This window comes from Leptospirales bacterium, from assembly GCA_019694655.1.
Lineage (GTDB): Bacteria > Spirochaetota > Leptospiria > Leptospirales > Leptonemataceae > SSF53.
The window spans coordinates 1-47,483 of record JAIBBN010000021.1 but is presented as its reverse complement, the minus strand read 5'-3'; the positions used below and the strand labels follow the sequence as shown (position 1 = coordinate 47,483).

Genomic DNA, 47,483 nt, shown 5'->3' with positions numbered 1-47,483 from the left:
GTTTGAGAGGCGTTCCTAAGCGAGGAGACATTCGCCCGTCAGCAAAAGAAAAGAAGAACATAGCTTTCGACGGCCGCATTGCGCGAAACGCGCGAGCATGACGGGCCTTTCGTTTAACTCAATCTGTCCGACTTCGCCTTCCTGGTCAATCCCGTTGCCTATCCGCCTTCGTCTTGTCCGCACTGCGCAGCAAATAGGCGATTTCGTATTGTCGCACTCCCTTGTTGGTTATGCGAACTTCGGCCGGGTCGCCGGCTTTAGTCGTCCAGCGGCTTGTGGTTCGACTTCGCCAGCAGGCTGTAGCGATCCTTCTTTCTTTTTCCCTGGCGCACTCGGATTGCGCGGCCGTCCAGATCCGATCGGCGCAATGCGACTACTTCGCGGACGCGCAGCCCGGCCGAATAGCAGAGCGCCGGCAGCAGTCGATGCTTACCGTTGTCCATTGGCAGCTCGAATCGATTGTCAGCGACTCGTCTGGACTCCGGCAAAGCAAAACTGAGCCGCTGATGGACGTCGCTCCCGGTATGTTGTCCGATTTCCAGCTGCGCCTGCTTTGGGCGCCGGTAAATCAGTAATTCGCTTCGCTTTGAAGGGCGGCCGGTCGGTCTCCGCCGATGCAGAACCATGTCCTGCTTGCGGTCGTCAATGCGGCCCCCATCGCCGCCCGCTGCGGACACAGCTTCGCCAGGTGAGTCCCAGGCCTTTTTCCGCCCCCTCACTCACCCGCCTTTGCGTCCAGGCGAGATTCCGAGGCCCAATTCTATTATCAACATTTTTACCAGTCGCTGTGTTGTTATTCAGTTAAACATATCTCCCGGGCCCGCCGGCGCCGCGGGAAGGCGCCTCATTTATAAGCAAAGATACACTAATTTGTGGGGGATTGAGGCCGGCTGCAGCGGCGGGCGATTGCCTTTGTGCAAAGGCCCGCGCGCTGCGCTATAGTTCAGCGATTGCGCGTCGCTCCGCCTGTCGGGTTGAGGCAGATCACCTTCTGGCTGGCGCCCTCGATGGCGTAGGCCGGCATGTTGGAGTTGGTGCTGCAGATCTCGCCGCTTTCGCCAAAAAGGATATCGCGCATGTAGGTGACGCGCGTCGGGCTGGGGTAGGCGGTGAAACTTCCGCTGATTGGATCCAGTCGAAAGATGCGATCAGAAAGATTTGATGTGATCCACACCATTCCGTTTTTGGGATCAATGCCCAGCGCATAGGGCGTTTCGTACTCGCCTTCTGCCAGCAGCGGCAGTTTGTAATGCTGGAACTGGCGCGTGCGCGTATCCAGTCGCATGATTGTGCCCTGTTCAAAAGATGGAATCCACAGCATTCCATCCGGCGCAAAACGCAGGCGACGCGGTCCGCCCAGCGGACTTTCAATCTCCTCGACTTCCAGCGTCTCCGGATCGACGCGGCCAATGTATCCCGAGTACAGCTTGCTGTACCAGATCGAACCATCCAGCGGACTCACGTCGATGCCGTAGGGCAGATTCAAGACGCGTCGTCCCTCGCCGCTGACCTTGTGGTGCGAAAGGCTCACCTGAAAATTCTTCTGTGGAAACCAGCTGGCCACTTCCAGAATTGTGGGAACCAGCGCATCGCTCAGCCAGCGCCACATTCCGTGCGAGGGCAACTCGATCATCGTAAACTGCTGCGTGCGCGGATCAAAGCGGCCAATCTTGTTGGAAAGCGCCACGGTAAACCACAGCATGCCTTTGCGGTCAAAGCGCAGCGTGTGCGGATAGATTGCATCGGGGATGGGAAAAATCTGAAAGGCGTGGCTTACTGGATCAAAGGACATGACCTCCGCTGCCAGCGAATTGGTTGTCCATAGCTTACCATCGGGACCGACCTGGATGCTGTGCGGACCGTGGCGCGCGGCAAAAGTGCCCAGCGGACGATAGGCCCCGGCAAACATGCCGCCCAGCGGCAGCTCGGAGGGCGGCAGATCGTAAGCAACGATTGTATTTCGGGCGCGGTCCACCTCGTAGATGCGGTCTTTGCTCATGTCCACGGCGTAGACCCGGCCATTGGGATGCAACTCGGCATCGTGCAAAAAGGAATCGGCCTCGCCAAGCTTCCATTCGGTGATCTGCGCCGGCTGCGCTGCCGCATCCAGCTGGTGCGACTGGCGGTCGGTCACTGGCGCGCCCTGAAAATAGCGGCTCAGCGTGCCGCGAAAGGCTTCTTCATCCGAACTGGTGATCAGCGCTCCGTAGCCCTGCATGCGATCCAGCGTCGTCTGCCAGGTCTCCTCATCCTTGACGTTGCGCGTCAGGGCGTTGCCAATCTGGTGGCAGTAGTGGCACTGGCTGACAAAGTTGTTGCGATGCTCCGGCGACTCCCACTGCAGCGTCGCGGCGTGGGCGCTGGCCGCAAGCGCATCGGAGCGCTGTTGCGGCGTGGCGTCGCGCAAGGTCAGGGCGCCGCCCTCGTCGGCCTCGGCATCGAGAAATCCTGCGTGACGCGCCCGCAGCCGGGCGCGATCGTTCAAGTTCAAACTGAGTCGGTAGCTTCCGCTGCCGTTGGTGTAGCAGGACTCGGCCACGGCGCCCTGAAAGGCGGTGACAATGGCCCCGGCCACGGCGCGACCCTGGGCGTCGCGCACCGTACCCTGCAGCGTGCGGGCCTGCAGCGTGGCGCTCATGCCGAGGCCGAGCGCTGCCAGCAATAAGGTATTCCAGATCGTTTTCATCGAGCGGCTCCTGAATTGTTCTGTGTAGCGCGACTGGATGCCTGCAATTGCGCCGGATAGGGAATACTGTAGAGCCCGCGCGAACTCTTGCGAAAGTTGGGCAGATAGATTTCGCTTCGGCCGGGAACGGCCACGGAAATTTCCTGCGGGCCCTCGCCTTCATACTCCGCATAGTAGAGGGCCTGCGATGCATCGGGACTGAGCGCCAGCACGCCGGTCTGGTGCGGAATGGGCAGCAGCGATTGTGGAACATTGAGCAGCGCATACTTCAGCCAGAGATTGCGGTGCGCAAAGGTAATCAGGCCGGTGCGTTTTTTGATGATGCCAATCCAGATACGACCCTCTGCATCGCGATCCATGCCATCGGGCATGCCTGGCAGGTATTCCCAGAGCGTATCGTGCGCGCCGGCGCGCGGACCGTTCAGAAAAAGTCGATCGATACGAAACTTCGTGGTCTCGGTGATCAACAGCGACTGTTCCTTTTCGTTTCCCTGGCCCTCGATCAGGATGCCATCGATGAAGTTGAAATCTCGGGCCGCCAGCGCTAGCGTGCCAGCGCGACGATCGAACTGCCAGAGCAGGCCGTTGCGCGCCAATGTGATCGCTTCGCCAAAGGCGCCGCCGCCCATCGCCGCGCCGGCATAGGCGTAGGGCGTGGTCATGTAGATGCGCTGGCCGTCGGCGGAGACGGCCAGGTCATTGCAGAAGGCCATCGGCGCGGAGTTGCTGTCGTTGAAGTCGGCCACGGCAAGCGCCGGCGCTTCTTCCGGTCGATAGACCTTGCCGCTGGCGCCCGGCGCGGACTCATAGGCCGGCGGAATCAAGGTCCGCGTTAACACCGGCTGCACTGTGCGTGTCGAAAGACGCAGTTCGTAGAGACCGACTTTTGCATCCGGCGCCTCTGGCTCGCCGTGCAGTCTGGATACGCAAGCGTAGATGCGATCCGGGTCGCCTGGATCGCGCACTGCGCCGGCGGCGATCAAGGGCGTCTTTGCAAAGCGTTCGGCGGCGCCGCTTGCCAGATCGATCTTCCAGAAATAGCCATCCATTCCTGTGGCAATGCCAAATCCTCTGTCTTCATAAAGTATCAGGTCGTCAAAGCCAGGGACTTTGTCGCCGCGGTGTCGTAGATGGCTGGCAATGTCGTCGGCTGCGGCGCGCACGGCCTCGATGCCAGAGGGCGTGGGCCCGATGTCGTAGGACTCGGCCATCACCAGATGGGCGCGCTCGGCGCGCGGGTAGTAGAGGTAGCCGCACAGCGAAAGCAGCGCAGCGGCAAGGACTGCAAGAACCCGTTTCATGGGCTGCAGACTAGCATGAAGCGGCAGCGCGACGCTTGAACGAATCTTGCGCCGCAGGCAAAAACTAGTCGGCCTCCAGGCGCTCCATGATCTGCAGCATGCCGGCCTCGCGGGCGCGAAAGATATCGGAGGGTCGCATGCCAAAGTTCTGTTGAAAAACGCGGCTGAAATGCGCTGAATCAGCAAAGCCGGCGGCGTGGGCGGCCTCGGTCAGCGTGCCGCTGCCATCCAGATAGCGCGCCGCAGCGCGCAGGCGCAGCCACAGAAAGTAGCGACGCATTGGCAGCCCCAGGTTGCGTTTGAAAAGGGTCATCAGTCGATTGGGCGAAAGCCCCTGTTCGCCAGCCAGCGCGGCCAGCGAGGGACAATCCGGAAAGCTGCTGCGGATGCGCTGCAGCACCGTCTGGATGCGCAAATCGAGGGCCGGCGCCTGCTGCGCCTGACTGGCCAGCATGCCTGCGGCGCAGCGCTGCACCGTTGCCCGGTCGGCGCGTCCCTCGAGAATGGCCTGCATATCAAGGTGCAATGTGGCAAACTCGGACGCCGCCAGCTCCTGCACGCGCGTCAGCGAAAGTCCGCCCAGCCAGGGTCGAAAGGCGGCGCAGTCCGGATCGACAATCAATACCGCCATGCGCGTGGAAGGCGCCAGGGTGCGATGTTCGAGATTGGGCGGCACCAGCGCCGCCCGGTATTCAGCGCGGCTGCGTCGCGTTTCCAGCAGAAACGGTTCGGCCACGCTGACGGCAATCGAGGCGCCAAAATGACGATGCCAGCCGGTATGATTGTGTGTGGTCGCATAGAGAGTGCGATCTCGCCACAGATACACGCGTCGCTGCGCATCGTCGGTCACTGCTTCGAATCCCCCGCCGCTCAGGCCGCTTGCTAGCATGGGACGGGCGCGCTGTCTATTCTACTTCGCGCCCTGTCGTGCAATGATTGCCGTCGCCGCCGCCTTGATCCAGTTGACGCCGTGAGCGAAATCGTTCGGTACAACTTTCCCACCGTGATCCATTTTGGCGTCGGCGCTCGCCGCAATTGCGCCGCCGCCCTGCAGCAACGCAACTGCCTGCGCCCGCTGCTGGTCACCGATCAAGCCCTGGCCAAGCTGCCCATCGTAGAGGAATTCAGCGCACTGCTGCGCGCCGCCGGACAATCGCTGGCCATCTACGATGGCGTCATTGGCAATCCAGTGAAATCACAGGTCGACCTGGGCGTGGCTGCATTTCGCGCCCACCAGTCCGATTGCATTGTGGCCTTTGGCGGCGGGGCCTCCCAGGATGTGGCCAAGGCCATTGCCTTGATGGCCGCTCACCCAGGCGACCTTTTCGACTACGAGGACGGTCTGCCTGGCGCTCGCCCGGTGGATCAGCGCCTTCCGCCGCTCTTTGCCCTTCCTACCACCGCCGGCACCGGCAGCGAGGTGGGCCGCAGTGCAGTGGTCTCCGAGGATAGCAGCCATCGTAAGAAGATCATCTTTTCGCCGCGACTGCTGCCGCTGGAGGTCTTTGCCGATCCGGAGCTGCTTGTGGCCTTGCCGGCCGGCGTCACCGCCGCTACCGGCATGGATGCCGTGACCCATCTGGTGGAGGCGCGCATTGCCCGCGGCTATCAACCGCTGTGTGACGGCATTGCCATGGAAGGCCTGCGACTGGCTTCGCTTTCGCTATCGGCCTGTGTCGACTTTGCGCGCGCTCACGTCGCGGCCACGCCGGAGCACCTCCTGGCTCGCGGCCAGATGCTCAACGCTTCGATGATGGGCGCCGTCGCCTTTCAAAAGGGCCTGGGCGTGACGCACTCCCTGGCTCATGCCCTTTCGACAGTCTACGACCTGCACCACGGCCTGGCCAACGGCATCATGATCGATTACGCCATGGAGTTCAATCTGCCGGCGGCCAAAGAAGAGTTTGCCTGGATGGCAAGGACCGTCGGAGCGCGGCGTCCGGATGCTGGCGGCTTTGTGGATTGGTTGAAGGAGCTCAAGGCGACGGTGGGAATGCCGGCCGGACTGCGCAGCCACGGACTTGACGATACGCGCCTCAACGAGCTGGTCGACGTGGCCCTGGCCGACGGCTGCCATCCGCTCAATCCGCGCAGCGTCTCGCGCGCCGATTTTGAAGAGCTGTATCGCAAGGCTTTTGCGGCCTGAAGAAAAAAGCGTAGCAGTCGGCGCAGCAGATCAACTTGCTGGAAGGGTATGAGCGACGTGCTCCTGCGCATTGGCATCAGCGCCTCCTTCTTTCATCCGGACCCGGAGCGTAACATCTTCAAGGGCAAGCGTCTGCTGTACCTGGAAGAGTCGATGGTCCACTGGGTCGCCAGCCAGGGCGTGTTGCCGATCATGGTTCCCACCAGCAATGCCGATCTCAAAGCGCAGCGCCTGGCAGCGGAGCTTGATGGCCTGGTGCTGCAGGGCGGTTCCGATCTGGCGCCGGAGAGCTATGGCGAAACGGCGCTGCGTCCGGAGTGGAGCGGCGACCGCTTTCGCGATCTCTATGAAATCGAACTGGTGCGCGCCTTCCTGGCGCAAAGCAAGCCAATCCTGGGCATCTGCCGCGGTCATCAGCTGCTCAACGTGGCGCTGGGCGGCAGTCTCTACCAGGACATTGCCACCCAACAACCGCAGGCGCGTCTGCATCGCGACCACGGACAGTACGACAACTTACGCCACCACATTCGTTTTGAAGCCGGGGCCGATCTGGCGCGCCTCTATCCCGGACGCGAGGGCGGCGAGATCATTACCATCCACCACCAGGCCATCAAAGAGCTGGGCCGCAATCTGCAGGTCGAGGCGGTCTGTGTCGAGGACGGCATCATCGAGGCCATTCGTCTGACGCACAATCCAGAAGGCGCCGAGCTGCCGCTGGTGCGCGGCGTTCAGTGGCATCCGGAGTTTCAGCGCACCGAACAGCGTGAGCTGCTGCCGGCCGCGCCCTTGCTTGGCGAATTTCTGAAATCGGCGAAAGCGCGTCGCAGCGCATCGAAAGCGAGCGCTGCTTTCGTCTCATATCCAGGAGTTTCTGGATGAGCGCCGCGCGCCTGCTTCGCATCGTCAATCCCGCTAGCGAACAACTCATCACCGAACTGGAATGCGATGATTCCCGTTCGATCATTGAGAAGTACAATCGCGCCATGGCCGCCCAGCTGGAGTGGTCGGCCACCAGCCTGGCCAGCCGCCAACAGATGGTTCGCAAATTCCGGCAGCTACTGGTCGACAGGCGCGAGCTGCTGGCGCGCACGCTCAGCGAGGAAATGGGCAAGCCCATCCGTCAAGCGCGCGGCGAACTGGAAAGCGTGCTGGGGCGCATCGACTTCTTTGTCGATCACGTCGATCGCGTACTGCGCGGCGAAACGGCGCTCAGCGCCGCTGAGGCGCCCGACGGTCGCACCGAAGAACGCATCACCTATGATCCGCTGGGCGTGGTGAGCTGCATCTCCGCCTGGAATTATCCCTATTTTGTGGGCCTGAATGTTATCCTTCCGGCGCTGCTTACCGGCAACACGGTGCTTTATAAGCCTTCCGAATTTGCGGCGCTCAGCGGCCTTTCCATCGCCGAATTGCTCTATCAATCCGGCGTGCCCGACGAGGTTCTGATCCCAATCATTGGCGACGGTTTTGCCGGACAGGAATTGCTGAAATACCCCACGGGCGGCGTCTTTTTCACCGGATCATACAAAACCGGTCGCGCCATCGCCGACATCTGCTCGCGGCGCTTTACGCGCCTGCAGCTGGAGCTGGGCGGCAAGGATCCGGTCTATGTCTGCGACGATGTCGATATTGCCGCCGCCGCCGCCTCCATTGCCGATGGCGCCTTCTACAATACCGGACAGAGCTGTTGTTCCGTGGAGCGTATCTACGTACAGCAGTCGATCTACGATCGCTTTCTGGAGGCCTTTTGCGCCGAAGTAAAATCCTATCGCATGGGCGACCCGCTATCCGAGGAAACTTACATCGGTCCGGTGGCCCGTCAGGGACAGCTTGGCGTACTGGAACGGCAGAGCAGCGACGCCGCCGCACTTGGCGGGCGCCTGCTGCAGGGCGGCAAGCGCGGCGCGGGCCCCGGCTACTTTTTTGAGGCGACAGTTTTTGCGAACTGCAATCACCAGATGGAACTGATGCGCGAAGAGAGCTTTGGCCCGATCATTGGCCTTGCGCCGGTCAAGGATGACCGCGCGGCCATGAGCCTGATGGCCGACTCGCGCTACGGTCTGACGGCCAGCGTCTATTCCGGCGATGGCGAACGCGCCCAGGCTGTTCTATCGCGACTTAACTATGGCACGGTTTACTGGAATTGCTGCGATCGTGTGAGTCCGCGCTTGCCGTGGTCCGGACGCAATGATTCCGGCATGGGCGTTACGCTGGGCCTTGAGGGCATTCGTTCTTTTGTTCGTCCGCGCGCCTGGCATTTGCGGCGTCCCTGAGCATAGAACTGCGCTCAGCTGGCCAGCTCGCGTTTTGCGTCTTCCAGCGTATCGAAAAGGTGGATTTCGTTGTTACGAATCACAGCGGCCAGTACGCGTCGCAGGCTGCTGCGCAATCCAGTGACGGCAAAGCGGCCGCCATATTTATGGATGTCATTTTGCAGCTTGAACAGCAGCGCAACGCCCGAGGAGTCCAGAAAGGAGGTCTCGGCGAAGTCCAGAATCACTGCCTTTGGCTGACTGGCCAGCGCTTCCATCAGGGTCATCCGAATGTCCGGCAGGATGAACATGGTCACCTCCGACTCCAGACAGCGCACCACCAGGCCGCCAGGGAACTCCTCCAGCTGCAACGCTTGCGACTCTTCCAGATCATCTTCCATAAAGCACACGGACCGCCAGGTTCCATTTTTTTAAGATTGTGACTCCAGGATGCAAACCATTATTTCGTTTTTTTTCTCGCCGCAGCGGGGCCTTCGATCTGCGCTGTTGTGGCCGCTGCGCCATAAACTGCGCAAGTTGTTGACATTGATGATTTTACAAGCTCGCCCGGCCCGTCCCGCGGCCAATCTTCCGTTTGCTAAGTATGACTATATGAATTTTTCCGCGCTGGCGGCTTGCTTCTCAGGGAGAACGGCCCGCTGAGCCTCTCCGGCGCAATTGAGGCGCGCTTGCGCCTGCTGTCGTGGCTGGACCTGGCGCTGGTCTGGCTGCTGCTGCTTCTGGAGCCTGTGCTGCGCCACGCCTTTTACTTCTGGCTCAGCCCGATCGCCGAATACCGCCAGCAGTCCCTGAGTTTTCAGGAGATCTTTCCCTACTTCTATCCCGGCGGCGAAATGACGCCGCTGCACTGGCTGGCCTTCCTGATTCTGCTGACCACGGTGGCCGGCCAGCTGCTGCTATTGCGCGGCAAGCGGCCTGGCCTCTGGGTTTATGCCGGCGCGCTGTTTTTTGTCAGCGTGCATTGCGGTTCGCTGCTGTTGCGCGCTGTTCTTGATCTCAGTTTGCAGCTGCGCGCTCAGCAAACGATTGCGCCGGAGGCCGGCGGCTACTACTGGTTCTATGCTGTCCTGCTGGCGCTACAGTTGATTCGCGCCCTCTACAATTTGCTGTGCTACCTGGCCTGGCGAGTATGGCGCCAGCGATTGCCTGCGGCGCAAGCGTCGGATCTTTGACGGCCCTCAGGCTGCCGCCGATTCTTGCGGGGCGCCGCCGGTCTTTTGCAGGCGATGCACAATGGCGGCGCCGCCCACGCCCTTCAGCGTCGCTTCCACGCGCTGTGATTGGTAGCCGCGCTCGTCGAGCAGTTCGGCAATGCCTGGCGACTGGAAGACGCTCTCGCTGATCCAGATTTCGCCGGCGCTGGCCAGGCCCTGCACGCGTGCGGCAATGTTCACCGATTGACCGAAGTAGTCGATGGCGCTGTTGCTGTTTACGGCCAGCGAGGGTCCCTCGTTCAGTCCGATCTTCAATCCCAGCGAATAGCCCAGCTCGCGCAGACGGCCATTGAAATCATCCATGGAGTGCATCATCTGCGCTGCAGCGCGCAATCCATCCAGGGGCTGCGAAAAACTGGCCATGATGGCGTCGCCCATCGTTTTGACAATGGCGCCGTTATTGGCGCGCACCGCCTCGGTCAGGATGCGGAAGTGGTCCTGTACCAGCTGGTAGGCGGTGTGATCGCCGGCGCGATCGTACATCTCCGTGCTGCCCTTGAGATCGGTAAAAAGCAGCGTCAGGCTTTTGACGCTCAGATTCAAATCCTTGCTGAGCGTCTGTACGCGAAACAGATCGCGGAAGCTCTGGTTGTTGAGCAGCATCTTAGCCGTCAGGAAGGGGACCTTCTCGCTGGGGTGCTGATCGAGAATCTCATGCAGCCGCGGAAAATTGGGCTTCAAGACCAGAAAGCTGCGTCGCACGCCGCAGAGGTTGCGCACGCCAATGCGCAATTGCTCGCCGCTGACCTGTACTTCTGGATGCGAGAAGTGACGATCGAGCATTTCGATTTCCTGTTCGGCGATGCCCTGCAGCTGTTCGCCAAAGTTCAGGATCGACGGCGAATGATTGTCAATGCTCAAGAATTGATAGGTTTCTCCCGGTCGCGCCCGCAGCTCCACGACCTTGCGCTGTTCCGGTTCCAGCACCACGAAGGACTTGATGGCCTCGGCCTGGTAGGCCTTGAGATCAGGGTGACGCTTTAGATTGTCGGAAAAAAAATAACGGCGGTGGTTCTCGCGGCTGGCATAGGGATCGATGTCCAGGCTCTTGACTGCCGGGTTGATGCTGAAGGATACCTCGACCTGATCGTCCAGGTTGCTGTCGACGTCGATGTTGCAGATCGTACAGTGAAAGGACCTGCTTTCCACCTGATCGAGGGCCTCATGGCTGTGTTCGCGCCCGCCGCACATCGGGCAGATCATGTTGTAGGAGAAATCCATCAGACCAATGCGGGCGCTGTGCACGAACAGATCCACGGCCTGAGCCGTCGGAATTGCATGGCGTTGGGCAAAGGAAAGCGGATTGATTCGAAACAGGGACCAGTCGTCCAGTGATTCCAGGACGGCGCCAAAGCCTTCGATATCGGCATTTTGCAGGGCAGGGAAACTGCACAGGTTGTCCAGTCTGAGCTTGAGCAATGAGTGATTCCACATAGGGCTTATCCGGGTTTCCTTGCCTGCGGCGGCGACGCGATCACAGGCGCAACTCTCTTCCAATAGAGCATAACACATGAGAATGAAAGCAACCAGCAATGTTACAAATTTTCACCTCTGGCGAGCTGCCCGCAGAATGCGCCCGGCGGCGCTGCTGCTGTTCCTTTTGCTTTCAGGCGGCGCGCTGGCGGCCCAGTCGGCCGGCGCTGGCCCCGCACGTCCAGGCGCAGCGCCGACGGCGCCGCTCAGCGAGTCGCAGAAGATTGAGGCGCTGATTCAGGCGGTCGCTTCCTCCGGCGCCAGTTTCTACCGCAACGGCAGCTGGCATCCAGCAGCGGCCGCTGCCGAACACATGCGGCTGAAGCTATCGCGCTCCGGCGGACGAATCCAGACGGCGCGCGATTTTATCCGCTACATTGGAACCAGGTCCAGTCTCAGCGGCGAGGAATACCGTATCCGCATGCCCGATGGCCTAGAAAGCTCCAGCGCCGACTGGCTCAGGCGGAAGTTGCAGGCTCTGGAAGCGCGTCGCCAGACGCCGGACTGAACTTGCGCATTGTCAGCACCAGATAGATGCGTCCCTTATAGCTGCGCTCGCGTCGATCGCGCAGAAAGAAAATGATGATGTACTGGCGATAGAGCCCGAGGTCGATGGCCGTCAATTTGTGGCTCAAGTTCTCTGGCGGCGTCAGTTGTACGGCAAAGCCGCCATCGCGCAGCTCTTCGACAATATCTGCGGCCATCTGGTTGGCAAATTCCAGCAACACCGAGTCGGCCATGCCCTTCAATCCGGCATCGATGCCAAAGCGTTCGGCAATACGCGGCAGCAGCTTCAACTTGGTATAGCCGTCCATACAAAAGTAGAGGAAGCCGTTGACATCGCCCTCGAAACCAATGCGCGAGCAGCTTTCGTAGCAAAGGCCTTCGTTGCGCGAGGGACCGTAGGCTTCCTTGTCCGCGCTTAGGTAAAGGTTCTCTTTGAAAAAATCCTGACAGACGCGCGAAAGCGTCAGGACGATCTTCTCATCCAGCAAAGGATCCATGCTCTACAAACTCCGCCGTCGGAGCGACCGGGGCGTAGACCCGGAAACTATTGGGACCTTCGGACCGCGCCTGTTCCAGCGCCGCGCCGGCGCGCCGAAACCACTCCAGCGGGGATTCCACATCGTCTTCCAGAATAGCGCAACCAATTTGCAGTTCGACGGTTTCGCGCTCGCCGAGATCGCTGAGGTATTCGGAGAAGCGTCGATCGATTTCTCCTTCCATCGACTGCGGGCCCAGCAGCGCAAAGACATCGGCGGCAATGCGATACAGGCGGCGATCGCCAAAGCGTCGGCGCAATTGCAATCCGCGCCAGAGCGTTTGGCCGCCGCCCTTCAGAAATTGCACCAAACTCAGCTCGCGGCGTTCGCGCAGGCTGTCGCGCAGCGCAAACTCGTGTCGCAAATCGCGATGAAAGGTCATGCCGTTGTTCAGCGCCGATTGTCGATCGACTGTAGCCTGCTCGAAGACCGCCGCCTGCAGCAGCCATTCGCCAAATTTGCGAATTCGAAACCAGGCCAGGGCCAGCTCTTCCGGGCGAAACAGCGGCCGCCGGGAACTGAAACGCAGCGCGCCAATCAGGCCGCGGTGCGAGGGCAGCGGAAAAACCAGGCGCAGGCCGTCTTCCAGGGCCACGTAGCGTCCGGCTTCCAGCTGCGTCAGACAATCGCGCTCCAGATGTTCATCTTCCAGCGCCGCACCGGAAACAAAGACGCTGCCGCGCTTTTCCAGGCAGGGCGCCATATCGCCCAATCGGTTGCGCAGGAAGAGCAGGCTGTCGCAGTCCTGCAGCGCAGAACTGACGCTGCTCAAGAAGGATCGGGCAAAGCTTTCCAGATCGCTGACGCTTTCCAGAAACTCGCCGCTATCAACAAAATCATAGTATCGAAAATCAAAGAGGCTTTCGCCCGCTGGCTGCCGTAAGACGGCGGCGGCAAAATCCTGCGTCTCCGGCGCCAGTCGTGTGCGCACCGGCGCCATCACCGCCAGAAAACCGGGCAGGTTCCAGCGTTCCTGCTCAACTGCCGCATCCTCAGGCAGAGCCGCTTCGTCTTCCTGCTGCAGCGGGGCGGCGACAGCATCGTGATCGTCGCGTACTACGGCCTGCGGGATGGGCGCCGCGGCGGTAGAGGCATCCTTTGGTTTGCGCCGACGGTTGATGCGATTGAGGGCCAGCACCAGAGCCGCCGCGCCAGCGCCCACCAGGGCCCAGGCCGCCGTCGACAGCCAACGTCCGCCGCCGCCGGAACTTTGCGGCGACTGGATCATCGGCGTCGGGAGCTGGGGGCTTTGCTGCGCCCATAGCGCGCCCGCCGGCGTGGCCAGTACGAAAGCCGTAACAAGGAAGGCGCAAAGCTTCACCGATCTCAGTAACGGCGCGTCTTGCAGAGCGCTGGAAACTTTTTTGAGCCGGCCGCGCCAGCTGCCGCCGGCCAGGCTCAGCCTGCAGCAAGCGCCGTCGCAGAAAATGCTCGACCCTCGACCCTTGCTTGAAATCCTGCACGCTGCCGCCCAGATGGTGGAATTGGTAGACACGCAAGCTTGAGGTGCTTGTGCCCGAAAGGGTGTGGGGGTTCAAGTCCCCCTTTGGGCAGTTTGCATTCGTTCGTACCTTTGCAGAAATTGATTCTTCGCCAGCCTCTTCCTTACCCTACACGGCATCTCTTGCAATGAGCGCGCCCTCCTATCGCAGCCTGACGGAACGCGGCAAACACCTGATGATCTCGATCTCAGGTATCCGCGGCGTGATCCCGGAGGGACTGGATGCCGTTAACGCACTGCATTTCATTCGCGCCTTTGGCGTAGTGACCGGTAAGCGCGTGGTGATTGGCCGCGATTCACGCTCCACGGGCCCATGGCTGATGCAACTTTGCGCCGCGGCGCTGGCTGCGCAGGGCAAGGAGGTTCTGGATGCCGACCTGGCGCCTACGCCAACCATCAAAGCGGCGGTGGTTCAGCAGAAGGCGGATGGCGGAATTGTAGTCAGCGCCAGCCACAATCCGCCGGAATGGAACGGATTGAAATTCATTCAAAAAGGCGGCGCCTTTTTCGACCGCGCCGCCTTTGATCGCTGGCAGGCGGCCATCGAAAACGATGCGCCGCGCGATCTGGACTGGCGCCGCACCGGGCGGTTGCGCTCCATCGATGCCATTGGCGATCACATTCGCGCCGTGCTGCAGTCGCTGCCCAATCTGGAAGAGATCCGTGCGCGTCGCTACCGTGTATTGGTCGATGCTGCGGGCGGGGCTGGTCGCGTCGCTCTGCCGGCGTTGCTGGAAGAAATGGGCTGTGAGGTGATTCGCCTCTACTGCGATGCAACCCGCGATGGCGGCTTCCCCCGTCCGCCCGAACCAACGCCCGCTGCGCTGCGCGACTTCGGGCGCGCTCTTGCTGATAGCGGCGCCGCGGTTGGCTTTGCCCTGGATCCAGACGCCGACCGATTGGTGCTGGGCTCCGCCGGGCAGGGCGCCTGGAATGAAGAATACACGCTGCCAGTCGCTTTTCTTGGCTTGAGCGCCGACCGGGAAGGGCGCAAGCTGCGGAATAAGTATGCGATTGTAAACCTTTCGACGGCCACGCTGCTCGATGCCGTCGGCAAGTCCTTTGGCCTGCGCGTCGAACGTTCGCCGGTCGGCGAAGCCAACGTTGTGGCGCAAATGAAGAAGCGCCGCGCTGTCTTCGGCGGCGAAGGCAATGGCGGCGTAATCGATCCGCGCATTCCTTCCTTTGGCCGCGATTCTTTGAGCGGCGCCGCCCTGACCCTTTCAGCCATGGCGGCGCGCCAGAGCAGTACGCTGGATGACCTGTCGCCAGCGCTGCCGCCGCTCTTTATGGAAAAGACCAAGATGCCGCTGGAGCCGTCGCGTCTGGCGCGCCTCTTTTCCGTACTGGAAACCAGCTTTCGCGGCGCCAAGAGCGATCGTCGCGATGGTCTGCACTTGAGCTTTGGCGAGCAAAGCTGGCTGCATGTTCGCGGCAGCAACACAGAGCCGGTGGTGCGCATTATCGCTCAGGGAGACAGCGCAGCACAACTGAAGGAAGTGCTGGCCCGCGCCCGCGATGCCTTGAAGCAGGTATAGCAAATGCTGCGTATCCATCCGGCGGCGGCGATGCTTCTGGTCGCGACGCTTGTCCTTGCTCTCCTGGGTTTTCTCTATCGTCCTCTGCCGCAGGCTTATGCCACGCCGCCGCAGGATCTGCAGCGCATTCGTGATCTGGCGCGCAGCTACCGGCGCGCCGCGCTGCCGCAGGCTCTGCGCATTTACATCAGCGGACGTTGTCCGATTTCGCCGCTCTCGCCCTTCTGCCGCGGACGCGACGCCGATGCTGCTGCTGCCGCTGCGGCCATCTTTGCGCGCGGTCCATTGATGATCGACTCGGCGCTGGCAGCGGACGGTCCCGCCCGCTGTGCGACCGATGACTATGCCAGCGTGCGCAGCGCGTGGCGGCGCGATCTGGCGACTTCGCAGGCGATCCTGTTTCTGTCCGGCGATGTTCTTTCCTTTTCCGGATTTGCGGCGCTGCCCGACGTCGATGCCTGGCGCGAACATGCCATGCTTGCGCCGGCGCAATTGCACCCCGGACTGGTGCGCGATTCCGGTTTGCCGGCGCCCGTACTGGAAGCCATTCGACCGGCGGATGCGCCAACGCGCTGGGAGGCGGCGCCTGGCGTCGTTTCGCTCTGGACCAGTTCGCCAGGCGGCGACCAACGCTGGCTTTATGTGCGCACCCAGGCCGATCGCGAATACCTGCTCTTTGTCTGGCCGCCGCGACTGCATTGCCAGCAAAACGGCGGCTGGCAGGCCGGCCTGGCTGCAGAGGAGATGCGCCTGGCCTGCTCTTCGCTGCAGGGCGTGGAGAGCGAACTGCAACGTCTGGCCGCTCAGGGATTGATCCTGATGCCCATGCGCGATGAGCGCGAGCTGCGTCGGCTGGCCGCCGCGGGCCTCGTTGAGCTTTTCTGAATTTGCTTGCTGCGCTTGCCGCAGCCAGGGCCACTGCAGCAGAGGCCAGAATGGAAGTTACCACGCCAGTAGAAGCTCAGGGCATATTGCAATCGGGACGAAAAGTTTTTCTGATCGATGTACGCACCGCGGAAGAGTTTCGCGAAGTGCACGCGCGCGGCGCGCAGCTTTTTACCCTGCAACAGCTGGATGTCGATGAAATCCGCGCCGCTCGCGATCAGGGCGGATACGAAGAGAAAATTCTGGTTATCTGTCGCAGCGGCGCACGCTCCGGCCAGGCCTGCCTGATGCTCAATGCCGCCGGCATTCCGGCCATCAACATCAGCGGCGGCACCATGGAATGGCAGGCCCAGGGTCTGCCTGTAGAGCGCGGTTGAATCCGGCCGCACTCTGGCGTCTTCTGCTGGCCGCCCTTCGATTGAGGGGCAAGCGTCGACATCTGGAAAGCCTGAGCGCCAACCACGGCTATTTCTTTACTATCAAACGCACTCTATTGAAGCTACAAACCCGCTACCAATCGCTGGAGCTGGTAGAGAGCGAGGCCTTTGGTCGCGTGCTGTTGCTGGACGGCATCGCCCAGCTTTTTGAAACGCGCGAATTCCAGTACCACGAAGCGCTGGCGCATCCGGCGCTCTCGGCGCATCCTGATCCGCGAAGCGTATTGATCATTGGCGGCGGAGATGGCGGCGTGTTGCGCCAGGTCTGTCGTCATCGCAGCATTGAGCGCATTGATCTGGTCGATCTGGATGGCGAAGTAGTTGAGGTCGCGCGGCGCTGGCTGCCTGGCGTCCACGGCGGCAGTTTTGATGATCCGCGTGTGCACATCACAATTGGCGATGGCCGCCAGTTTGTAGAGGGCTGTCGCAAACGCTACGATGTTATCCTGATGGACATGACCGATCCCAGCGGTCCTTCCTGCCTGCTCTATACGCAGGAATTTTTTCGAAGCGTACGACGGGCGCTGCGCGACAGGCGCAGCATCTTCAGCATGCACGCCGAGTCGGCGGAGGATCGACCGCTGGCTTATACTTCAATTCTGCGCACCCTGCGCAGCGTCTTTGGAAAAGTGCGGCCCATGCACCAGTTCGTAGCCCAGTACGGCACACTGTGGGCCCTGGTGCATGCCAGTCCATCGATCGATGTGGCGGCAGTTCCCGCGGCGACGATCGATCGCCGACTGCGGCAGCGGCGCGTAGGGGGCCTGCAACTTTACAACGGCGCCGTGCACCATTCCATGGCCGTGAGTCGTCCCTATATTAATCGAATCGTAGAACAAAGCGATGCGCGCCTGATCACCGATGCGGCGCCCGATTTTCCGGACGCATTTGAGTAAGCGCCGCAGCCTGCGGCCTTTGCGGCGCGCCTGCGTTTCAGCTGGCGGAAGACTCGCCTATCATGCTCTGAGCGTAGTTCTGTTCGCCGATGCGGTCGATCAGGCTCAGTTGCGTTTCCAGGAAGTCGATATGCTCTTCTTCACTTTCTAGAATCGATTCAAAAAGCTCGCGGCTCACATAGTCGCTGACGCTCTCGCAATGGGCGATGGCCTCTTTCAGGTCCGGCACGGCCTCGCGTTCCAGCGCCAGGTCGCACTCCAGAAGCTCGCGCACTTTTTCGCCAATGCGCAGCTTGCCCAGCTCCTGCATGCTGGGCAGACCCTCGAGAAACAGAATACGCTCGATCAGTTTGTCGGCGTGCTTCATCTCATCGATGGACTCTTTGTGCTCATGATCGCCAAGGCGCTTCAGACCCCAGTTGTGCAACATCCGCGAATGCAAGAAGTACTGGTTGATGGCCGTGAGCTCGTTTTTCAGCGCTCGATTCAAAAACTGGATTACCCTGGCGTCGCCCTTCATGCTGCACTCCTGGCCTCAGCTGAGCAAGACGCCTGGGCGGCGTCAAGTCTGCGCTGCGACCGGCCGCAGAGAGGATTGCGAATGAGACTTAATCTTAGGGGCGAGGTTCAGCCCGCAGCGCGAACACTGCGCTGGCAGTGACCATGGTGCTCATCGACGAGATGCTCTGCAAAATCCAGGCAGGCGCCACAGCGGGCGCCCACTGGCAGGCTGGCCTGAACCTCGCGCAAAGTGGAGGCCCCGCCCTCTACCGCCTTGCGGATTTCGCCATCGGTAACGGCATGGCAGACGCAGACATACATCCTGCCCCATACTACTGAGACTCATTCTCATGGTCAAGAGGGAAAGCGGGAGTCGGGCGAATATTACAGGCCCAGGGAGGCGGCGGTGAGGATCACTTTTGAGCAAGATTTGAGCGTCCAGAGCGAGTTGGCGGATCGAACCCTGCTGGAGCACTCCCTTGAAGCCGGCATCGCTCATGCCCATGCCTGTGGCGGCCAGGCGCGCTGTTCCACCTGTCGTGTCATTGTTCTGGAGGGCCTCGAAAACCTGGCGCCGCGCAACGAAGCGGAAGCAAAACTGGCGGCGCGCAAGGGCTTCGAGCAGAACATTCGCCTGGCCTGTCAGTCCCGGGTGCATGGTTCGGTGCGTGTTCGCCGCCTGGTGATGGACGAGGAGGATCTGCAGCAGGCGCGCAGCGAGGAGGCCCCCAGCACCGGCAGGGAACAGAAGCTGGCCATTCTCTTTTCGGACATCCGCAACTTCACCAGCTTCTCCGAGCGCAATCTGGCCTATGATGTTGTTCACATGCTCAATCGCTACTTTCGTCGGATGGGTGCGGCGGTGCTGGCCAACCAGGGCGTCATCGACAAGTACATTGGCGACGGCCTGATGGCCTTATTTGGACTGGAGGGCGGCGACGAACGCGAGATCTGTCGCCAGGCGGTCAACAGCGCAGTCAGTATGGTCGAATCGCTGGGCGAGCTGAATGTCTATTTGCGCAAGCACTTTGATGTCGCCTTCAACATTGGCGTGGGCATTCACTATGGCGAAGCGATTGTTGGAGCGCTGGGACATCAGGCCAAACGTGAGTTTACCGCCATCGGCGACGCAGTCAATACCGCCAGCCGCATTGAGTCCCTGACCAAGAAAGCCGGCGCGCAGATTTTGATTTCCGAGTCGGTGATGGAGAAGGTGCGCGACGTCATCCAGCCGCGACGGGTCTTCAGCGCACCGCTGCGCGGCAAGAGCGGACGTTTTCGGCTCTATGAGCTGACGCTGCCGGAGTAGTCGCCAGCCAGATTGTCTGGCTGAAGCGACCTTGCACTATGCGATCTATTCCAGCATGGTCCGCAGCATCCAGGCCGTTTTTTCGTGGATCTGCAGGCGCTGCGTCAGCAGGTCCATGGTGGCCTGATCGTTGGCCTGTTCGGCAGCCGGGAAGGCCTCGCGCAGCGTTTCGATGAGCGTCTCGTGACCGCCCACCAGATTCTGCAGCATTTCCGCAGCCTTTGGCGGCTGGCTTTCCTCTTTGATTTTGGTCAGCTTTGCAAATTGTTCGTAGGTTCCCGGGGCAAATTCGCCCAGCGAGCGAATGCGTTCTGCTACCAGGTCGACGGCATTCCAGAGTTCAGTGTATTGTTCCATGAACAGGCGATGCAAGCTGTCAAACATCGGCCCGGTGACGTTCCAGTGATAGTTATGAGTCTTCAAGTATAGCGTGTAGGTATCCGCCAGCACCTTGCGCAGTCCGGCGCTGATTGCGGCGCGGTCGCTATCGCCAATTCCGGTATTGATCTTCATCTTTGTCTCCCGTTACAAAATAAGAATGCTTCCAATTTACGTCCAGCCCTTGTCGGCCGGCCCGCGGCGGGAGTCAAGACGTTCAATTGGAATGGTCAGGGGTCTCGATCAAGAAGCCGTGCAACATCGCCTCAAGATCGGCGGCGGCCTCTTCTTCGCGATAGGCCATTTCCAGACGCACCAGGTCGGCGACGGTCTGGGTCAGGTAGTTATCACGGTCGAAGTTCTGCAGCGTCTGCTCCAGAAAACGAATTTGTTCGCCCTGCAAGGCATGGTCCAGATACATATTGCATAGAGTTTGCAAGCCAACGGCGCGCGCCGGGCCGTCCGGGGCCTCCTCCAGGAGCTGCATCACCGAACCCATCACAATTCGACGGTAGGTAGGCAGAATGCTGGAGATCAGTTCCACTACGCCGTAGGGCGCGTCCGGAGAAAGACCGCGCACAAAGTCAACCAGCAGCTTCATGGAACGCATGGCCCCAACGTGGGCCACGGCATGGACTACCGCCGAACAGTAGCGGCTGTTGCGAATCCAGAATTTGGTATCGCGACACTCCTCAAGCATTTCGCCCAGCGCATCTAGCGCTACGCTGTCGCCCTCCGCCGCCTGCCGCGACAGATCCTGCATTGCCGTTACCAGATGGTAGCCTACGCCGGCATTCTTGACGCTGGCGATGATCTCAGCTTTGGAAACCGACTGCGGCATAGTTCAACCCTTTCCAGAGCGGCCGATTGTCAGCCAGCTTTCAACCAGAAAAGGCAAGGCCCGCAGCATTGAGAACGCGCCGGATACGTTCAGCCACCGCTTCGGCGCCCAGGATCGAGAAGAGCGTCGGCAGTTCCAGCCCCTGCATGGAGGCGGTGCTGGCCACGCGAATGGGCATGAACAGTCCGCGGCCTTTGGCGCCGCTGCGCTTGCCGGCCTCCTTCATCGCCGCCGAAAAGCCATCGGGCGTGGTCGGTTTGCTTTCGCCAATCACGGCCACGAAAGCCTGCACGGCCTCCAGCGCCAGCGGCTCATCGAGGACAGCGCGCGCGACGCCGTCGGCGATTTCCGCGTTGTCTTTAAACAGTTCGCGCACGTATGCCGGCAACTCGTCCAGCGTGTCCAGATAGACGCGCACCGATTCGAAACTCTGCCGCAGTTTATCCGGCGTCGCCGCCGCCACGGCGGCCGCAAAAACGTCCTTCTGGCAGAAGGCCAGAACCAGCGGCCAGATCTTATCGACGGGCGTTTCGCGCAAATAGCGATTGTTCAGCCAGTTCAACTTGGACTTGCGATTGATGTACTTGTGCAATTCCTCGCGCGGCAGGGATGCCGGGTCCAGGTCCTCGCTGGCGTTTTCGGTAAGGAAGAAGTCGAACATCGCCGGGCTCTTGGAACACTGGGCGACATCGAATTTGCGCGCCAGTTCGCCCTCGGGCATGTATTCCACTCCGTCGCGCGGATACCAGCCCAGCAGGGCCATATAGTTGGTGAGCGCCTCGGAAAGGTAACCCAGGTCGCGAAAGAACAATACGGAAGCGGCGCCGCGACGCTTGGAGAGCTTTTTCTTATCTGTGCCAACAATCTCGCTAATGTGCGAATAGGATGGCAGCGGCAGATCCAGCGCCTCGTGAATCATGATCTGGCGCGGCGTATTGGAAAGGTGGCCCACCCCGCGAATCACGTGGGTGATTTTCATCTCGTGGTCATCGACCACCACTGCAAAGTTGTAAGAGGGAAAGCCGTCAGATTTTACAATGATGAAGTCGCCAATCAGGCGCGAGTCAAACTTCACCTTGCCCTGTACTGCGTCATCGACGGAAATCTCGCGCGGCTCAACGCGAAAGCGAATGGCATACAGTTCGCCGGCCGCCGCTCTACGTTCGATCTCTTCGTCGCTCAGGCTGCGGCATTTGCCGTCGTATACATAAGGCAGGCCCAGAAACTTTGCTTTTTCCTGTTTCTCGCCCAGCTCCTCGTCGCTGCAAAAGCAGGGATAGGCCTGGCCCTTCTTGCGCAATTGGTCGACGTAGCGCTGGTAGGTATCCAGCCGCTCCGATTGACGGTAAGGCGCATAGGGACCGCCTTTGATCGGGCCCTCATCCTCGACGATGCCCAGCCAGGAGAGCGATTCCATGATGGTTTTTTCTGATTCCGGCGTACTGCGTTCTTGATCGGTATCCTCAATGCGAATGATGAAGTCGCCGCCCTGCGAGCGCGCATAGAGAAAGTTGAACAGCGCAGTGCGCGCGCCGCCAATGTGCAGATAACCGGTGGGCGAGGGGGCAAAACGTGTGCGAATGCGAGGCGACGTCATTTTGGAATTTCCTGAAGTTTAATATAGTTTCTGTAAGTAGTCGCGAAGTCCGCGTCTGGAAACCTGTAAAACGACAATCCAGGAATCAGCCGATTCCTGGTGAACGCGTACAACGCGAGCCGCATCCACCAGACGCCGTATTTCCTGACGTCCGTAGTCGCTGATGCGGGCGCTGATCATCGGTTCCTGCAGGAGCAGGTTCATCGCTTTGCTGCGCGCCAGCGCGGCGCCGCGCTGCAATGCGGACTCTTCATCTTCGGCAAAGACGGAAATATGCACCTGATAGGTATTGCTGGAAACCATTCCATCACGGCGGAATTCGGAGGCCAGCGGCGGATACTCCGGCTGTCCGAACAAGCAGGCGCCTAAAGACAGTGAGATCAACGCCAGGGCAAGCGGCAGGCCAAACTTCAGTAGCTTGCGCCGCCTTGCGGCGCGGCTGGCGCATTGAGCTGGCCGGGGATCGGCCGTTGCTGCTCTCGGTTCCATGGTTGATCGCGATGCTGGCGCTGCCGACCGGGCGTGGCCCGAATCTCTCGGGGCAGATCTTCGCCAACGATGCGGAAGGCCAATTTGCAGGAATCTTGCGAGCGGGCGTCCTGTAAAGCAATGTAGCCGCGCTCCAGCAGAGCGGCAAATTCGCTCTGCGCCCGGCGCAGTTCGGCCTCCGGAAAGCGGCGCGGGTAGTCGGATTCAAAGGCGCTCTGGTTGTAGCTGCTGTCCGTGGCCAGCGGCGGAATGGAGTCGCGCAAATGCAGCATAGCGCGCACAGCGCGCAACCTGGCCTCATCCAGGGCCCGCGTCAGGCAGCGCGAGCGGTCCGCGTCCAGTCCGCCGCCGCTGCTTTCCATTTGCGAGCGCCCCAGCGTTTGCAAGGTGTGACGATCGAGGAATCCTTCGTCCAGGAAGTTGTAGGCCACGCCCATGCGCTGCAATTCGGCAGAAGGCGTACAGGCGCCGGCCAGCAGCGCCGCTGGCAGCAGCAGGCTGAACATCCGCAGCTTCCGTTCTTGCCTCTGGCGCCGGCCAGGCTGTGGGGCGAGAATCATGGCAAGCGGTATGTGACGACGGCAGCTCGGAATCAAGAAGGAATATCCAGGGCCAGCAGTGTTTCTACATGCGGCGTGCGTGGAAAAAAATCAAACCAGGCGCTGCCGCTGGCGCGGTAGCCTGCCTGGCGCAATCGGCGCAGATCGCGGTTGAGGCTGGCCGGATTGCAGGAGGAATAGATCAAGCGTTTCGGTCGTCTTTGAAGTATGACATCCATTTGCGCTCGACCAATTCCCGCGCGCGGCGGATTGACCAGCAGCAGACGCGGCGCGCCCCCCAGGGGCGCCGGCTGACGATCCAGATCTTGCGCGTAGAATTTGCCCGAAAGCCCCAGACGTTTGAAGTTACGTCGCGCGTAGTGCAGCGCCTCGCTGGAGATTTCAAATCCTTCGTACTCTCCAAGTAAATCGCGCAGGGCGCAGGCAATTAAGCCAGCGCCACAGTACAGTTCGCAGCTGGTCGGCTGCCCCGGGGGAACCAGACGACGCAGCTCCTGCAGCCAGGCCGGAATCAGATAACGATTCACCTGGAAAAAGCCAAGCGGGCCAAACTCAATGCTGAAGGAATGATCGTCGTCGAGGGCGATGATCTCTTGCAGGGGCGGATCTTCAGCCTGCAGCGGTCCGTGCGCCTGGTCCTGGTGCAGGCGATAGACCAGTTTCTTGCCTTCGCCGGGGTGTGTTGCAATCCAGTCCAGCAGCTGCGGCGGAGCCAGGGCGCAGCCCTCTGGCGGCAGAGGCAGGCTTCGATTGCTGAAGGGCTCAAAGTAACCGGGGCCGTTCGGTCCGCCGTGCAATTGCAGATGATTGCGATAGCCATCGGGCGGACCGGCGAAGGCCCGCGGCGCAGCCTCGGCAAAGCAGGTGGCAAGGGCGTCAAATTCATCGAGCAGCGTTCGCTTGAGCTGCAGCTCCGCTTCGCGCTCCAGATGGCGAAAGGAGCATCCGCCACAACGCGGAAAGAGCGAACAGGAGGGGTCCTGTCTTTCGGGCGCGGATTCAACGATGCGCTCGGTCGTCGCAAAACTATGTGACTCTACAGCTTTTTGTATGCGGAGTTCAACTGTTTCTCCCGGCAGCGCGCCATGAACAAAGACGGGCCGGCCATTCGGTTCGTGCGCCAGGCAATAGCCGTTCTGAACCCACTTTTCGATGCGCAACGTAAGGCGATCGCCGACTGCGACCAAGGCGGACTATTCCTGAAACAGACGCGACTGACTTACCGCACTGCGCGCCGCGTCCTCGGGACTATCGATTGGCTTGCGGGCGAGGGCCCCGTCGGCCTGACGCTCCAGATATTCCAGCTTCTTCTCCGCCTTTTGCAGCATCTCCAGGCAGAGCTTGCGCAATTCCATGCCGCGTTCGAAGGCCTGAATGGATTCATCCAGCGTCAGCTGCCCGCCTTCCAGCTGCCGTGTAATTTCTTCCAGCTGATCGAGGGCCTCTTCAAAGCCAGGTTCTTTTTTGCGCGCTGTCATAGCCGGAGGAAAACACAGGCTTCGCGCTGCATTGCCGCGGGCAAGCGAATTCAGCGCGTGAATCGAGCGGCCAGGGCAAAGAGCTCGGAATGCGGGCTCTGCTGACGCCTGGCGAAAATGCGCTCGCAATCGGCAAAGAAACGGTCGGCGCGGTAGCGTTCCCCGCCCGGTCCCCAGGCAAAGGGCGGCGTGTAACGCGGCGCCGGACCGCCAAAGACATTGGCGCCGGCGTCAATCAGGGCCCCGCTGGGGATCATGGTGCCGATCGCTGTCTTGACGCAATCGCCGATGATGGCGCCAAGCTTGATCCGACCGCTGCTCCACGGCGCTCCCGCCGATCGCTGTCCGCGCTCCAGCTCGGCCGCCGAGGGCGGTTGTAGCGGGCGAATTTCGCCGTAGTTGTTCTTGAGATCGGACGTAGTGCTCAGCGCGCCGAGGTTTACCCAGGCGCCCAGCCAGCTGTGGCCAACAAAGCCTTCGTGGTGTTTGTTGCTGAAGTCGCCAAAGATGGAATTCTCGATCTCGCCGCCAACGCGGCATTTGGCGCCAATGATAACTCCGCCGGTGATTCGTGCATTGTCAATGTAAGCCCCGGGCCCGGCGTAGAGCGGTCCCTCCAGATAGCTGAAGGCGCTGATGCTGACATTGTCGTCCAGGATTACCGGCCCGGATCGAAGGTCGATTACGATGCCTGGCGTCAACTGAACGTTCGCATGTACATAGAGTCGATCGAGATCGCCGATCAACTGCACGCCGAGGGCCTTGAGCTCGGCGGGAGATCGCAGGGCGCCGCTAAGCTGGCCCCAGAGATCCAAATCCTTCTGCAGGCGCGGTCCGATAGCGTCCAGTGCATCGAGCAAGGGCGCCGCGGGAATCGCCGCTGCGCCGCGCTGCGTGGCCAGAATTTCGGCAGCGGCGATGCTATTGGCCTCGGCGCCAAGCAGTACGCGCGCTGGCTCCAGACCCTCAAGGCGCGCAATCGAACTTTCGTGAGCGGCATCCGGGTGGTAGTAGAAAAACTGAGCGTTCTGGTGCTTGCGGCGCAAGCGCTGCAAGGGCGAATAGATCCCGTCGCGCAACGAAAATCGCGACCGCATGCGGGTCAGCGGACGGGCGATGGCTTCATCGCCGTCGAGCAACAGAACGATGCTCATAGCTTACTCCACGGTTACTGATTTTGCCAGGTTGCGCGGCTGGTCCGGCTCGCAACCGCGATCGACAGCCACATAATAAGCCAGCAGCTGCAGCGGAACAACGGCAAGCAAGGGCGAGAGCAGCTCGGAACATTCGGGAATCGCAAAAGAGTAGTCGCTGAGCTTCGGCGTCTTCTCGTCGCCTTCGGTGTAGATTGATATGATCTTGCCCTTGCGCGCCTTGACTTCTTCGATGTTCGAGATCATCTTGTCAAAGATGTCGCTCTTTGGCGCAATACAGACCACCGGCACTTCTTCCGTGATCAATGCTATCGGACCGTGCTTGAATTCGCCGCCGGCGTAGCCGGAGGCATGGATATAGGAGATTTCTTTCAATTTGAGCGCGCCTTCGAGGGCTGTCGGATAGTTCCAGGAGCGTCCCAGGAAAATGAAGTCGCGCGTTTCGCGAAAATCGGAGGCCCACTGTTTGATCTCGTCGGCGCGCTCCAGGATTCGATCCATCTTGTCCGGCAGCGAGCGAATCTCTTCGATCAGGGCCATGCGATCGCTGCGATCGAGCATCCACTTCACGCCGCTGATGTAAATGGCGTAGAGCAGGAGGTGCATCAACTGCGCGGTATAAGCCTTGGTCGAGGCGACGCCAATCTCCGGCCCGGCCATCAGCTGAATGAAAGAGTCCGATTCGCGGGCGATGGTGCTGTTGGCGTTGTTCACGAAGGACAATACTTTTAGAAATTTGGATTTGGCCTCGTAGATGCCGGCAATGGTGTCCGCCGTCTCGCCGCTCTGGGAAATTGCCAGTACCTGGGTATCCCCCTCGGCGATTGGATTGCGATAGCGGAACTCGGAACTGATATCGACTTCGGTAGTGATCTTGGTCAGGCGTTCCAGGTACATCTTGCCGACCAGCCCGGCGTGCCATGATGTGCCGGCGCTGGTGATCATGATCTTGGAAAGGCGAATCAGGAAGTCATTGGCCAGCGTGGCTTCCGGAAAGAGAATTCGACCGGCGTCATTGCAACGCTCCTGGATCACCCGGCGCAACATGCCTGGCTGTTCCATAATTTCTTTGAGCATAAAATGCTCGTAGCCGCCGCGATCGAGGTCATTGACTGTGATTTCGATTTTCTTGAGATCCACGTGGCGCGGCTGGCGATCGCCATTCATTACATGAAGATGGTCCTGCGTGATCCAGCCCCACTCGCCGTTTTCGAAAACGTAGTGCTCGCGGGCCAGGGGTACGATGGCGGGCACGTCGCTGGCCAGAAAGGTTTCGTTGCGTCCATGTCCAAATATTAACGGCGAGCCATCGCGAGCAAAGAAGATGCGATCGGGCGCTCCGTCGTAGAGCATGACAAAGGCATAGCGGCCGTGCAGACGCTGCATCGTACGAAAGAGCGCCTCCTCAATCGTAGCGCCGGCGCGCATCTCCTGTTCAATCAGGTGCGGAATCACTTCCGTGTCCGTTTCGGAGTGAAACAGGTGACCTTCGCGGATCAATTCCTGGCGCAGTTCGTAGTGATTTTCAATGATCCCATTGTGGACGACGGCCAGATGGCCGCTGGTATCGGTATGCGGGTGGGCGTTGGCGCGATTGGGCTCGCCATGCGTGGCCCAGCGCGTGTGGCCAATGCCGGCCACGCCCTCTACCGGATGGGCCTGGAGCAGCGCTTCCAGGTCCTTGATCTTGCCGCGCTCTTTGCGCACCTGCAATTCGCCGTTGTCCAGTACTGCCACGCCCGCGGAGTCGTAGCCGCGATATTCAAGACGCGTCAGCCCCACCAGCAGAACGGAATTGACTGACTTAGAACCGATATAAGCGACGATGCCGCACATGGCGGGCACGATATTGTCCCCGCAGGCTTCGGGCAAGGCGGAAAAGCCAGACCAATCGGGGGACAGGATTGTAGTGTCGCGCTGCGGATACAGTGTCGCGCAGCGGACACGTCGGCGTAGCAGCGACTTTGTGCAGCAGCCGCGACCTTCTGTAAATTCTAAGAGAATTGACGTTTCTGGGCGCGCGCCCGTTTTTCGTCATCGCAGCGCTAACGATGGCTCGGCAGATCGCAGTGATCAACTTCAAGGGCGGAGTCGGCAAGACAACGCTGACTGTGAATCTTGCGAGAGACTGGCCCGATTTACAACAACTTACAGCCGTATTGGGCATTGCCTGAGTCTGCGCCCGGGAATATCATCGACGGGCGCAATGCATATGCCTAACTTGCTGCCAGAGCGCCTATTCCCATGCCCAGAATCGCCGCCGTTGCTTCGGCACTCCCTCCCCATCGTTACAGTCAGGACGAATTGATTGCCGCCTTTCGCGATCTGTGGTCCGAACGGCACTTCAATCTTGATCGAATCGAGCAGTTTCATCGTAACGTGCTGGTCGGCGGTCGCTGTCTGTCACTGCCGCTGGAAGAGTATCGCCAGCTGCAGGGTCTGGGCAAGACCAACGCCGCGTGGACGACTGCCGCTCTGGAAATAGGCGAGCGCGTCGCGCGCGCCGCGCTGCAGCAGGCGCAGCTGCCGGCGCTGGAAATCGATCATTTTATTTCCACAACTATCACCGGCCTGGCTGTGCCTTCCATTGAAGCGCGTTTAATGAATCGCATGCCTTTCCCGCGGCACATGAAACGTACGCCCGTTTTTGGCCTCGGCTGTCTGGCCGGCGCCGCCGGCATTGCACGTCTGCACGACTACTTGAACCACAGCGACGAGGCCGGCATGTTACTTTCAGTGGAACTCTGCTCTTTGACTTTGCAGCGCGAAGATCTGTCCATCGCCAATATTGTTTCCAGCGGACTGTTTGGCGACGGTGCGGCCTCAGTATTGATGCTGGGCGAGGATCATCCGGCAGTGCGCCCGGAGATGCCGGAGACCATCGATTCACGAGCCATCTTCTTTCCGGATTCGGAGCGGGTGATGGGCTGGGACGTGGTTGATACCGGCTTTAAGATCGTTCTCTCCTCGGAGGTCGCCAGTTTTGCAGCCGCACACCTGCGGCCCGGTATTGAGGACTTCCTGGCAGATCACGGGCTGAAACTCAAGGACATCGCTCTGTGGATCGCCCATCCCGGCGGGCCGAAAGTTATTTCGGCCATGGCAGAAGCGCTGGACCTGCCGGAGGACGCGCTGGAGCTTTCCAGACAGAGTCTGGCCGAAGTCGGCAATCTTTCCTCGGCTTCCGTACTCTTCATATTAAAGGAGAGTCTGGAGCGCAAGCGCCCGCCCCGCGGCAGCTACGGGGTGCTGGTAGCCATGGGGCCGGCCTTTTGCGCCGAGGCGGTGCTGATTCGTTTCTGAGGGGTAGGGATGCATCTATCGCAATTTGCTTTTCTGGTTTTGATCCTGGCGCTGGCCGAGCAGCGCATTGCTGAACTGCGGCTATCGCGAGACAACGAGGCCTGGATGCGTCTGCGCGGCGGGCGCGAGTATGGCAGCCAGCATTTTCGCTGGATGCAGGCCATGCACATATTGTGGTTTCCCAGTATGGCGCTGGAGTCCTTTTTCGCAACGCCGACCTTGCCATTGACTGTCATTGGCGCCGTACTGCTGCTTGCCGGTCAGCTCTTGCGCGCGGCCGCTATTCGCACGCTCGGTTCGCGCTGGTCGGTGCGCATCTACTCTCTGCCGGACCATGCGCCGGTCAGCCACGGGATTTACAAATACTTGAGACATCCAAACTACGTTGGCGTAGCCCTGGAGCTGGCGGGAGCGCCGCTGATCTACGGCGGCTGGATGACGGCCGTGGTATTCAGCGTGCTGAATGCGGCCTTGATGGCGGTGCGCATTCCAGCAGAAGTGCGCGCGCTTCACGGTCGTTGAGCAAAGCATGGGTCAACCATCGACGGAAGAGCTGCTGGAGCGCGTGCGTCAGGTGTTGCGCGAACATTGCGCCGTACAGAAAACGGCGCTTCCGGAGAGCCGTCTGGCCGAGGACCTGGGATTGGACTCCGTCGGCCTTTTGACCCTGGCGGTGGAACTCGAAAATAGCTATCGTATCCGTCTGGGTGAAACGCCGGATCAAGCGCCGCGCACCGTGGATGATGTGCTGCAGCTTTTGCTACAGCGCTTGCGCGAAGGCGAAACAGTATGAATCTGATCCAGGCGTTGCGCCGCGCCGCCGACAGCGACTATGGCGTACGTCTTTTCGGGCGCGATGGCAGCGTGGTGCGCAAAAGTTTTGCCCAATTGCTGTCCGAGGCCATACTGCTTGCGGAGCAATTGCACAAGCAGGGATTGCGCGCCGACGATGCCGCGGCTTTGATAGCGCCCACCGGTTTTGAGTTTGTTCGCGCCCTGTTTGCCCTCTTTCTGCTGAAGGCGCGACCCTTTTGCCTGGCGACGCCGCGCCTGGGACGCATGGCCGATTACAGCGGCGCTACCAGCGCGCTGCTCCGCGCCGCGGGCGCTCGCGTCGTGCTGGCTGAAGAAGCCTCGCGCAAGCAGTTGCAGAGCGCCGCAAGCGCCTGCGAGCTGGGTCTGCTTGCCATCGACGAATCCGATGCGCTCGACAATCTGCCTGATCTGGATTCCAGCCTCGCGGCCTTGCCGGGCTGCCAATCAAAGACAGAGGACATCGCCCTCATTCAGTTTTCCAGCGGCACAACCGTCGATCCGAAGCCCATCGCCCTCAGTCACGGCAATCTACTGGCCAATACGCGCGCCATACTCAGCGTTTTTCCCGGGGCGATCAGCGATCACAGCGGCTGTTCATGGCTGCCGCTGCATCACGATATGGGCCTGATTGGCGGCTTGATCACGGCCTTTGTGGCCCCTGGCGATATCACCCTGGTGCGACCGGAGGATTTTGTTGCGCGTCCGGCGCTCTGGCTTCAGGCCCTGAGCGAAAGCGGCGCCACAGTCAGTCCGGCGCCCAACTTTGCGCTGCAGATGTGCGCTGAACGTGTTCGCCAGGAGGATCTTGTCGGCCTTGATTTGAGTCGGCTGCAAATGGCGTTGATCGGCGCGGAGACGGTACACGAGGCGACGCTGCGTCGTTTTGCAGAGCGTTTTGCAGAATGTGGTTTTCGCTATGAGGCCTTCACGCCGGTCTACGGCCTGGCCGAAGCGACGCTGGCCGTTACCTTCAGCGCCATCGGTCGCGCGCCACAGGCGGCCAACCTCGATCGCACGGCGCTGGCCGAGGGCCGTGCGCTGTCCATTGCCGGAGATGCAGAACAATCGCGTCGGCTGCGCGTGGTCAGCGTTGGCAGACCGCTGCCTGGCGTAGAAGTCGAGCTACGCGACGCCAGCGCCCAGGCCGCGCCTGAGGGATCGGTGGGAAAGATATTTGTGCGCGGCCCATCGGTAATGAGCGGCTATTACCTGCGTCCAGAGGCCACAGCGCAAACGCTGCGCAATGGCTGGCTCGATACCGGCGATCTGGGATTCATATACGAAGACGAACTATACATCTACGGTAGAGAAAAGGATGTTATTATCATTCATGGCCGCAACCATGATCCGGCGATGATCGAACACGCCGTGCATGGCGCTGGCGGACTGCAACACGATCGAGCTGTCGCCTTTGCCATCGCCGATGAGCGCCGCGCTTCGGAGGGTTTCGTCTTACTGGCCGAAAAGGAGCGCGGCAAGGCCGATGCGGCGGCGCTGGCCAGAGCGGCGCGCGAGGCAATCATCGCCGCCACCGGCTTGATCCCGGAGCGCGTTGGCGTGCTGGAGGCCGGCAAGCTGCCGCGCACTACCAGCGGCAAGGTGCGGCGCGGCGCCGCCGCCCGCCTGTATCTGGCCGGTCTGCTGGAAACGCTGGCTGAATCGCGCCGCGATGAATGAGTGCGAAGCCCTGATTGTCGGCGCCGGCCCTGCCGGACTGGCCGCGGCCATAGCGCTGGCGATGCAGGGTCGTCGCTCTATCATTCTGGAAAAGTCGACGCTGCCACAGGTCAAGGTCTGCGGTCAGGGATTGATGCCGGTAGGCGTGGCGTCACTACAGCGACTGGGCGTAGTGGAGCACATCGTTCGCGGCGCATCGCGACCCTTTTATGGCATTCGCTATATCAGCTGCAGCGGTCGGCGCGCCGAGGCTTGTTTTCGCGAGGGGCCAGGCCTGGGCATGCGTCGCCAGACGCTTTCGGCTGCACTGCAGTCGCGCGCCGCACAATTGGAGCAAATCAAAGTGTACTGCTCGACTCCGCTGGAGTCCTTCGTCGCAGAGTCCAGCGGCGTTCGCCTGCAGGCTGGCGGCTTGCAGTTTCGCGCTCCGCTGCTGATCGGCGCCGACGGCTTTCGCTCGCGAGTGCGCGCCCTGGCCGGTCTGGAACGCCCGGCGCCCGGTCCGCGGCGCTGGGGCGCGCGGCAACACTTTCAACTGAAACCATGGAGCGACCTGGTGGAAGTTTACGCCGCTCACGGCGCGGAGGCCTATGTAACGCCAACCGGCGAGGACGAAGTGGAGCTGGCTTTTCTGTGGGATGTGCGTAGCTTCCGGCCGCAAGGCGGCAAAGCACAATTGTTGAGCCAGCTGCTGCAGTATTTTCCTGAATTGCAAGAGCGCGTGCAGCACGCCGCGCCGGCTGACGAGCTGGCCGCCGTCGGTCCGCTGGCGGCGCGCGCGCACAAGGTCTGTGCAGAGCGTTCTGCATTGATTGGAGATGCCAGCGGATACATCGACGCCTGTACGGGCGAGGGCATCAGCCTGGCGCTGGAGGAGGCCTTGCTGCTGGCCCAGTCGCTGGAGGGCGTGGAACTACAATCCAGCGCGCTGAGCGCGGCCCTGCGTCGCTATGCGCGTCGTCATCGCCAGGCTACGAGAAACTATCGCTGGCTTACGCCGCTGGCGCTGAGCTTGATTCGCCGGCCGTGGTTGTGGAATCCAAGCGTAGCTTTGCTTGGACGTTTTCCGCGTTTGTTTCAGCAGTTGCTGAGCTGGAATATGGGTCATTGAGCCGCCGGGATCAGAGCGCCTTGTCGTTTGCGCCAGATGTCAATGTGAGCCCTCCTGGCGCACCCAGCAGTTTTCAACATGGTCGTCGACCAGGCCCACCGATTGCATCAGCGCGTAGCAGATCGTAGAGCCTACAAAGCGAAAGCCGCGCTTTTTCAAATCCTTGCTCAGGCGATCAGAGAGCTCAGTGCGCGCCGGAATCTCGCGCAGGCTGCGAAAGCTGTTTTGCAGCGGACGGTCGTTCACGAAACTCCACAGGTAGCGCGAAAAGCTGCCGTACTCCTGCTGCACATCGAGAAAGACGCGAGCATTGTCGATCGAGGACAGAATCTTCAGCCGATTGCGAACGATGCCTTCATTGCCCAGCAGCCGCTGCACGTCCTTTGGCGTGTAGCGCGCTACTTTTTTCGGATCAAAGCCGTCATAAGCCCTGCGGTAGTTCTCTCGCTTGCGCAGAATGGTCAGCCAGCTGAGGCCGGCCTGCGCGGCCTCCAGCGTCAGCATTTCAAAGAGAAATCGATCCTCGCGTTTGGGACGGCCCCATTCCTCATCGTGGTAGCGGACGTAGTCGGGGTCCTCGCCGCACCAGGCGCAGCGAGTCTTGCCGTCGGCGTGGATTGCCGGCTCGCGCCAGCGTTGCTCGACCGGCGCCGGCCGCCTGGCGGCGGCCTTAGCCTTTTTCTTCGCCGCTTTCTTCTTCGTCGTCATCAAGAACCGCGCTTGATAAACTCCACTTCCAGCTGAGCCATCAGTTTTTGAACGACTGTCGCCGGCGTTTCGTAAAAGGGATTTTCTCTGTAGAGCTCGGCATAGCCGGCATTGTTGTACTCGTCCAGCGTACATTCGCCGTTTTCCGCCATTGCCCTGATGCGTTGCAGATGCGGCCCGGCGAACTTGATGTTTGCTGGATCAACGTAACCGGCCTTAATGAATCCTTTTGTTTTGCGATGGCAGCGGCAGGGATTAGCCTTGTTGATCAGGCCGCATTGATTTTGCATAAACTGGTAGAGATCGCTGCGGGCGCGCGACAGTCGCTGCCGGTAGGCGTCGCTGCTGATTCCAAGAATTGCGGCCGCCTCCTGCGAGTCCAGACGCATCACTTCGCCCAGCAGGAAAGTCATGCGTTGCTTGCGGTCCAGACAGAGCAGCATGCCCAGCATACAGCCCAGTTTCGCCTCCTCGATCAAGAGCTGCGTCTCGGGGTTAGACAGCTCACCGGCGCCAATCTCCTCGAACGGGACGCTGTCCAGATCGCGGCCGTAAGCCGCAAAATCGCTGACCAGCTCCTCCATAGAAGTGCGACGCATGTCGATGGCATGGTTGGCAGCAATGCGATAGATCCAGGTGCGAAAGCGTCCGCGCCTGGCATCGTACTTTGCCAGGTTGGCAGTCAGCTTGATCAAGATCTCCTGACTGGCATCCTCGGCGTCGATTGGGTTCAGGAACATGCCGCGGCAGATGTTGTAGATGTAGTCGGCGTGCATTTTGAGCAAAGCTTCCAGCGCCGCAGCCTTGCCGTGTTCAAGCGCCTGAGCAATCAGGCGCTCGCTTTCGATTTGAATAGCTTGTTTGTCTGCGGGCTGCATCAAGTCAGACCTGCTCACTGTCTCTGTTCCGCCGCCGGCAGCGGACGGAAGTGGCGGAAGAGAAGATTGCTCCGGATCGCCGCAAAGTATTTTTTGCAGACCTCGGAATTCTGAGCAAGCTGCGACGCAGCCTCCGCCTCGGCCTGGCTGCGCCATACCAGCAGGTCCATCACGACATTGGGATCATCGGAGGCCTCGAAGGACTGCCAGCTGACAAAGCCCGGCCACGACGAAATCTCCTGGCGTACGGCCGCCTGCAGGCCAGGCAAGTCGGCGCGGCGTTGCGGGTCGATGCCGACCACAGCAATTTCCATGACAGCGCCCGGCGCCAGCTGTGCGGTCCCCGGTTGCGGGCCGCAGGCGACGGCGGCCGCGGCAAGGATGGCGGCCAGCAAGAGGGCCAGGCGCCGGATTTTGATATTGTTTCGATTCACATTTGCTCCTTGAGCCTGAATTTGGCTCTCTGCTTGCTGATACGAAGCATTCCGGCCGCTGTGACAGCAGGCGCAGAAAAAAACGCACTTCTTGATGGCCGCCCAATTCTACTTGTATGCCCTGCAGTTCCGATAAGAATCGAGGGTCGAGGCGACAATGCGCAAATCTAGATTTCTTGTTCGAATAATAGCTCTGCTGGCATTGGCCAGTTGCAGTTCCTGCTTTCAGATCTTGCACGTTGTCGAGCTTCGACAGGACGGCAGTGTTGCCATTCGCTTTCGCTTCTCGATCCCTACTTCTATTTTGCGGCTTTCGCGGCGCGGCGAAAATTCGGCTGCGCCCGGCGCGCCCTCAACCGAGCGATTCCAGGAAAATCTACAGCGCTATCGCGATCGTTTGAGCGCCGATCCAGAGGTGCGCGCTTACGACACGGAACAGGAACGCGTGCTGGAGGCTTCGCTGCAGGCCATCTCCCTGAGCAGGCTAGAGGGCCTCGACGAGTCACAGGAGGATTTCAGCGTTGCGCCTGCCTATGACGCCTCCCAGAGTTCGTTGATTTTTCGCTTTGAGGGACGCAGCGCGGCCCCGCGGCCTGACCGCATCGATCCAGGCGACAGCGGCGCAACAAGCGGCGCCAATCCAGGGCAAAATGAGCAGGCGCGGCAGATTGCTCAGGCCCTGGTTGGCTCGGCGGGCTATACGCTGGTGCTGGCCGGCGGCTTTGATCCTGAAAATGCCCGGCTGCAATGCGGCGAGCAGAGCGTCGACATTCAAATCCAGCGCGCCGGCAGCGCGCACATTGTGGCCTTCCCGGTTTTTTCGCACCTGCTGGCGCATGATGGTCAGGTCTGTCGTTTGCGAATCAAGCTGCATTCCGGCGTGGCGTTGGCCGCGCACGCGGCTGACTAGATTCTCTTGCCGCGATAAATGGCGTGCGCCCTGATGGGCGCATGTTTCGCCGCTACCCGCAAGCTCTGATTCACTGGCTGCTTCTACAACTGGACCGCTATGCCGACTGGCTGCCGGAATCCGGGAACCGACTGTTGAGAGCCTGGCGGGAGCTCCGGTCGAGCCTCGCGGACCGCAAGGCCACATTGCAGCGACAGCTATCGGCGCGGATCTTTTCCTGGCGCGCGCGGATTGTCCGCCGTTTCGAACCGCTGCGGCAACGCAAGGCGCATATGGCGGCGGCTGCCAGAGCACTGCTCGGGCAGCGCGTTCGCGCTCCGCTGCAACGCTGGCGCGAGCGCAGTCCTCGAGCCTATGCTCGCGCCTTTGCCCTTGGCGTAACCACCGGCGCTCTTGTCGTCAGCGGCGGCCTGTGTTCGGTCTTTTTCCCGCGTGCGCCGGGAGTAGGAGTGCAGCTAACCCCGCCGGCGCCCTACATCGCCGGCGAAAATCGCGGACCGTCGCCCGTCATTCTGGAGTTCGGCCAGTCGGTGGCGCCGCTCGAACGAATTGGAAGAGCGGTTGATCAGGGAGTGGAACTTTCGCCGACGCATCCAGGCCGCTGGGAATGGACCAATGACCGTCGGCTGAGCTTCTGGCCGTCGGCCGACTGGAGCCCAGGTCGCCGCTACCAGGTCAGAATGGCGCCGGTTTTGCACGCCGAGCAAATCTCGCTCAATGACTACTCGCTGAGCTTCCAAATCCCGCCGCTGCACGTCACGATTAAGCGATTGGAATTCTATGTAGACTATACCAATCCCAATATCAAGCAAATTGTCGGGACGATTTACTTTAATTATCCGATCGACGTCAGCACCGTCAAGCAGCGGCTGCGGCTGGTGCAAAAGTCAATTTTGCCCGGGACCGCAGGCCGCGAGTTTTCGTTTACGTTGAACTTCAATGAATCGCGGACCGAAGCCTACCTGCAATCAGAGAACATTGAGCCGCCGGAAGAGCGCTTTCAGGTCGAGTTGCAGATCGCAGAGGGAATGCTGAGCACACTGGGCGGTGAGCCGACAGAAGACGATGCCCGTCAGGCATTGTCCGTGCCGGCGCGCGACGAACTCTTTCGTATTGAAGATGCCAGCGTGCAGGAGATCAGCGGCGAGGACCAGCAACTGGAGCGCGTTCTGGCCATCAGCACCTTGACTGAGGCCCGCGATAGCGATGTGCAAGGCGGCCTCGAAGCCTATCTGCTGCCTCGCGATCGCGCCGCGTCGCCGGGGACAGAGGCCGAGCTGCGCCATGAGTGGCAGCCAGAGGAAATTGATCCTGCGCTGCTGCGGCAGTCGCAACGCATCGAGTTAACGGCCGCCGCTGGCGAGCGGGAGTTTGCCAGGGAACATACCTATCGTTTCGCCGCAGAGGGCGGAAGATGGCTGTACGTGCGCATCAAGCGCGGCGCGCGTAACTTCGCCGGCTATACGCTACGCGAGGACTTTGTCCGGATCCTTCGGGTGGCGCCCTTTCCGCGCCGTATTGCCGTACAACAGCAAGGCGCGCTGCTGAGTTTGATGGGCGAAAAGAAGATCAGCGTGGCCGCCTCCGGGGTTCGCGCCGTAAAAATTGAAATCGATCGTGTATTGCCGGATCAAATCAATCATCTGGTCAGCCAGACGCGCGGCGATTTTCAGAATCCCTACTTTAACAGTTATAGTTTCAACGAAACCAATCTGGCGGAGCATTTTGAAGAAATCGTGCGACTGGCGCCGCCCAGCGGCGGCGAAGTGCAATACTTCGCCTTTGATTTTTCGCGCTACCTGACGCAGCGTACAGACAAGACCGGCCTCTTCTTCTTGCGACTCAGCGAGTATGTTCCCCCGGACCCGGCGGCCTCGCAAAGCGACGATAGGTCCTCAGGCGATGATTGGGATGAGGCGGAGGAAGATGAAGATGAGCGGCCGCTGGTCGTCGAGCGGCGCTTTGTGCTGGTCAGCGATCTGGGCATGCTGGTCAAAGAGGCTGCTTCCGGCGAACGCGATCTCTTCGTACAAAGTGTCTCACGCGGCACGCCGGAGGGCGACGTGCAGGTGGAGGTTCTGGGCCGCAACGGACTGCCGGTTGCGTCGGCGAAGACCGACGCTACAGGTCGCGTCAGTATTCCGTCCCTGCGCGATTTGCAGCGTGAAAAGGAGCCAACGGCCTTCTTGCTGCGCAAAGGAACGGATGTGTCCTTCATGCCTTACGCGCGCGGCGATCGGCAGCTGAATTTATCGCGCTTTGATATTGGCGGCGTGGTTGGCGCCGATCGTCCGGAAACGCTTACGGCCTTTCTCTTTACCGACCGCGGCCTGTATCGCCCGGGCGAGGAGGCGCACATTGGCCTGATTGTGAAGTCCGGGGACTGGAATCGTCGCCTGGAAGGCGCGCCGCTGGAGCTGAGCATCGTGGATGCGCGCGGCGCAGAGGTGCAACGCACTCCGTTGCGATTGAATCGCCAGGCCTTTCATGAGCTGAAATTTGAAAGCGATCCAGGCTCGCCCACCGGCGTCTACCAGGTCAACCTCTACACAATGCGCGATCAACGTCGAGCATCCTTGCTCGGCGCCGCCTCCTTTCGCATCGAAGAGTTTCAGCCGGACCGTATGCAGATTCGGGCTTCCTTCTCGGCGCAGTCAGAGGAGGGCTGGGTTTCGCCGCGCAATCTGCACGGAGTGGCGGAGCTGCGCCATCTCTTCGGTCAGGCGGCCAGCGGTAACGAAATCAGCGGCGAGATGGAGCTTGCCCCGGCCGCCTTCGCCTTTGCACGCTATCCAGGTTACAATTTTCACGATCCGGCGCGCGCCGATCGTCGCATCCAGGAGAGTCTGGAAGCTGTGGCCGCCGACGAAAAGGGTCGCGCTGATTTCAATTTTCATCTGGAGCGCTTCGGCGCTTCTACCTATCGTCTGACCTTCGTAGCCGAGGGCTATGAAAGCGGCGGCGGCCGATCGGTTACGGCAATTCGCAGCATTCTGGTGTCGCCGCTGGAGCGTGTTATCGGCTATCGCGCCGATGGATCGCTGGACTACATCGCCCGCGGCGCCACGCGCGGCGTCGATTTGATTGCGGTGGGTCCCGACGCTCAGCGCACTTCTTCGGGCCCCTTGACGGCGCGCACCGTTGAGGTGCGCTATGTGTCGGTACTGGCTCGCGCCGAGGACGGCGTCTACCGCTATACCAGCGTCCGTCGGGAGATTCCGCTGCGCGAGGAGAAGATCAATATTGGCGCAGCAGGCCTGCGGCTAAATTTGCCATCTTCGGCGCCAGGCGATTTTGTCATTTATATTGAAGACGCGAACCATTTAGAGTTAAATCATATTGCCTTTAGCATCGCCGGCGCCGGAACTATGGCCGGCCGCCTGGATCGCGGGGCCGAGCTGCAGTTGCGCCTGGAAAAGGGTGACTATGCGCCAGGCGAAGAAATCCGACTCAATATTGTAGCGCCGTACGTGGGCGCCGGCCTGATTACAATTGAACGTGATCGAGTTTACGCTCACAAGTGGTTCCAGACCTCGACCAACTCCACAGTACAGAGCATTGTCGTTCCGGCCAGTCTGGAAGGAAGCGCCTACGTAAACGTCGCCTTCATACGATCCCCGGCCAGCCCGGAAGTCTACAGCGCTCCGCTCAGTTACGCGGTGCAGCCCTTTTCCATCAGTCGAGCGCGACGGGCCAATCGCATCCAATTGCAGACGCCGGATAAGGCGCTGCCCGGGCGCAACTTTCCGATCACTTACAGCACCTCGCAACCCGGCAGGATTGCCGTCTTTGCCGTGGATGAGGGGATTCTTCAGGTGGCGCGCTACCAGACGCCGGATCCGCTTGCTCACTTCTTTCGAAAGCGGGCTCTGGAAACGCGCACCACACAGATCCTTGATTTGATTTTGCCGGAGTACTCTATGCTGCGCCGTTCGCGCCCCGGCGGCGGCGACGATGGCGATCTGGGCCGCAACCTGAATCCTTTTCGTCGACGCAATCTGGCGCCGGCCGTCTACTGGTCCGGCATTGTCCAGAGCGACGCCACGCCTCGGACCCTGCAGTACCGCGTTCCGGAGTATTTCAATGGCACGCTGCGCGTCATGGCGGTGGCCGTGTCCGATGCGGCCATTGGCGCAACAGAGCGGCGATCGATCATCCAGGATCATTTCGTCATCACGCCATCGGCGCCGCTCTTTCTGGCGCCGGGCGATGTGGCCGAAGTCAGCGTTGGCGTGGCCAACAATGTCGAAGGCAGCGGCGAGAACGCGCAGCTGACAGTTCGCGCCGAAAGCAGCGGGCCGCTGAGTATTCCCGGAAATGCAGAACAAAAGCTTACCGTCGCCGAGGGCAAAGAGCGCATCGCTGTCTTCCGCGTTCAGGCGCGCGATGAACCTGGTCCGGCAGAGTTGCATTTCCGCGTGGAGGGCGCCGGCAAGAGTTCGCAGCTCAGCGCAACGCTCAGCGTACGCCCGGCGACCATCTACCGCACCTCGGTCACGGGCGGCTTTGCAGGACCGGGAGTTGTCGAGGCGCCCACGCCGCGTCGCACCTATGATCAGTTTCGCCGACACAGTCTCAGCCTGTCGCGTCTGCCGCTGGGTCTGGCCCGCGGATTGCAGGAATACCTGAGAAACTATCCCTATGGATGTACTGAGCAATTGGTTTCTCAGGCAACGCCGCACATGCTCCTGGCCAATCGAGCGGAGTTCGTTCAGAATCCGGAGCAATCCAACGCCGCGTTCACTGGCATTCTGCGCGTGTTGCGCGCCCGCCAGAATTCGGAAGGCGGCTTTGGCTTCTGGTCGGCAAATTCCTTCGTATCGCCCTTTCAGAGCGCCTATGTCGTTCAGTTTCTTACTGAGGCGAAAGAGCGCGGACGGCCATTGCCGCCGGAGTTGCTGGAACGCAGCCTGAAGTATCTGGAGCAAATGTCTGTCAATGACTCCGTGGATCTGCGTTCCCGCGCCTTCGCCCTCTATCTGCGGGCCCGCAACGGTCAGGTGGTATCGAACGAAGTTCTTGCCCTTCGACGCAAACTGGCTGCGGAGCCCCGTTATGAGGGCTGGCAGCAGGACAGCATTGCCCTCTATCTGGCCGCTGCCCATAAGCTGATGCGTCAGGAACCGCAGGCCGCGGAACTGATCACGCGTTTCAATCCGCTGTCCGCAACCAGTCCGGACTATGCTCACTTTTACGATGGCTTGCTGCGCGACGCGACCTTTCTCTATATTGTTGCTAAACATTTTCCGGATCAGCTCAGTCGCGCCAACGCCGATCTGCTGCAGCGCACCTTGCGTCCGGTTTATGCCAACAGCTTCAACAGTCTGTCGGCGGCGATGACCATTTTTGCCCTGGATGCGCTGGCTGCTCAAGCCAGCCAGCAGCCGCTGGATGTCCAGGCCTTGCAAATTCTGGAAAACGGAACGCAAAGCGAGTTGAGCATCCCGCGCGGGCTTTTTCCGCAGCTGGACTTTGCGCCACAAACGCGTGTATTGCGCCTGGCCAACCGCTCTGCGCTGCCCCTGTTTTATCAGGCGGTGCAAAGCGGATTTGACCGGCGCTTGCCCGCGGAGGCCAGCAAGGAATCGCTGGAGATTTTTCGCGAACTGCAAAATCTTGAGGGGCAGGCGACCGATCATGCCGCCGCCGGCGAAGACCTGCAGGTCGTCCTGCGCATCCGCGGCATCGGTTCGACGCAGAGCAATGTGGCCGTCGTCGATTTGATTCCGGGCGGCTTCGAGGCGCAGATCGACAGTGCGCGCGCGGAGTTCAGCTGGCGGCCGGAGAATGTCGATGTGCGCGAAGATCGCATCATTCTATACGGCAGCGCCGATGATCGCCTGCGCGAGTTTCGCTACCGTATTCGAGCTACAAATCCCGGAGAGTACGTGATCCCGCCGGCCTATGCCGAAGGAATGTATGATCGTGCGGTGCGCGCAGTGATGCCATCGCCGGGACGACTGCGCGTGGCAGCCAGGCCTTGATCCAGCGCCTTGCAGCATGGCGCCAGCGCTATGCTGCAGCTTTTGCCCGGCAAGCGTGGGGCCACAGCCTGTTGGTCGCCGCGCTGATTGTGGCGGCGATGCGGCTCAGCGGCTGGATGATTCCACTTACGCCGCCTGGCGGATACTCGCGCGCTGTCTACGATCGCGATGGCCGTCTGCTGCGCCTGACCTTGACCGCTGATCAAATGCGGCGATTGCCCTTCGATGAGGCGCGCGTCTCCAGCCCAATGCGAGCCGCAATTCTCTTGCAGGAGGACCGGTGGTTTTACCTGCATCCGGGGCTGAATCCTGTGGCGCTGCTGCGTGCAGCGCGTGCCTATCTGAGGGGCAGCGACAGCGGCGGCGCTTCCACCATCACCATGCAGGCGGCGCGCCTGCGCTACGGGTTGCGGACGCGCAGCCCCGGCGGCAAAGCGTTGCAAATATTCATCGCGTTGTGGATCGAGCTTCGCTACAGCAAAGACGCAATTCTTTCGTACTACTTAAGTCAGGCGCCCTTTGGCGGCAACATTGAAGGCATTGAAGCGGCCAGCCTGATCTATTTTCAAAAACCGGCATCGCAGCTTTCCCTGCCCGAGGCCCTGTTGCTGGCCGTCATCCCCAAGAGCCCGGAGCGCCGTGCGCCAGGCCAGCAGCAAAATGAAGAGCTGCGCCGCGCCCGCGATGCCCTGCAGGAGCGCTGGCTGCAAAGCAGACCAGGGGACGCTCTGGCCGCGGTCGCGCTATCGCCGGGACAGGTCCATCGCACTTCGCCGCCCTTTCGGGCGCCGCATTGGACCTGGCTGGCCCTCGCTCAAAGCAATGCCACCCAGGTCCATACTACGCTGGACTTAAGTATTCAAACGATTGTAGAAGAGCAAGCCCGCCTTCATCTGCAGTTGATTCGTCCGCAAGGCGTGCGCAATGTTTCGGCGATTCTTGTCGACCTGCGATCGGCGGAGATACTGGCGTGGCTGGGTTCGGCAGGCTATAAGGACGACAGCATTCAGGGGCAGGTCGATGGCGTACGCGCCCGGCGCTCGCCGGGGTCGACGCTGAAGCCCTTTCTTTTTGCGCTGGCCTTCCAGCAGGGAATCATCCATCCTTATACCTTGCTCAAGGATGCGCCGGCAAGCTACGGGCTCTTTGTTCCTGAAAACTTCGATCGCGACTTCAGCGGTCCGCTGAGCGCTACCGCGGCTTTGATTCGTAGCCGCAACATCCCTGCATTTTACCTCGCTTCGCGCGTTCACAATCCCTCGCTCTATGATCTCTTGCAGCGCAGCGGCGTCGGCGAGATGAAGCCGCCCTCTTTCTACCAGCTGGCTATCGCGCTGGGCGGCGCCGAAGTTACCATGGAGGAACTGGCCCGACTCTATGTGGCGCTGGGTCGCGGCGGCGAGATGCAGCCGCTGCGGAGCTGCCTGCGAAACTGTGGAAGTCTCGACGCGTGGCGCGGCGCTTCGCAGCGTCTGTTTTCCGAACAGGCGGCTTTCCTGACGCTCGACATATTACGGCAGGCGTCGCGCCCCAACCGCGGCCTGACGCCCGGCCTGAGCGAACAATCTCCAGTCTACTGGAAGACGGGCACCTCGATGGGTTTTCGCGACGCCTGGAGCGCGGGAATATTTGATGACTACGTAGTAATTGTCTGGTCCGGCTCCTTCGACGGCAGTTCCAATCCCTACCTGTCCGGCCGTGAGGCGGCGGCGCCGCTGATGTTTCGCATCATAGATGCCATGCGCAGTCGTCCCGGCCATCGCCGCGGTCATCCGGCAGCGGCCAATCCGCCAGCGGGCGTCGCTCAGGTGGAGGTTTGCACCGTCTCCGGCGATCTGCCCAATGACCACTGCCCCCATCGGCGGCTGACCTGGTTCTTGCCCGGCGTTTCGCCCATCGCGCGCTGCAACATCCACCGCGAGGCGCTGGTGGACGCGCGCAGCGGCAAGCGCGTCTGCGGCGCCCGTCAACATGTCCGTTCCGAAGTATACGAATTCTGGCCCAGCGATCTGGAGGAGCTGTTTGCTCAGGCCGGGGCCCCGCGCGCGGCGCCGCCGGAGTTTGAAGCGGAGTGTCTGTTCGCATCGCAGGAGGGAGCGCCGCCGCACATCACTTCTCCCTTGCGCGGCGCCAGCCAACAATTACACGGTTCGCTGCGCGATCGTCGAATGGCGTTGAGCGCCGTGGCCGATGGCGGCGTACGTCGTCTCTACTGGTTTGCCGACGACGCCTACCTGGGCGCGGCGGCGCCTGGCGAATCTTTCTTCTGGGATGCGCCGACCGGCGACTTTACGCTGCGGGTGGTGGACGATCACGGGCGCAGCGACTCGATGCCGCTGGTCGTATTGCCGCCACAGCTATCGCCTTGAATGCTGGACGGGAAATCTGCGCCGCGCTAGCCCAAACGCGAAAGTTCGCGAGTCAGTTGCTCCAGGTCCTGGATCAGTGAAAAGGGCGCCGGCTTGATGCTTCTGGCCAGGGAGAGGCCGTCGTCAATCAGCTTCAGGATCAGTTGTTTCTCCGCTGCGGCGCGCGCCGGCGGCATGGAACGCAGACTGTTTTTGTAGAGCGTCGCCTTCTCATCAATCATCGCCGTGATCTGATTCAGCGCTGCGATTTGTTCGTCGGCCATGATGCAACCTCTGCTCCAGAGGCGCTCCGTTGCTCTGCGCCGGCAAGACGCTTTTTGTCCGTATGCTTTGTTTAGTTTTGCAGCGTACGCTTCGACGAGCGACGTACTTTGCCATTGAAGTTGGCGCCTGGCGATCCATTTCCGTTGGACTGTGGCCAATCTCCCAGTCGCGCCGCTGCTTCCGCTTCGCTGAGCGTTTTCATGGACGAAGGATTGGCCTGGCTGCCGCGCCGAGAGAGCCAGAGTTCGCGTAGCTTGTAGCCGCAGGAGAAAACCACCGGGATAAACAGCAGCGATCCAAAAGTGCCAGAGGCCAGTCCCCAGGCAAGGGCCAGAGTCATCGGAATCAGTACTGGATCCGAACCGCCCAGGGCATAGGCCGTTGGGAATAAGCCGGCCATGGTTGTCAGCGATGTCAAAAGAATCGGACGAAAGCGCGTGCGCGCTGCATCAACCACGGCATCGAGCGGGCCCAGGCCATCTTCGCGTCGCGCCTTGTCGATGAATTCAACCAGCATGATGCCGGCATTTACTTGCACTCCGGCCAATCCAATGATGCCTATCAGCGCCAAAAAGGACAGCGCCTTGCCGGCGGTGAGAAAGCCAATTACGATCCCGGTCAAGCCAAGCGGAACCGTCATCATGATAATCAGCGCGCGCAGCGGGCTGTTGAAGATCAAGGCGATGATGCCAAAGATGGCCAATAGCGCCAGACCGCCGGCCTGTGCCAGCGATGCCATGGACTCGTTGGTCTCCTGTTCCTCGCCGCGCAGTTTCAATGCATAGCCTGGATAGCGCTGGCTCAGGTCCTTGAACCTGGCAAAGATCAAAGCATTTGCTTCAGAAGAAGTTATGATATCTTCGTCGACGTCGGCGAGGATCGTGATCGCCCGTTCGAAGTCGTAGTGCGAAAGGCTCTCCGGGCCGTTGCGCGTTTCCAGAGTGGAAATCGATCCCAGAGTAGTTCGCAGTCCAACGCGGTTGGGCGCGGCGATCTCGCTCAAGGCCGCCAGATCGCGCCGGAAGGGTTCGTCGTAGCGTACGCGGATGGTAATCTCACGATCGCCCTGGCGCAGGGTCGTAGCCTCTGCGCCCTCATAGGCGCTGCGTACCATCTGGGCCGCCAGCTGATCGCTAACGCCGGCGGTTGCGGCGCGCTCCTCGTTCAAGCGTACAATAATTTCCTCGCGCCCTGGTCGGTAGTCATCGGCAATGTTTTTTACGCCGCGGATTGTCGCCAGATAGGCGCGCACCTCGGCGGAGATCTCACGCAGCTTCTCGTACTCCGGACCTTCTACGGCCACGGTAATTGCAGCGCCGACCGGCGGAGAGGGCACGACTTCCTGCAGCGAATAGGCAATCAAACCTGGCGTCTGGCGCACCGCTGGCGTGAGCGCATCGATGATCTCTTTGGCCGTGCGTTTACGCTCCGACTCAGGAGTCAGATAGATATTTACCATGGCCAGGTGTTCGCCAACGCGCGTCAGCGGATCGCCGGCGTCGATTTGCTGGATGCCCGCCTTGACCGAGTAGCTAACCAGTTCGTCGGCGGGCAGACCGCGCACCAGGCTTTCGACGGCGCTCATGCGTTGTACGGTTTGCGTTACGCGCAACGATGGCTCGAATTCCATTCGAATGATAAACTGTTCTACCTCCTCTTTGGGAAAGAGCGAGAACTTCATGAAGGCCATGCCAACGAAGGAGGCCAGGACGACGACGCTCATCACCGCAAAGGAACGAAAGGGATGCGCGGCCAGGAATCGCACAAAACCGCCAAAGCCGGAGGCCACGCCATCAAAGAAGGCGTCCAAACGCTGGCGCAGCTCAGAGCTGTTTTTCTGGCCTTCCTTTTCACTGAAGCGGGCCAGTCGCGCCGGCAGCAGAAAGAAAGACTCCAGCAAGCTGACGCTCAGACTGACGATTACCAGAAAGGGAATCTGCCAGATGAATTTGCCCATGATGCCCGTCATGAGCAGCATCGGAACAAAGGCGGCGACGGTGGTCAGAAAGCTGCCCAGAATCGGAATGACCAGTTCGGCGGCGCCATGCGTTGCGGCTTCGATCGGCGAGTAGCCCTGCTCGCGGTAGCGATGCACATTTTCGGCAATGACGATGCTGTTATCCACCAACATGCCCAGCGAGATGATCAAGCCCATCATCGAGATCATGTTGAAGGTGATATCGGCCTGTGGAAAAAATATCAGAGATCCAAGCACCACCAGAGGCAGCGAGCCAGCAGTCACCAGCGCCGTGCGAAAATTCAGGAAGGCGATAAGCATGGCGACAACCAGAACGAAGCCCATGGCCGCGTTCGATTGCACGACGGAAAGGCGACGACGAGTTTGCCGGGCTTCATCGAGAACGATGGCGCTCTGGATGGGTCGAATCTGTTTCAATTCCTCCAGCCGGTGCGCCACGTCGCCGGTAACCGTGACAATATCGCTGCGCTCGCGCTTGAGGACCATCAGATTGATCGCATTCTGCCCGTTGGTGCGCGCCAGCAATCGCGGAGATTCAAAACCTTCCTCGAATCGCGCAATCTGACCGAGCATGGTGCGGCTGCCGATATCGTTGGACTGTACCGGGACGCGCGCCAGCTGGCCAATGTTTTGAAATTCGCCGGTTGTGCGTATGTTCCGTGCTTGCTCTGCTTCCAGTGCGCCGCCGGGAATATTTACGTTGCGCGCTGCCAGCGACTGCACGACCTCAAGCATCGAGACGCCGCGAGCGCGCATACTGTTTGGATTGAGCAGCGCCTGCCACTCGTGCTCGCGCTTGCCAAATAAGTCGACGCGCGCTACGCCGGGCAGTTTTTCCAACTGCTTCTCGTAGAATTCGGCAATGTCCGTCAGCTCCTGTTCGCTATTTGCGCCGTAGAGCGAAATCTCAAGCACCGGAAAGGTTCCGGTCTTCTGCTCCTGGAAGACCGGCCGTTCTGTTACTTCTGAAGGAAGATCGGTCACACGATCCAGCGCCCGCCGCACCTCGTCGAGCACGCCGTCCGGATCGCGCTCCTTCAAATCAACTTCCACGAAGATTTCTGAAACGGAGTGTCGCGATGTGGACCGAACGCGCTTGAGACCTTCGACCTCGCGAATCTCCTCTTCCAGCGGAATGGTGACGCGTTGTTCTACATCCTCAGGGGCGGCGCCTGGAAAGACGGTAGTAATCACGGCCTGATGAAAATCGACGCGCGGGTAGGCCTCGCGCTGCAACCCGAAGAGGGCCATCAGTCCCCCCAGTAGCAGACCGACAATGACCAGCCAGATCAGGAGCTGGGAGCGAATGAAGTAGTGCAGAAGGCGTTCGATCATGCAGCAGGCCCGCTTT

Annotated in this window: 43 protein-coding genes and 1 tRNA gene; 20 read left to right on the top strand and 24 right to left on the bottom strand. The window is 60.7% G+C overall.

Translation table 11 applies throughout. The annotated features are described in order from the left end of the window. Positions 1 to 257: 257 nt before the first annotated feature. The 4 genes from K1X75_17325 to K1X75_17310 all read right to left on the bottom strand — a co-directional run bounded on the left by K1X75_17325 (position 258) and on the right by K1X75_17310 (position 4,876). A complete protein-coding gene (locus K1X75_17325; protein MBX7059828.1) occupies positions 258 to 626 on the bottom strand; it encodes a tyrosine-type recombinase/integrase in 369 nt (122 codons plus the stop codon). A 317-nt stretch (positions 627 to 943) separates the two neighbouring features. After that, on the bottom strand, positions 944 to 2,686 hold the full coding sequence (locus tag K1X75_17320; GenBank protein MBX7059827.1) for a carboxypeptidase regulatory-like domain-containing protein: 1,743 nt from the start codon (positions 2,684 to 2,686) through the stop codon (positions 944 to 946). Further along, positions 2,683 to 3,987 carry an SMP-30/gluconolaconase/LRE-like region gene (locus tag K1X75_17315; protein ID MBX7059826.1) on the bottom strand — a complete coding sequence of 435 codons (1,305 nt, stop codon included), beginning with the start codon at positions 3,985 to 3,987 and terminating at the stop codon, positions 2,683 to 2,685. Before K1X75_17315 ends, K1X75_17320 begins: the two co-directional genes overlap by 4 nt. Positions 3,988 to 4,051: 64 nt before the next feature. After that, positions 4,052 to 4,876, bottom strand: a complete 825-nt coding sequence (locus K1X75_17310) for an AraC family transcriptional regulator (protein MBX7059825.1) — start codon at positions 4,874 to 4,876, stop codon at positions 4,052 to 4,054. Between the two features lie 90 nt (positions 4,877 to 4,966). Between K1X75_17310 and K1X75_17305 the strand changes: the two genes are divergently transcribed. Genes K1X75_17305 through K1X75_17295 form a run of 3 tightly spaced genes read left to right on the top strand, consistent with a single transcriptional unit; the run spans position 4,967 to position 8,406 of the window. Beyond that, entirely contained in the window at positions 4,967 to 6,133 is a 1,167-nt protein-coding gene (locus tag K1X75_17305; protein MBX7059824.1) for an iron-containing alcohol dehydrogenase, read from the top strand. A 48-nt stretch (positions 6,134 to 6,181) separates the two neighbouring features. Further along, entirely contained in the window at positions 6,182 to 7,012 is an 831-nt protein-coding gene (locus K1X75_17300; GenBank protein ID MBX7059823.1) for a gamma-glutamyl-gamma-aminobutyrate hydrolase family protein, read from the top strand. Continuing rightward, complete coding sequence (locus K1X75_17295; GenBank protein ID MBX7059822.1) at positions 7,009 to 8,406, top strand: aldehyde dehydrogenase family protein; 1,398 nt, start codon at positions 7,009 to 7,011, stop codon at positions 8,404 to 8,406. Before K1X75_17300 ends, K1X75_17295 begins: the two co-directional genes overlap by 4 nt. Positions 8,407 to 8,420: 14 nt before the next feature. On the opposite strand, the gene K1X75_17290 is transcribed toward K1X75_17295, so the two are convergent. After that, positions 8,421 to 8,795, bottom strand: a complete 375-nt coding sequence (locus tag K1X75_17290; GenBank protein ID MBX7059821.1) for an STAS domain-containing protein — start codon at positions 8,793 to 8,795, stop codon at positions 8,421 to 8,423. Between the two features lie 225 nt (positions 8,796 to 9,020). Between K1X75_17290 and K1X75_17285 the strand changes: the two genes are divergently transcribed. Then, positions 9,021 to 9,578 (top strand): hypothetical protein, encoded by a 558-nt coding sequence (locus K1X75_17285; GenBank protein MBX7059820.1) that lies wholly within the window; start codon positions 9,021 to 9,023, stop codon positions 9,576 to 9,578. A 6-nt stretch (positions 9,579 to 9,584) separates the two neighbouring features. On the opposite strand, the gene K1X75_17280 is transcribed toward K1X75_17285, so the two are convergent. Then, positions 9,585 to 11,054: an adenylate/guanylate cyclase domain-containing protein gene (locus tag K1X75_17280; protein MBX7059819.1), complete on the bottom strand. Its 1,470-nt coding sequence runs from the start codon at positions 11,052 to 11,054 to the stop codon at positions 9,585 to 9,587. Positions 11,055 to 11,136: 82 nt separating this feature from the next. Between K1X75_17280 and K1X75_17275 the strand changes: the two genes are divergently transcribed. After that, the gene (locus K1X75_17275) at positions 11,137 to 11,601 is read left to right on the top strand and encodes a DUF5329 domain-containing protein (GenBank protein ID MBX7059818.1); all 465 of its coding nucleotides are present in this window, start codon (positions 11,137 to 11,139) and stop codon (positions 11,599 to 11,601) included. Here the strand turns inward: K1X75_17275 and K1X75_17270 are convergent. Then, positions 11,552 to 12,097 carry a chemotaxis protein CheX gene (locus tag K1X75_17270; protein ID MBX7059817.1) on the bottom strand — a complete coding sequence of 182 codons (546 nt, stop codon included), beginning with the start codon at positions 12,095 to 12,097 and terminating at the stop codon, positions 11,552 to 11,554. The genes K1X75_17275 and K1X75_17270 overlap by 50 nt on opposite strands. Further along, entirely contained in the window at positions 12,078 to 13,457 is a 1,380-nt protein-coding gene (locus tag K1X75_17265) for a hypothetical protein (protein MBX7059816.1), read from the bottom strand. Before K1X75_17265 ends, K1X75_17270 begins: the two co-directional genes overlap by 20 nt. A gap of 148 nt (positions 13,458 to 13,605) precedes the next feature. Between K1X75_17265 and K1X75_17260 the strand changes: the two genes are divergently transcribed. The 5 genes from K1X75_17260 (at position 13,606) to speE (ending at position 17,393) form a co-directional block, all read left to right on the top strand. Then, positions 13,606 to 13,689 (top strand) — tRNA-Leu (locus K1X75_17260). Positions 13,690 to 13,765: 76 nt separating this feature from the next. Further along, a complete protein-coding gene (locus K1X75_17255; GenBank protein MBX7059815.1) occupies positions 13,766 to 15,175 on the top strand; it encodes a phosphoglucosamine mutase in 1,410 nt (469 codons plus the stop codon). Between the two features lie 3 nt (positions 15,176 to 15,178). Next, complete coding sequence (locus K1X75_17250) at positions 15,179 to 16,060, top strand: hypothetical protein (protein MBX7059814.1); 882 nt, start codon at positions 15,179 to 15,181, stop codon at positions 16,058 to 16,060. 50 nt (positions 16,061 to 16,110) lie between these two features. Beyond that, positions 16,111 to 16,437 carry a rhodanese-like domain-containing protein gene (locus K1X75_17245; protein ID MBX7059813.1) on the top strand — a complete coding sequence of 109 codons (327 nt, stop codon included), beginning with the start codon at positions 16,111 to 16,113 and terminating at the stop codon, positions 16,435 to 16,437. Next, positions 16,434 to 17,393: a polyamine aminopropyltransferase gene (gene speE, locus K1X75_17240; protein ID MBX7059812.1), complete on the top strand. Its 960-nt coding sequence runs from the start codon at positions 16,434 to 16,436 to the stop codon at positions 17,391 to 17,393. Before K1X75_17245 ends, speE begins: the two co-directional genes overlap by 4 nt. A gap of 37 nt (positions 17,394 to 17,430) precedes the next feature. Here the strand turns inward: speE and bfr are convergent, their stop codons facing one another. Together bfr and K1X75_17230 are read right to left on the bottom strand one after the other, a co-directional pair. Beyond that, positions 17,431 to 17,913, bottom strand: a complete 483-nt coding sequence (gene bfr / locus K1X75_17235) for a bacterioferritin (protein MBX7059811.1) — start codon at positions 17,911 to 17,913, stop codon at positions 17,431 to 17,433. Between the two features lie 107 nt (positions 17,914 to 18,020). Further along, entirely contained in the window at positions 18,021 to 18,215 is a 195-nt protein-coding gene (locus tag K1X75_17230; protein ID MBX7059810.1) for a (2Fe-2S)-binding protein, read from the bottom strand. Between the two features lie 85 nt (positions 18,216 to 18,300). Here K1X75_17230 and K1X75_17225 point away from each other — a divergent pair, with 85 nt between their 5' ends. Further along, positions 18,301 to 19,203 (top strand): adenylate/guanylate cyclase domain-containing protein, encoded by a 903-nt coding sequence (locus K1X75_17225; protein ID MBX7059809.1) that lies wholly within the window; start codon positions 18,301 to 18,303, stop codon positions 19,201 to 19,203. A gap of 45 nt (positions 19,204 to 19,248) precedes the next feature. Here the strand turns inward: K1X75_17225 and K1X75_17220 are convergent, their stop codons facing one another. The 9 genes from K1X75_17220 to glmS form a co-directional block, all read right to left on the bottom strand. Further along, entirely contained in the window at positions 19,249 to 19,716 is a 468-nt protein-coding gene (locus tag K1X75_17220) for a DNA starvation/stationary phase protection protein (GenBank protein ID MBX7059808.1), read from the bottom strand. Between the two features lie 82 nt (positions 19,717 to 19,798). Then, the gene (locus K1X75_17215; GenBank protein MBX7059807.1) at positions 19,799 to 20,422 is read right to left on the bottom strand and encodes a hypothetical protein; all 624 of its coding nucleotides are present in this window, start codon (positions 20,420 to 20,422) and stop codon (positions 19,799 to 19,801) included. Between the two features lie 40 nt (positions 20,423 to 20,462). After that, the gene (gltX, locus tag K1X75_17210; GenBank protein MBX7059806.1) at positions 20,463 to 22,019 is read right to left on the bottom strand and encodes a glutamate--tRNA ligase; all 1,557 of its coding nucleotides are present in this window, start codon (positions 22,017 to 22,019) and stop codon (positions 20,463 to 20,465) included. A gap of 18 nt (positions 22,020 to 22,037) precedes the next feature. Then, entirely contained in the window at positions 22,038 to 22,376 is a 339-nt protein-coding gene (locus K1X75_17205) for a hypothetical protein (GenBank protein ID MBX7059805.1), read from the bottom strand. A gap of 53 nt (positions 22,377 to 22,429) precedes the next feature. Then, positions 22,430 to 23,014, bottom strand: coding sequence for a hypothetical protein (locus K1X75_17200; protein ID MBX7059804.1), 585 nt, complete (start codon positions 23,012 to 23,014; stop codon positions 22,430 to 22,432). A gap of 86 nt (positions 23,015 to 23,100) precedes the next feature. Next, positions 23,101 to 24,255, bottom strand: coding sequence for a TRAM domain-containing protein (locus tag K1X75_17195; protein MBX7059803.1), 1,155 nt, complete (start codon positions 24,253 to 24,255; stop codon positions 23,101 to 23,103). A gap of 6 nt (positions 24,256 to 24,261) precedes the next feature. Further along, positions 24,262 to 24,546 carry an exodeoxyribonuclease VII small subunit gene (locus K1X75_17190; GenBank protein MBX7059802.1) on the bottom strand — a complete coding sequence of 95 codons (285 nt, stop codon included), beginning with the start codon at positions 24,544 to 24,546 and terminating at the stop codon, positions 24,262 to 24,264. A 50-nt stretch (positions 24,547 to 24,596) separates the two neighbouring features. Next, complete coding sequence (locus K1X75_17185; protein ID MBX7059801.1) at positions 24,597 to 25,700, bottom strand: glucose-1-phosphate thymidylyltransferase; 1,104 nt, start codon at positions 25,698 to 25,700, stop codon at positions 24,597 to 24,599. 3 nt (positions 25,701 to 25,703) lie between these two features. Then, positions 25,704 to 27,536, bottom strand: a complete 1,833-nt coding sequence (gene glmS, locus K1X75_17180) for a glutamine--fructose-6-phosphate transaminase (isomerizing) (protein ID MBX7059800.1) — start codon at positions 27,534 to 27,536, stop codon at positions 25,704 to 25,706. Positions 27,537 to 27,751: 215 nt separating this feature from the next. On the opposite strand from glmS, the gene K1X75_17175 reads away from it, so the two are divergent. From K1X75_17175 to K1X75_17150, 6 genes are all read left to right on the top strand, one after another. Continuing rightward, positions 27,752 to 27,874: an AAA family ATPase gene (locus K1X75_17175; protein ID MBX7059799.1), complete on the top strand. Its 123-nt coding sequence runs from the start codon at positions 27,752 to 27,754 to the stop codon at positions 27,872 to 27,874. Positions 27,875 to 27,944: 70 nt separating this feature from the next. Next, entirely contained in the window at positions 27,945 to 29,003 is a 1,059-nt protein-coding gene (locus K1X75_17170; GenBank protein MBX7059798.1) for a hypothetical protein, read from the top strand. Between the two features lie 9 nt (positions 29,004 to 29,012). Continuing rightward, positions 29,013 to 29,525: a hypothetical protein gene (locus tag K1X75_17165; GenBank protein MBX7059797.1), complete on the top strand. Its 513-nt coding sequence runs from the start codon at positions 29,013 to 29,015 to the stop codon at positions 29,523 to 29,525. Between the two features lie 7 nt (positions 29,526 to 29,532). Then, entirely contained in the window at positions 29,533 to 29,796 is a 264-nt protein-coding gene (locus tag K1X75_17160) for an acyl carrier protein (protein MBX7059796.1), read from the top strand. Further along, positions 29,793 to 31,496, top strand: coding sequence for an AMP-binding protein (locus K1X75_17155; GenBank protein MBX7059795.1), 1,704 nt, complete (start codon positions 29,793 to 29,795; stop codon positions 31,494 to 31,496). Before K1X75_17160 ends, K1X75_17155 begins: the two co-directional genes overlap by 4 nt. After that, complete coding sequence (locus K1X75_17150) at positions 31,489 to 32,607, top strand: FAD-dependent monooxygenase (GenBank protein ID MBX7059794.1); 1,119 nt, start codon at positions 31,489 to 31,491, stop codon at positions 32,605 to 32,607. Before K1X75_17155 ends, K1X75_17150 begins: the two co-directional genes overlap by 8 nt. A gap of 39 nt (positions 32,608 to 32,646) precedes the next feature. On the opposite strand, the gene K1X75_17145 is transcribed toward K1X75_17150, so the two are convergent. The 3 genes from K1X75_17145 to K1X75_17135 are packed head-to-tail and all read right to left on the bottom strand — an operon-like array spanning position 32,647 to position 34,627. After that, positions 32,647 to 33,315 carry a DNA-3-methyladenine glycosylase I gene (locus tag K1X75_17145; protein MBX7059793.1) on the bottom strand — a complete coding sequence of 223 codons (669 nt, stop codon included), beginning with the start codon at positions 33,313 to 33,315 and terminating at the stop codon, positions 32,647 to 32,649. Continuing rightward, a complete protein-coding gene (locus K1X75_17140; protein MBX7059792.1) occupies positions 33,315 to 34,193 on the bottom strand; it encodes an RNA polymerase sigma factor in 879 nt (292 codons plus the stop codon). Before K1X75_17140 ends, K1X75_17145 begins: the two co-directional genes overlap by 1 nt. Before the next feature lie 14 nt (positions 34,194 to 34,207). Beyond that, positions 34,208 to 34,627, bottom strand: a complete 420-nt coding sequence (locus K1X75_17135) for a hypothetical protein (GenBank protein ID MBX7059791.1) — start codon at positions 34,625 to 34,627, stop codon at positions 34,208 to 34,210. A 157-nt stretch (positions 34,628 to 34,784) separates the two neighbouring features. Here K1X75_17135 and K1X75_17130 point away from each other — a divergent pair, with 157 nt between their 5' ends. The 3 genes from K1X75_17130 to pbpC are packed head-to-tail and all read left to right on the top strand — an operon-like array spanning position 34,785 to position 43,890. After that, on the top strand, positions 34,785 to 35,537 hold the full coding sequence (locus tag K1X75_17130; protein ID MBX7059790.1) for a hypothetical protein: 753 nt from the start codon (positions 34,785 to 34,787) through the stop codon (positions 35,535 to 35,537). A gap of 41 nt (positions 35,538 to 35,578) precedes the next feature. Beyond that, a complete protein-coding gene (locus K1X75_17125; GenBank protein MBX7059789.1) occupies positions 35,579 to 41,521 on the top strand; it encodes an alpha-2-macroglobulin family protein in 5,943 nt (1,980 codons plus the stop codon). Next, the gene (gene pbpC / locus K1X75_17120; GenBank protein MBX7059788.1) at positions 41,518 to 43,890 is read left to right on the top strand and encodes a penicillin-binding protein 1C; all 2,373 of its coding nucleotides are present in this window, start codon (positions 41,518 to 41,520) and stop codon (positions 43,888 to 43,890) included. The genes K1X75_17125 and pbpC overlap by 4 nt, the downstream gene beginning before the upstream one ends. Positions 43,891 to 43,916: 26 nt before the next feature. On the opposite strand, the gene K1X75_17115 is transcribed toward pbpC, so the two are convergent. After that, entirely contained in the window at positions 43,917 to 44,153 is a 237-nt protein-coding gene (locus K1X75_17115) for a hypothetical protein (protein ID MBX7059787.1), read from the bottom strand. 71 nt (positions 44,154 to 44,224) lie between these two features. After that, entirely contained in the window at positions 44,225 to 47,467 is a 3,243-nt protein-coding gene (locus K1X75_17110; protein MBX7059786.1) for an efflux RND transporter permease subunit, read from the bottom strand. Positions 47,468 to 47,483 lie beyond the last annotated feature (16 nt).

Excerpts from the sequence above, each read along its gene's own strand:
- K1X75_17110 (MBX7059786.1), bottom strand. The coding sequence starts at position 47,467 with ATGATCGAACGCCTTCTGCACTACTTCATTCGCTCCCAGCTCCTGATC.
- bfr (MBX7059811.1), bottom strand. The coding sequence starts at position 17,913 with ATGAAGGGCGACGCCAGGGTAATCCAGTTTTTGAATCGAGCGCTGAAA.
- K1X75_17200 (MBX7059804.1), bottom strand. The coding sequence starts at position 23,014 with ATGTTCAGCCTGCTGCTGCCAGCGGCGCTGCTGGCCGGCGCCTGTACG.
- glmS (MBX7059800.1), bottom strand. The coding sequence starts at position 27,536 with ATGTGCGGCATCGTCGCTTATATCGGTTCTAAGTCAGTCAATTCCGTT.
- K1X75_17165 (MBX7059797.1), top strand. The coding sequence starts at position 29,013 with ATGCATCTATCGCAATTTGCTTTTCTGGTTTTGATCCTGGCGCTGGCC.
- K1X75_17215 (MBX7059807.1), bottom strand. The coding sequence starts at position 20,422 with ATGCCGCAGTCGGTTTCCAAAGCTGAGATCATCGCCAGCGTCAAGAAT.
- K1X75_17185 (MBX7059801.1), bottom strand. The coding sequence starts at position 25,700 with ATGAGCATCGTTCTGTTGCTCGACGGCGATGAAGCCATCGCCCGTCCG.
- K1X75_17150 (MBX7059794.1), top strand. The coding sequence starts at position 31,489 with ATGAATGAGTGCGAAGCCCTGATTGTCGGCGCCGGCCCTGCCGGACTG.
- K1X75_17190 (MBX7059802.1), bottom strand. The coding sequence starts at position 24,546 with ATGACAGCGCGCAAAAAAGAACCTGGCTTTGAAGAGGCCCTCGATCAG.
- K1X75_17170 (MBX7059798.1), top strand. The coding sequence starts at position 27,945 with ATGCCCAGAATCGCCGCCGTTGCTTCGGCACTCCCTCCCCATCGTTAC.
- K1X75_17255 (MBX7059815.1), top strand. The coding sequence starts at position 13,766 with ATGAGCGCGCCCTCCTATCGCAGCCTGACGGAACGCGGCAAACACCTG.
- K1X75_17250 (MBX7059814.1), top strand. The coding sequence starts at position 15,179 with ATGCTGCGTATCCATCCGGCGGCGGCGATGCTTCTGGTCGCGACGCTT.
- K1X75_17175 (MBX7059799.1), top strand. The coding sequence starts at position 27,752 with ATGGCTCGGCAGATCGCAGTGATCAACTTCAAGGGCGGAGTCGGCAAG.
- K1X75_17155 (MBX7059795.1), top strand. The coding sequence starts at position 29,793 with ATGAATCTGATCCAGGCGTTGCGCCGCGCCGCCGACAGCGACTATGGC.
- K1X75_17270 (MBX7059817.1), bottom strand. The coding sequence starts at position 12,097 with ATGGATCCTTTGCTGGATGAGAAGATCGTCCTGACGCTTTCGCGCGTC.
- K1X75_17130 (MBX7059790.1), top strand. The coding sequence starts at position 34,785 with ATGCGCAAATCTAGATTTCTTGTTCGAATAATAGCTCTGCTGGCATTG.
- K1X75_17125 (MBX7059789.1), top strand. The coding sequence starts at position 35,579 with ATGTTTCGCCGCTACCCGCAAGCTCTGATTCACTGGCTGCTTCTACAA.
- gltX (MBX7059806.1), bottom strand. The coding sequence starts at position 22,019 with ATGACGTCGCCTCGCATTCGCACACGTTTTGCCCCCTCGCCCACCGGT.
- K1X75_17160 (MBX7059796.1), top strand. The coding sequence starts at position 29,533 with ATGGGTCAACCATCGACGGAAGAGCTGCTGGAGCGCGTGCGTCAGGTG.
- K1X75_17140 (MBX7059792.1), bottom strand. The coding sequence starts at position 34,193 with ATGCAGCCCGCAGACAAACAAGCTATTCAAATCGAAAGCGAGCGCCTG.
- K1X75_17230 (MBX7059810.1), bottom strand. The coding sequence starts at position 18,215 with ATGTATGTCTGCGTCTGCCATGCCGTTACCGATGGCGAAATCCGCAAG.
- K1X75_17300 (MBX7059823.1), top strand. The coding sequence starts at position 6,182 with ATGAGCGACGTGCTCCTGCGCATTGGCATCAGCGCCTCCTTCTTTCAT.
- K1X75_17310 (MBX7059825.1), bottom strand. The coding sequence starts at position 4,876 with ATGCTAGCAAGCGGCCTGAGCGGCGGGGGATTCGAAGCAGTGACCGAC.
- K1X75_17320 (MBX7059827.1), bottom strand. The coding sequence starts at position 2,686 with ATGAAAACGATCTGGAATACCTTATTGCTGGCAGCGCTCGGCCTCGGC.
- K1X75_17145 (MBX7059793.1), bottom strand. The coding sequence starts at position 33,315 with ATGACGACGAAGAAGAAAGCGGCGAAGAAAAAGGCTAAGGCCGCCGCC.
- K1X75_17275 (MBX7059818.1), top strand. The coding sequence starts at position 11,137 with ATGAAAGCAACCAGCAATGTTACAAATTTTCACCTCTGGCGAGCTGCC.
- K1X75_17115 (MBX7059787.1), bottom strand. The coding sequence starts at position 44,153 with ATGGCCGACGAACAAATCGCAGCGCTGAATCAGATCACGGCGATGATT.
- K1X75_17325 (MBX7059828.1), bottom strand. The coding sequence starts at position 626 with ATGGTTCTGCATCGGCGGAGACCGACCGGCCGCCCTTCAAAGCGAAGC.
- K1X75_17315 (MBX7059826.1), bottom strand. The coding sequence starts at position 3,987 with ATGAAACGGGTTCTTGCAGTCCTTGCCGCTGCGCTGCTTTCGCTGTGC.
- K1X75_17280 (MBX7059819.1), bottom strand. The coding sequence starts at position 11,054 with ATGTGGAATCACTCATTGCTCAAGCTCAGACTGGACAACCTGTGCAGT.
- K1X75_17295 (MBX7059822.1), top strand. The coding sequence starts at position 7,009 with ATGAGCGCCGCGCGCCTGCTTCGCATCGTCAATCCCGCTAGCGAACAA.
- K1X75_17220 (MBX7059808.1), bottom strand. The coding sequence starts at position 19,716 with ATGAAGATCAATACCGGAATTGGCGATAGCGACCGCGCCGCAATCAGC.
- K1X75_17245 (MBX7059813.1), top strand. The coding sequence starts at position 16,111 with ATGGAAGTTACCACGCCAGTAGAAGCTCAGGGCATATTGCAATCGGGA.